The sequence below is a fragment of the Thiocapsa sp. genome (genome assembly GCF_022340925.1).
In the GTDB taxonomy this organism is placed as follows: Bacteria; Pseudomonadota; Gammaproteobacteria; order Chromatiales; family Chromatiaceae; genus Thiocapsa.
This window is the reverse complement of the sequence record NZ_JAJDNA010000048.1, coordinates 1-56310: the sequence shown is the minus strand read 5'-3', so window position 1 is coordinate 56310 and position 56310 is coordinate 1. Positions and strand designations below refer to the sequence as shown.

The 56310-nt window shown below is 64.3% G+C and carries 50 protein-coding genes, 4 tRNA genes and 1 pseudogene (1 of these 55 only partly in view); 26 read left to right on the top strand and 29 right to left on the bottom strand.

The window, feature by feature from the left end; all coding sequences use genetic code 11:
- From LJE61_RS06635 to LJE61_RS06630, 3 genes and pseudogenes are all read left to right on the top strand, one after another.
- Positions 1-481: the 3' portion of a TIGR00645 family protein gene (locus LJE61_RS06635; RefSeq protein ID WP_296913355.1), read on the top strand. Its footprint begins 50 nt before the window's first position; 481 of the gene's 531 nt are visible here — the last part of the coding sequence; the start codon falls outside the window, past its left edge; its stop codon occupies positions 479-481.
- A 194-nt stretch (positions 482-675) separates the two neighbouring features.
- Positions 676-1710: pseudogene (locus LJE61_RS15320) on the top strand (DNA cytosine methyltransferase); the annotation flags it as partial.
- A 109-nt stretch (positions 1711-1819) separates the two neighbouring features.
- A complete protein-coding gene (locus LJE61_RS06630; RefSeq protein ID WP_296917806.1) occupies positions 1820-2395 on the top strand; it encodes a DUF559 domain-containing protein in 576 nt (191 codons plus the stop codon).
- 22 nt (positions 2396-2417) lie between these two features.
- Here the strand turns inward: LJE61_RS06630 and LJE61_RS06625 are convergent, their stop codons facing one another.
- Both LJE61_RS06625 and LJE61_RS06620 read right to left on the bottom strand, forming a co-directional pair.
- Positions 2418-3968 (bottom strand): glycosyltransferase family 39 protein, encoded by a 1551-nt coding sequence (locus LJE61_RS06625; RefSeq protein WP_296913361.1) that lies wholly within the window; start codon positions 3966-3968, stop codon positions 2418-2420.
- 27 nt (positions 3969-3995) lie between these two features.
- The gene (locus tag LJE61_RS06620) at positions 3996-4385 is read right to left on the bottom strand and encodes an Xre family toxin-antitoxin system antitoxin (protein ID WP_296913363.1); all 390 of its coding nucleotides are present in this window, start codon (positions 4383-4385) and stop codon (positions 3996-3998) included.
- Positions 4386-4960: 575 nt separating this feature from the next.
- On the opposite strand from LJE61_RS06620, the gene LJE61_RS06615 reads away from it, so the two are divergent.
- Positions 4961-6079, top strand: coding sequence for a glycosyltransferase family 2 protein (locus tag LJE61_RS06615; RefSeq protein ID WP_296913366.1), 1119 nt, complete (start codon positions 4961-4963; stop codon positions 6077-6079).
- A gap of 312 nt (positions 6080-6391) precedes the next feature.
- Here LJE61_RS06615 and LJE61_RS06610 read toward each other — a convergent pair whose 3' ends face one another.
- From LJE61_RS06610 to LJE61_RS06600, 3 genes are all read right to left on the bottom strand, one after another.
- The gene (locus LJE61_RS06610; RefSeq protein WP_296913368.1) at positions 6392-7459 is read right to left on the bottom strand and encodes a calcium/sodium antiporter; all 1068 of its coding nucleotides are present in this window, start codon (positions 7457-7459) and stop codon (positions 6392-6394) included.
- Between the two features lie 728 nt (positions 7460-8187).
- On the bottom strand, positions 8188-9603 hold the full coding sequence (locus LJE61_RS06605; protein WP_296913372.1) for a ribonucleotide-diphosphate reductase subunit beta: 1416 nt from the start codon (positions 9601-9603) through the stop codon (positions 8188-8190).
- 218 nt (positions 9604-9821) lie between these two features.
- A complete protein-coding gene (locus tag LJE61_RS06600; RefSeq protein WP_296913374.1) occupies positions 9822-10307 on the bottom strand; it encodes a hypothetical protein in 486 nt (161 codons plus the stop codon).
- A 472-nt stretch (positions 10308-10779) separates the two neighbouring features.
- Here LJE61_RS06600 and LJE61_RS06595 point away from each other — a divergent pair, with 472 nt between their 5' ends.
- From LJE61_RS06595 to LJE61_RS06575, 5 genes are all read left to right on the top strand, one after another.
- A complete protein-coding gene (locus tag LJE61_RS06595) occupies positions 10780-11043 on the top strand; it encodes a ferredoxin (protein ID WP_296913376.1) in 264 nt (87 codons plus the stop codon).
- 105 nt (positions 11044-11148) lie between these two features.
- Positions 11149-12906, top strand: a complete 1758-nt coding sequence (locus tag LJE61_RS06590) for a SulP family inorganic anion transporter (RefSeq protein ID WP_296913379.1) — start codon at positions 11149-11151, stop codon at positions 12904-12906.
- 195 nt (positions 12907-13101) lie between these two features.
- Complete coding sequence (locus LJE61_RS06585) at positions 13102-14559, top strand: NAD(P)/FAD-dependent oxidoreductase (protein WP_296913382.1); 1458 nt, start codon at positions 13102-13104, stop codon at positions 14557-14559.
- 524 nt (positions 14560-15083) lie between these two features.
- On the top strand, positions 15084-15677 hold the full coding sequence (locus LJE61_RS06580) for a PhoPQ-activated protein PqaA family protein (protein WP_296913385.1): 594 nt from the start codon (positions 15084-15086) through the stop codon (positions 15675-15677).
- Between the two features lie 143 nt (positions 15678-15820).
- Positions 15821-16195 carry a hypothetical protein gene (locus tag LJE61_RS06575; RefSeq protein WP_296913388.1) on the top strand — a complete coding sequence of 125 codons (375 nt, stop codon included), beginning with the start codon at positions 15821-15823 and terminating at the stop codon, positions 16193-16195.
- Positions 16196-16240: 45 nt separating this feature from the next.
- Here LJE61_RS06575 and LJE61_RS06570 read toward each other — a convergent pair whose 3' ends face one another.
- The 12 genes from LJE61_RS06570 to LJE61_RS06515 all read right to left on the bottom strand — a co-directional run bounded on the left by LJE61_RS06570 (position 16241) and on the right by LJE61_RS06515 (position 27653).
- Positions 16241-17395, bottom strand: a complete 1155-nt coding sequence (locus LJE61_RS06570; RefSeq protein ID WP_296913390.1) for a GGDEF domain-containing protein — start codon at positions 17393-17395, stop codon at positions 16241-16243.
- 314 nt (positions 17396-17709) lie between these two features.
- Positions 17710-18741, bottom strand: coding sequence for a LysR family transcriptional regulator (locus LJE61_RS06565; RefSeq protein ID WP_519972971.1), 1032 nt, complete (start codon positions 18739-18741; stop codon positions 17710-17712).
- A 540-nt stretch (positions 18742-19281) separates the two neighbouring features.
- Positions 19282-19587: a 4a-hydroxytetrahydrobiopterin dehydratase gene (locus LJE61_RS06560; protein WP_296913392.1), complete on the bottom strand. Its 306-nt coding sequence runs from the start codon at positions 19585-19587 to the stop codon at positions 19282-19284.
- A gap of 12 nt (positions 19588-19599) precedes the next feature.
- Positions 19600-20076, bottom strand: a complete 477-nt coding sequence (locus LJE61_RS06555) for a ferritin-like domain-containing protein (RefSeq protein ID WP_296913395.1) — start codon at positions 20074-20076, stop codon at positions 19600-19602.
- 45 nt (positions 20077-20121) lie between these two features.
- Complete coding sequence (gene csoS1, locus LJE61_RS06550) at positions 20122-20424, bottom strand: alpha-carboxysome major shell protein CsoS1 (protein WP_296913397.1); 303 nt, start codon at positions 20422-20424, stop codon at positions 20122-20124.
- Positions 20425-20499: 75 nt separating this feature from the next.
- A complete protein-coding gene (csoS1, locus tag LJE61_RS06545; protein WP_296913400.1) occupies positions 20500-20805 on the bottom strand; it encodes an alpha-carboxysome major shell protein CsoS1 in 306 nt (101 codons plus the stop codon).
- 110 nt (positions 20806-20915) lie between these two features.
- Positions 20916-21212 carry a carboxysome peptide B gene (locus LJE61_RS06540; RefSeq protein WP_296913403.1) on the bottom strand — a complete coding sequence of 99 codons (297 nt, stop codon included), beginning with the start codon at positions 21210-21212 and terminating at the stop codon, positions 20916-20918.
- The gene (csoS4, locus tag LJE61_RS06535) at positions 21212-21493 is read right to left on the bottom strand and encodes an alpha-carboxysome shell vertex protein CsoS4 (RefSeq protein ID WP_296913406.1); all 282 of its coding nucleotides are present in this window, start codon (positions 21491-21493) and stop codon (positions 21212-21214) included. Before csoS4 ends, LJE61_RS06540 begins: the two co-directional genes overlap by 1 nt.
- The gene (locus tag LJE61_RS06530) at positions 21493-22902 is read right to left on the bottom strand and encodes a carboxysome shell carbonic anhydrase (protein WP_296913408.1); all 1410 of its coding nucleotides are present in this window, start codon (positions 22900-22902) and stop codon (positions 21493-21495) included. The genes csoS4 and LJE61_RS06530 overlap by 1 nt, the downstream gene beginning before the upstream one ends.
- A gap of 302 nt (positions 22903-23204) precedes the next feature.
- Complete coding sequence (locus LJE61_RS06525; protein ID WP_296913411.1) at positions 23205-25043, bottom strand: CsoS2 family carboxysome shell protein; 1839 nt, start codon at positions 25041-25043, stop codon at positions 23205-23207.
- A gap of 730 nt (positions 25044-25773) precedes the next feature.
- The gene (locus LJE61_RS06520; protein ID WP_296913414.1) at positions 25774-26118 is read right to left on the bottom strand and encodes a ribulose bisphosphate carboxylase small subunit; all 345 of its coding nucleotides are present in this window, start codon (positions 26116-26118) and stop codon (positions 25774-25776) included.
- A gap of 119 nt (positions 26119-26237) precedes the next feature.
- Positions 26238-27653: a form I ribulose bisphosphate carboxylase large subunit gene (locus tag LJE61_RS06515; protein ID WP_296913417.1), complete on the bottom strand. Its 1416-nt coding sequence runs from the start codon at positions 27651-27653 to the stop codon at positions 26238-26240.
- An 822-nt stretch (positions 27654-28475) separates the two neighbouring features.
- Between LJE61_RS06515 and LJE61_RS06510 the strand changes: the two genes are divergently transcribed.
- Complete coding sequence (locus LJE61_RS06510; protein WP_296913420.1) at positions 28476-30140, top strand: SulP family inorganic anion transporter; 1665 nt, start codon at positions 28476-28478, stop codon at positions 30138-30140.
- Positions 30141-30249: 109 nt separating this feature from the next.
- On the opposite strand, the gene moaA is transcribed toward LJE61_RS06510, so the two are convergent.
- From moaA to LJE61_RS06490, 4 genes are all read right to left on the bottom strand, one after another.
- Positions 30250-31248 carry a GTP 3',8-cyclase MoaA gene (gene moaA / locus LJE61_RS06505; RefSeq protein WP_296913423.1) on the bottom strand — a complete coding sequence of 333 codons (999 nt, stop codon included), beginning with the start codon at positions 31246-31248 and terminating at the stop codon, positions 30250-30252.
- A 215-nt stretch (positions 31249-31463) separates the two neighbouring features.
- Complete coding sequence (locus LJE61_RS06500; protein WP_296913425.1) at positions 31464-31976, bottom strand: disulfide bond formation protein B; 513 nt, start codon at positions 31974-31976, stop codon at positions 31464-31466.
- A gap of 44 nt (positions 31977-32020) precedes the next feature.
- Positions 32021-32599 carry a DUF302 domain-containing protein gene (locus LJE61_RS06495; protein ID WP_296913427.1) on the bottom strand — a complete coding sequence of 193 codons (579 nt, stop codon included), beginning with the start codon at positions 32597-32599 and terminating at the stop codon, positions 32021-32023.
- 104 nt (positions 32600-32703) lie between these two features.
- Complete coding sequence (locus LJE61_RS06490; protein WP_296913429.1) at positions 32704-33591, bottom strand: phosphoribosylaminoimidazolesuccinocarboxamide synthase; 888 nt, start codon at positions 33589-33591, stop codon at positions 32704-32706.
- 204 nt (positions 33592-33795) lie between these two features.
- Between LJE61_RS06490 and ridA the strand changes: the two genes are divergently transcribed.
- Entirely contained in the window at positions 33796-34182 is a 387-nt protein-coding gene (gene ridA / locus LJE61_RS06485; protein WP_296913432.1) for a deaminase RidA, read from the top strand.
- A gap of 112 nt (positions 34183-34294) precedes the next feature.
- Positions 34295-35410, top strand: coding sequence for a lytic murein transglycosylase B (gene mltB / locus LJE61_RS06480; protein ID WP_296913434.1), 1116 nt, complete (start codon positions 34295-34297; stop codon positions 35408-35410).
- A gap of 151 nt (positions 35411-35561) precedes the next feature.
- Here mltB and LJE61_RS06475 read toward each other — a convergent pair whose 3' ends face one another.
- On the bottom strand, positions 35562-35978 hold the full coding sequence (locus LJE61_RS06475) for a secondary thiamine-phosphate synthase enzyme YjbQ (protein WP_296913438.1): 417 nt from the start codon (positions 35976-35978) through the stop codon (positions 35562-35564).
- Positions 35979-36236: 258 nt separating this feature from the next.
- Here LJE61_RS06475 and recG point away from each other — a divergent pair, with 258 nt between their 5' ends.
- A complete protein-coding gene (gene recG / locus LJE61_RS06470; RefSeq protein ID WP_296913483.1) occupies positions 36237-38345 on the top strand; it encodes an ATP-dependent DNA helicase RecG in 2109 nt (702 codons plus the stop codon).
- 73 nt (positions 38346-38418) lie between these two features.
- Positions 38419-39330 (top strand): 4-hydroxybenzoate octaprenyltransferase, encoded by a 912-nt coding sequence (gene ubiA / locus LJE61_RS06465; protein ID WP_296913441.1) that lies wholly within the window; start codon positions 38419-38421, stop codon positions 39328-39330.
- 94 nt (positions 39331-39424) lie between these two features.
- Here ubiA and LJE61_RS06460 read toward each other — a convergent pair whose 3' ends face one another.
- From LJE61_RS06460 to LJE61_RS06450, 3 genes are read right to left on the bottom strand one after another with little or no spacing between them, the layout of a single operon-like run.
- On the bottom strand, positions 39425-39964 hold the full coding sequence (locus tag LJE61_RS06460; protein WP_296913443.1) for a hypothetical protein: 540 nt from the start codon (positions 39962-39964) through the stop codon (positions 39425-39427).
- 21 nt (positions 39965-39985) lie between these two features.
- The gene (locus tag LJE61_RS06455; protein ID WP_296913445.1) at positions 39986-40780 is read right to left on the bottom strand and encodes a molybdopterin-synthase adenylyltransferase MoeB; all 795 of its coding nucleotides are present in this window, start codon (positions 40778-40780) and stop codon (positions 39986-39988) included.
- 6 nt (positions 40781-40786) lie between these two features.
- Positions 40787-41197 (bottom strand): hypothetical protein, encoded by a 411-nt coding sequence (locus tag LJE61_RS06450; RefSeq protein ID WP_296913448.1) that lies wholly within the window; start codon positions 41195-41197, stop codon positions 40787-40789.
- Between the two features lie 218 nt (positions 41198-41415).
- Here LJE61_RS06450 and LJE61_RS06445 point away from each other — a divergent pair, with 218 nt between their 5' ends.
- The gene (locus tag LJE61_RS06445; protein WP_296913452.1) at positions 41416-42246 is read left to right on the top strand and encodes a lysophospholipid acyltransferase family protein; all 831 of its coding nucleotides are present in this window, start codon (positions 41416-41418) and stop codon (positions 42244-42246) included.
- 279 nt (positions 42247-42525) lie between these two features.
- Here the strand turns inward: LJE61_RS06445 and prmC are convergent, their stop codons facing one another.
- Genes prmC through hemA form a run of 3 tightly spaced genes read right to left on the bottom strand, consistent with a single transcriptional unit; the run spans position 42526 to position 45777 of the window.
- On the bottom strand, positions 42526-43434 hold the full coding sequence (prmC, locus tag LJE61_RS06440; protein WP_296913455.1) for a peptide chain release factor N(5)-glutamine methyltransferase: 909 nt from the start codon (positions 43432-43434) through the stop codon (positions 42526-42528).
- Positions 43427-44506 carry a peptide chain release factor 1 gene (gene prfA / locus LJE61_RS06435; protein WP_296913459.1) on the bottom strand — a complete coding sequence of 360 codons (1080 nt, stop codon included), beginning with the start codon at positions 44504-44506 and terminating at the stop codon, positions 43427-43429. Before prfA ends, prmC begins: the two co-directional genes overlap by 8 nt.
- Complete coding sequence (gene hemA, locus LJE61_RS06430; RefSeq protein WP_296913462.1) at positions 44503-45777, bottom strand: glutamyl-tRNA reductase; 1275 nt, start codon at positions 45775-45777, stop codon at positions 44503-44505. Before hemA ends, prfA begins: the two co-directional genes overlap by 4 nt.
- A 379-nt stretch (positions 45778-46156) precedes the next feature.
- Between hemA and LJE61_RS06425 the strand changes: the two genes are divergently transcribed.
- The 7 genes from LJE61_RS06425 (at position 46157) to LJE61_RS06395 (ending at position 53281) form a co-directional block, all read left to right on the top strand.
- Entirely contained in the window at positions 46157-47851 is a 1695-nt protein-coding gene (locus tag LJE61_RS06425; RefSeq protein WP_296913465.1) for a tetratricopeptide repeat protein, read from the top strand.
- On the top strand, positions 47848-48786 hold the full coding sequence (gene ispE / locus LJE61_RS06420; RefSeq protein WP_296913468.1) for a 4-(cytidine 5'-diphospho)-2-C-methyl-D-erythritol kinase: 939 nt from the start codon (positions 47848-47850) through the stop codon (positions 48784-48786). The genes LJE61_RS06425 and ispE overlap by 4 nt, the downstream gene beginning before the upstream one ends.
- A tRNA-Gln gene (locus LJE61_RS06415) sits at positions 48777-48851 on the top strand. The genes ispE and LJE61_RS06415 overlap by 10 nt, the downstream gene beginning before the upstream one ends.
- A gap of 40 nt (positions 48852-48891) precedes the next feature.
- Entirely contained in the window at positions 48892-49845 is a 954-nt protein-coding gene (locus LJE61_RS06410) for a ribose-phosphate diphosphokinase (protein ID WP_296913471.1), read from the top strand.
- Positions 49846-49921: 76 nt separating this feature from the next.
- Positions 49922-50530 carry a 50S ribosomal protein L25/general stress protein Ctc gene (locus LJE61_RS06405; RefSeq protein WP_296913474.1) on the top strand — a complete coding sequence of 203 codons (609 nt, stop codon included), beginning with the start codon at positions 49922-49924 and terminating at the stop codon, positions 50528-50530.
- A gap of 189 nt (positions 50531-50719) precedes the next feature.
- Positions 50720-51316: an aminoacyl-tRNA hydrolase gene (gene pth, locus LJE61_RS06400; protein WP_296913477.1), complete on the top strand. Its 597-nt coding sequence runs from the start codon at positions 50720-50722 to the stop codon at positions 51314-51316.
- Positions 51317-51799: 483 nt separating this feature from the next.
- The gene (locus tag LJE61_RS06395) at positions 51800-53281 is read left to right on the top strand and encodes an OmpP1/FadL family transporter (protein WP_296917803.1); all 1482 of its coding nucleotides are present in this window, start codon (positions 51800-51802) and stop codon (positions 53279-53281) included.
- Positions 53282-53527: 246 nt separating this feature from the next.
- On the opposite strand, the gene LJE61_RS06390 is transcribed toward LJE61_RS06395, so the two are convergent.
- Entirely contained in the window at positions 53528-54865 is a 1338-nt protein-coding gene (locus LJE61_RS06390) for a UDP-glucose dehydrogenase family protein (RefSeq protein WP_296917800.1), read from the bottom strand.
- 433 nt (positions 54866-55298) lie between these two features.
- Between LJE61_RS06390 and LJE61_RS06385 the strand changes: the two genes are divergently transcribed.
- The 4 genes from LJE61_RS06385 to LJE61_RS06370 all read left to right on the top strand — a co-directional run.
- A tRNA-Tyr gene (locus tag LJE61_RS06385) sits at positions 55299-55383 on the top strand.
- Positions 55384-55672: 289 nt separating this feature from the next.
- Positions 55673-55746: transfer RNA gene (locus LJE61_RS06380), tRNA-Gly, on the top strand.
- Between the two features lie 24 nt (positions 55747-55770).
- A tRNA-Thr gene (locus LJE61_RS06375) sits at positions 55771-55846 on the top strand.
- A gap of 74 nt (positions 55847-55920) precedes the next feature.
- A partial coding sequence (locus LJE61_RS06370) for a GTP-binding protein (RefSeq protein WP_296914861.1) occupies positions 55921-56310 on the top strand: 390 nt, incomplete at its 3' end.

Sequence of the window (56310 nt, the reverse complement as noted above, 5' to 3'; positions counted from 1 at the left end):
GCTGCTCGCGCCCTTTTACCTCGGGCTGGTGTTGTCGATCCTGCTGTTGCTCGTCAAGTTCGTTAAGGAATTACTCCACTTCATCCCGCTGGTATTTACCGCCGAAGGCGGTGACGTGATCATCGGTCTGCTTTCTTTGATCGACGTCGTCATGATCGCGAACCTGGTGCTGATCATCGTCCTGGCCGGCTACGAGAACTTTGTCTCCCGGATCGAAACGGGCAGCCACGAGGATCGCCCCAACTGGATGGGTCATGTCGGTTTCGCCGAGCTGAAGATGAAGCTCATCGGCTCCATCGTCGCGATCTCCGGCATCGAGCTGCTCAAGGCCTTCATGTATGTGGAGAAGCTGACCAACGAGCAGCTGGCCTGGAAGGTCGGCATCCACATGGCCTTCGTCGTGTCCGGTGTGCTGTTCGCGGTCATGGACCGCGTCGCTGCCGGCAAGGGCGGCGGCCATGCACGCGAAGAGAAACACTGATGAATCAGGTGACAGCGTTATGATCGAGTCAAGCTGCTGGACGCTCAGTTAGAGTGCATCAGCCTGGTCCGACATCAGTTCTTTGGCGGGTTGACGGCGTTGAAGGGTGGGGCGGGCGCAGTTAGCATCGAGTTGCCCTACCTAGTCTTAACGCCGCCATCCGATCTTTCCACTTGCCGGGCGAAGCCAGCTAGATGTCGTCAGAGAAGCCCTTCTCCCTGATCAGCCTCTACACCGGCGCCGGCGGGCTAGACCTCGGGTTTGAGGCGGCCGGATTCGAGTGCCGTGCAGCGGTCGAGATCGACCAAGACTGTGTCAGAACCCTCCGGGCCAACCGGTCTTGGCCCGTGATAGACCGATCCATTCACGAGGTCGCCAGCGCAGACCTGTTGCAGATCGCCGACCTGGGTCCAGGCGAGGTCGATATCCTGATCGGGGGGCCTCCCTGTCAGCCTTTCTCGAAGGCTGGTTACTGGGCGTCCGGAGATGCGCGCCGTCTTGATGACCCGCGAGCGGATACGGTGGCCGCCTTTCTGCGGGTTCTGCGCGACACCCGGCCGCGCGCCTTCCTGATGGAGAACGTAGCGGGGTTGGCCTTCAAGGGAAAAGATGAGGGCCTGCGTCTGATTCAGGCGACCCTGGAGTCCATCAACCGGGTCAGCGGAACGGAGTATAGAGCGTCTTTGTTGGTGCTGAACGCCGCGGAGCTCGGCGTTCCCCAGGCCCGTGAGCGGGCCTTCCTGATCGGTGCGAGGGATGGGACGCCTTTCGGTGGTATCGCGCGGACGCACCGACTAGCCCCGGGGCCCGAGCAAGTTGAGCTGGAGCTGGATGGACCGACCCAGTCTTTTCACACTGCCTGGGACGCCTTGTGGGATTTGGACGATGACGATTCGCCGGAGCTCAAGCTGCGCGGCAAGTGGGCTGACCTTCTGCCTTCGGTGCCCGAAGGGTCGAATTATCTCTATTTCACCGACCGTGGGGATGGGCCGTCCCTCTTCGGTTGGCGGCGGCGATATTGGAACTTCCTGCTCAAGCTTGCCAAGGATCAGCCCTCCTGGACGCTGACCGCTCAGCCCGGCCCGGCCACTGGGCCCTTTCACTGGAAGAAACGCCGTCTCTCGGCGCGCGAGCTCTGTCGCCTGCAGACCATGCCTGACGACTACCAGGTGCTGGGCTCATTGAGCAGCGTGCAGCGTCAGGTTGGCAATGCGGTGCCCTCGGCGCTCGCGGAGACTCTCGGACTTCCGGCGGTTTCGTGTCAGCGCCCGAGATCGTGGCCCACTCCTGACTTACCTCCAGGATGCGCTCGAGCGCTGCGGCTGCACCTTGCTGAGGGTGTCACCGCCCAACGAGGCGCCCTTCCGACTGACCTTCGAAGCACCCGACGGCGAGCGCATGGGCATCCTTGCCTATGCCTTTCTGGCCAACGCGAGAGCCACGCGAAATCGTCCCTGCGACGAGCATCGCTTTCAACTCAAGTACGGCTCGAAAGATGGCCAGCTCCATGAGCTTTGGCAGGATCCCTTTCAGCTTTACACCACCCTGTTATTCGGCATTAATCCGGAACGCGGGGTCTTCGTCGGCGCGGATCGGTGGCGGAGGTTCACCTGGAACGGCAGTTGGCCAGGCTGCCCGGCGTTGCCGAATGGGTTCGACTCGAGGAGGAGGGGAGTCCGGATATCCGGCTGCAGGTGGCATGGGCGTGACTGGGAGCAACGTAAGGAACGGCTGGGGGCGGGTAACAATGGCCCTTATTGGCTCGCGAAGATCGCCTACAACCGAGACAGAGACCGCCGCGACGACGCCTTGCTGGCGAATCTAGGATGGCGGGTCGTACGTTTCTGGGAGACGGATGTGCTGAAGGATCCGGAAGGTGCCGCGAACCGGGGTGCGGTCATCGTAGCGCCTTAGGCCCGAAAGATGGCGAAGGGATTCAGCCATCCGGCACGTAATGATACAGATGCCAGGTGTGCAGCGGGTGAGCGCAGGGCGCTTCCGCCGTTTCGGTCAGTGCCTGGCCTGCACAATCGAAGAGTTTGCGGTGGATGTCGCTGCGAAACCCTGGGATGGCCGGCGGTGCTCCATAGCCTGACACCAGCCAGAAGGGCGTGTGAGTCGAGTCGGGGTCGATGCGTGGCGCGATCTGTCCTCGGAGGTATTCGGATGGTCGTGTCAGGCCGGGCCACTGAGTGGTGGTTTGAAGCCGAGGGGCATAGAACCGCAGCATCGCGGTCGTCTGGTAGCGATCGGCATGGACCGGCCCTCGGAGGTCGCCGACGACTCGGGCCAGCTGCTCGAACCCGTGGGTCTCGCGCAGAACTCGATTCAGACGGTCTCCGAGGGGGAGTGCGGCGGTTGCCGCATGGACCGCATACAGGCTGATAAGCAGCAGGTTGCCCAGTGCGGCCGCGATCGCCCAGGGTCGCAGGCTGCGGAGGAGCAGGGCCGTTAAGGGCGCCGCGGACAGGAGATACACGGCCGGCCAGTTCGGCTCCACCTCGCTGCCCGTTGCAACCAGGGCGAAGAAGGCGAGGGGGAAAATGGCGGCGGCCCACACCAGTGGCCTGGCGTGACGGGCGAGGATCTCGGTTGTGTCGTTTGTGAATCCACCGCCGCGCCTCCGCCCGGTCCAGGGGGCGACCAGCAAGGGGATCGCGATCAGCCCCCAGAAGCCTAGCTGCGTGCCGAGATAGCCCAGGACGCTGGCGATGCGCTCGCCCGGCGTTTGCGGGCCGATGTGTGCGATCTCGCCAGCGGCGCCGACGGGTAGGACGCCGACCTGCGTCGAGAGGCCATGGCCGAGCTGGAAGCGCATGGTCAGCCAGTCATGCTGCTGGTTCCAGAGGATGTTGGGGGCGAAGACCAGCAGTGCTAGGAGGCCACCCAGGTAGGGCCAAGCCGTGCGCAGGGCCCGCGGGTCGCTGCGCAGGATGGCCCAGAGAAGAACCGGTCCGATCAGGACCATGGTGTATTTCCCCAGGAGACCAAGGCCCGTCGCGAGACCGGCCGAAAGCCAGCGCCGGCGGTCTCCGGCGAGCGCGCGCTCGCCCTCGTGCAGGGCCAGTGCCCAGGCCAGCGCGAGCAGGGTGTCGGGCGTGGTGATGATGCCGCTGGCGAAGCCGGGAATCGTCGCGAAGACCAGGATCAAGGCCAGGGCCAGGTCGGGTGGGTCGGTGAGTCCGCAGTTGCGATAGAAGCGGGCGAGGATCACCAGGGTCAGCAGGCTCGCGACCACCGTCCCGAGGCGGCCGGCGAGCGCGGAGCCGGGCGCGAGCAAGGTGCCGATCCCCAGCAACGCCACGCCCGGAGGGTGATCGAAATAGCCCCACCCGAGGCTGCGAGCCCAGTTGAAGTAATAGACCTCGTCCTGTGTCGCCGGCAGGATCCCGGCCACGGCCAGCCGCCAAGCGGTCATGGTCGCGATGAGAACGATCAGAAGGCGCGAATGATGACCGGGTGCACTGGTGTCCAGGGTCGGGTGCATGGGCTCGTGGCTCGTTGAGTGGCCTGATCATCGCGCGTCGCGGTCAAGACCCGGAGGGTTCGGTCGTCCTGGACGCTCGAGCTTGAGCCAATCGAGGACAGCGTCCAGGTCTTCGAAGACCTCTTCCCCACGCGCAATCACGCGGGGCAGACGCATCAGTCTGGAGGACTCCCCGCTGGTGAGTCGTCCTTCGCGCTTGCGACGTGCCAGAGTCCGCACGGGTATGCCTACGGCTGCCGCCAGCTCGGTTTGAGTCAGGTGTGTGAGCCGCGTCAGCGCATCGACCGCGGGGGATGGAATGCCGCGGCGAATGAGGTCCACCCAGTCGAGCGCCGATCGCGGGGTGGCGTCCGAGACGCGCGGGCCGCCGAGCAGCTCGTCGACGGCGAAGCGAGCGGTCGAAGTCACCGAGGTCATCGGTCAGCTCGGGCAATGCCAGATGGCGCGCATTGTAGTCAAAAATGGCGTCGATGGGATGCTCGGTATGTTGTCCCTGGATGTCCCGACCATAGCGCAACCGCGGACTCGAACCCGGTCGTTGCGCTAGGAGCGTGTCGGACTTAGGGGGATCGAAGCGAGGGAGTGGGAGAGCGAGGCCATTGCGTTCCGGTTGTGAGGCGCATAGCGGGGACTATGTAACGAAAAGCGGGGCGACATGGACCCTTGTCCCGCTTCCGTAGCCGGTTCATCCTAAGTCCGACACGCTCCTAGGGATCGACCGGCCGCCAAGCGGCCAACATGCACGTCATGACGTGCATGCTCGTCCTTGTGAAGACAGCCGCGAATGTTGGTCGGACACGTCGGCTCAGGCGACTCGATCGCGCTAGAATAGGGGGTCCTGTGGTGCAAGCTTGTTCAAACCGTTGCGTCGCGTGTGTCTTTGCGGCTAGACGGCCTTTTCCCGATTCATCAGCTGCGGCAGCGATCCGCTGCGCCGATCCCGGCCCCTTATCTGACATTCGCTCATGCCCGAAACGATGCCTGATCAGCCGATGTCCACCAAGGCCTGCCATCCGCCTGAGTTGGCCGTCATCGTCCCCACCTATCAGGAGGTGGAGATGGTGGAGGAGGTGGTCCGTCGCGTTGGCTCCGTGCTCGCGGGGGTCGATTGGGAGCTGATCTTCGTCGACGACGATTCGCCGGATGGGACCGCCGAGCGGGTGCGCACCATCGCGCGACGGGATCCACGCGTCAGGCTGGTTCAGCGCATCGGTCGGCGTGGGCTCTCATCGGCCTGCATCGAGGGGATGATGGCAACCGCGGCGCCGTTCCTCGCCGTGATCGACGGTGACCTCCAGCATGACGAGACCCTTTTGCCCAAGATGCTCGAGGTGATCAAGAGGGAAGATCTGGACATCGTCGTCGGCAGTCGCTACGTCGCCGGGGGCGGCGTGGGTGACTGGAGCGAGCGCCGTCAATCCATGAGCCGGCTGGCGACCCGCATTGGCCAGCACCTGATCCATGCTGACCTCAAAGACCCCATGAGCGGATTCTTCCTGGTCCGCGCCGGGGTGATCCAGTCGTCCGTGCGGCGGTTGAGCGGGGTCGGTTTCAAGATCCTGCTCGACATCTTCTCCGCGGCAGAGCGGCCGCTTCGCTTTCGCGAGCTTCCCTTTACCTTTCGTGCGCGCGAGACCGGCCGCAGCAAGCTCGACAACGCGGTCCTCTGGGAATATCTGCTGATGCTGACCCAGAAGCTGATCGGTCCGGTCATCCCGGTTCGATTTATCGCCTTCTCCGCGATCGGCGGCTTGGGGGTCTTCGTCCACATGGCGGTGCTCTGGCCCATGCTGACGCTGCTCGGGACGGGTGCCTTCCTGGTCAGCCAGACCACGGCCACACTGGTTGCGATGACCAGCAACTTCTTCCTGAACAACCTCTTGACCTACCGCGACATGCGCCTGCAGGGTCGGCAGCTGATCTCGGGCTGGCTCTCGTTCGTGGCTGCGTGCAGTGTCGGCGCCTTGGCGAACGTCGGGATCGCCAACTATCTGTTCCAGGGCGGTCACTCTGGCTGGTTCATATCGGCCCTGGCCGGGATCCTGGTTGGTGCAGTGTGGAACTATGCGGTCACCGCGGTTTATACCTGGAAGCGGCCGCGGGCGGCGTAGGCCAGGCTGGTGCTCGTGCCACCACTCACGCTAGAGCGCTTGTGCTTCGCCTCGTCGCCGCACCTCTGTACACAGATTGCGCATCAGAAGGACAGGAACCCAAACAAACGCGCGTCACCTTGGTTTGGACAATCTCGCAGTCTGTTCCCAGATTCGCTGCGAAAGCCGAGCGTTGCTTCGAGATCCGCTGTCCGCCGGACGCTCATCGCCGTCTGACGGCGATTCCCAGATCTGCCTCAGCCAGCGAAACGGGCAATCCCAGATTCGGGGTCGCCCATGCCCGGTCGCCTGCGGCGGACCCGGCGGTCCGGCTCAATGCACACCGCCCCCGCGCCTACTCACCAGGTGGTGGCTTACCAGCAGTGCCGCCAGGGTTACGGCGGTCAGTGGCAGGACGAACCAAAGCATGGCGCTGGCGTAGGCTCCAAGGGCCGCGTGATGAGTCGCGGCCATCACCAGGTAGGTGGTGTAGGCGATGTAGTAAGCGAGGAAGAGGCCGCCCTCCCAGCGGGCAATCTCCCGGCCGGTGACAAAGATGGGCAGGCAGGCGACCGCCACCGCAACCATCACCGGGAAGTCGAAATGAAGTGCCTGGGGTGCCACGCCGATACCCATCGGCGACACTACCGCGGAGAGCCCCAGCACGCCCAGGATGTTGAAGACGTTGCTGCCCACCACGTTGCCCACCGCGATGTCCCGGTGACCCCGGAGGCTCGCGACCACGGAGGTGGCGACCTCCGGCATCGAGGTTCCTGCTGCGACGATGGTGAGCCCGATCACCAGCTCGCTCACCCCCAGGGACTGGGCGATGGCCACCGCGCTCCCCAACAGCAGGCGCGACCCCCACACCAGCAGGATCAGCCCCCCCACGATGAAGGCAAGGTCCGCCCACCAGCCCCCGGTGGGTGGTTCGCCGCGGTCCCTTGCATTCTGCTGCTCGCGCCGGCCCTGGCGGATCTGGAAGCCGGTGTAAAGCACCAGGCCCGAGAAGAGGATCGCGCCGTCGATGCGGCCGATGCTCCCGTCGAGCGCCAACAGCAGCAGCAGGACGGAGGCCCCGATCATCAGAGGTACGTCGATGCGGATGAGCTGGCTCGCTATGGCAAGCGGTACAATCACGGCCGAAACGCCAAGGATGAAAAGTACGTTGAAGATGTTGCTGCCGACGACGTTTCCTAGGGCAATGTCCGGCTGGCCAGACCAAGCTGACTGGACGCTGACCGCGAACTCTGGCGCGCTGGTGCCGAAAGCCACGACCGTGAGGCCAACGACGAGCGACGGGATGCCAAGACGCGCCGCCCCCCGAGAGGCCCCCCGTACGAGGGACTCCGCACCCGCCGTCAGCAGGACCAAGCCCAGGGCCAGCAGAAGCAAATTCATTTCCGTCCTCGTCCAGGACTGATTTCGGAACGCCACCGGGGAATGGGTCGGAGGGGGGGCAAGGCGGACCCCGGCCGCCGCTTCCAAGAGTCTACCAGCAAGGCAGCGGAGCGTCGCACAAGGCGAAACAGCGCCAAACAGCCTTCCTGGCTGGCGGCGGCGCAATCGGCCGCAGCATGTCCGCTCGAGACCGCGTTGGGTCCCTATGTGAAGCTTCACATGGGGGCCGGGAACGGGCCTTGCGGAGCGGAAACGCCCTCGGCCGCACAGCGACAGCAACAGGTTGAAGCCGTCTGCGGATGATGCTCCGCGGCGTCCGTTTTCTGGAGCATCTGCCAGATCGCGGCCGTTTCGGCCAGCGGCAGCAATGCGACAGACACGGAGCGAAAACGAGCACTGGGTTCCTGGGTTCGGCTATCCGACCATGACGACTTCTCGGCCGGCGACATACCCGCGGCGGCGCGGCATTTGGGTGTTCAGTGATCGGACGCCCTTGTCGAGCGGTGTCTAGTCAGACCTGCCCAGCTACTGAGATCTGGCGTCCAGTCAGCTGAAGGTTCGAGAAAAAAATCCAGAAGTCGCCTTCTACGGCTTCTTCCTCAAGCCTTCAGCGAATCCAAGCACAGCCTTTCAAACAGCGGCAGATCTGGAAATAGCCGATGGCAGTCTGGTCTTGACCGCCCGGAATCTGAGCGGGACGCTATCTCTGCGCGCCTCCAGCACGCGACTCAATCCCAATTCAGTGCGCCGCCGGTCTGATACTCGGTGACGCGGGTCTCGAAGAAGTTCTTCTCCTTCTTGAGATCCAGCACCTCGGACATCCAGGGAAAAGGGTTGGTGGCGCCCGGGTACTGCTCCGGGAGGCCGATCTGCGCACAGCGGCGGTTGGCGATGAACTGAAGGTATTCCTCAAACATGGGTGCGTTGAGCCCAAGGACGCCGCGCGGCATGGTGTCGTGGGCGTACTGGGATTCCATGGACACCGCCTCGCGGATCATGGTGACCAGCTCCTGCTTGAATTCCGGGCTCCAAAGATGCGGGTTCTCGATCTTGATCTGGTTGATCACGTCGATCCCGAAGTTCATGTGCATGGACTCGTCGCGCAGGATGTATTGGAATTGCTCGGCAGTCCCGGTCATCTTGTTGCGCCGGCCCATGCTCAAGACCTGCACGAACCCGACATAGAAGAAGATGCCTTCGAAGATGACATAGAAGGCGACCAGCTCTCGCAGCAGCCTGCGGTCGTTCTCGGCCGTGCCCGTCTTGAAGTGGGGGTCGGCCAGGTACCGGGTGTAGGGCAGGGCCCATTCGGCTTTGCGGGCGACCGAGGGAACCTCGCGGTACATGTTGAAGATCTCGCCCTCGTCCAGCCCCAGGCTCTCGACGACGTACTGATACGCGTGCGTGTGCAGGGCCTCCTCAAAGGCCTGGCGCAGCAGATACTGCCGGCACTCCGGGTTGGAGATGTGGCGATAGACCGCCAGCACCAGGTTGTTGGCCACCAGCGAGTCGGCCGTGGAGAAGAAGCCCAGGTTGCGCTTGATGATCGTGCGCTCGTCCTCGGTCAGGCCCTTGGGATCCTTCCAGAGCGCGATGTCCGCGTTCATGTTGATCTCTTGCGGCATCCAATGGTTGGCGCAGGCGTCCAGATACTTCTGCCAGGCCCACTCGTACTTGAAGGGCACGAGCTGATTCAGATCGGCGCGACAGTTGATGATCTTCTTGTCGTCCACGCGCACCCGTCCGGCGCCCATCTCCAACGTCTCGAGACCGGTGGCACCCCCGGTGGGATCGTCGTCGGGATGCCTGGCGGCCTGCCAGGTCTCGGAGGTCTCGGGCGGAAGGAGTGTGTCGGCGATCGCCAGCTCCGCCTGGTGCAACTCGGACGCCGGGAAAGGGTTCGGATCGACGACGGGGGCCGCGCCGGCCGTGGCCATCAGGTCGGTATTGCTGACCAGGCCTTCGCCCGGACGCACCTGTGCGGGACGCTCTGGGTCACTGCGAGTCCGGAACGGGACGCTCGCTTCGGTTTCCGGGGCCGCCGTCCAGTCGTCGGATTGGTCTGTCGAATCGACAGCCAGGCGCCCTTTCGAGGTGGGTCCGGCGGTTCCGGTCGTGGCAAGTGGATCGTCCCAGTTCAGCATCTTGTCTCTCCTGAATAAGGCGTGTTCAACCGCATTGGCGCTGGAGCGCGCGACCGAATCTGGTTCCTGCATAGGCGCGTGCGAAGTACCCGACTAGGATACTCCGACATGCGGGGAAGTTTAGGGGATTTGACTGGGATGTCCAGTAAAAAACACAACATCTTGTGCGCAACGACCTCCGATGATCCCTATCTTGTGTCGGAGCCTGGAAAGGACCGTTACGCCGCCGTCGAGGTGCTGATCGTTTCGACCCAGAGTCGATGCGACTTCGGCAGCTCAGCGCCGCCTGTGGACCCAGGGCCTGTGCTCAGATCCGGGTCGGTCTGGTTTGGCGTCCTGGTGACGGTCTCAGCGACCGGCAGGTAATCGGTGATCAGGCGGTAAAGATCCGCCGCGGCGCTCTTCGCTGCATCGACAGGCAGGCGATCGAATCCGATCAGCGTCGCCTTGACACGGAGAAACGACTCCGCGACCGCGTACCGATCGAAGATCGCCCGCGCATCGCGTTCCAGGGATGCAAGATCGCGTTTCAACTCGGCGTCGAGTTGGGGTGGAAGGGTGACGAAGTCCCAGAGGACGTCGGCGGAGGTCTCGCCGTTGCGCACGACGACAAATGGCGTCTGCGTCTCGCGGCAGTGTTGAAACCAGTTGCTGTCGAAGAAGCCGTCTCTGGCATCGACGAGCTCGAACGGGGCATCGGACATGAAGCGTCTCCTACGTTTCACCTGAATGCTTGTTCTGTGTGGCCTCGGCGGCCCGAGCGTCGAGCGCATGGGGTCGCTCTCGCCCATGATACAGGAAGGTCATCCGATCGTGTGGATGCGAGATCAGGGAGAGGCGGCCTCACCTCTCCGAGCGGCCTTTGGGGGCAGCCAAGGCGACCCGAAACGCCCATTCCCGGGTGAGGTCCGTCTGGGTCCCGTCGTTGCGCCACGGCTGTGCGCGGCGTATCGTTTTGTCGAACGCGCGCCGTCTCGGACTCGACGCCCCCCGCGCCGGGTGGCCGTGCCGTCCGGTTTGCGGTGGATTGCCGGGTCCGAGATCGGAGGCCTGGCACGTCTCAGACTTTAGACCGTTCGGGCCCCGACGAGTCAGCAGTGCCTGCCGCGCAGGTCCCCGCGCGTTTGTTCCGCGGCCGATGCCGCATTACGAAAACGATAGGGATCGCTCGCATCCATGATAAGCAAGATCGAGGTTGAAGAAGCCGCATGCATAGGCTGCGGGACCTGCTGGGTCGCCTGCCCCCAAGCCTTTAAGGAACATGACATCGGGGATGACCTCAAGGCGCTCCCGACGGGGGGGCTCGGCGACCAGCATGTGATGCGGGCGGCGGCCGAAGGTTGTCCGACCTTGGCGATCTCTTTGATCGACGCCGCAGGGGAGGTCCTGTTTCCGACCGAGGAGGCGAAGGCCGCGCTGCGGGCGACCGCCGACTGGTAACGGGAGCGCTGAAAGACTCGGCACTCCCCGCGGCGACGCCGAGCTCAAGATGCTCAACGGGTCGCCCGTCGGATCGCGACGGATGCCCTCGGAGATCGATCCAATATGCTGTCCCCCGTCTCGCATCGCTGGTCGTCGCTGGCCCCTTTCATGTCCTGGCTTCCAGGAGTCGGGAGTGCGGAGCTCAAGGCAGACGCGCTCGCCGCAGTCATCGGGGCCCTGGTGGTGCTCCCGCAGGCGGTGGCCTTTGCAACCATCGCCGGCATGCCGCCTGAGTACGGTCTCTATGCGGGGATGGTGCCGGCCATCATTGCAGCGCTATTCGGGTCGTCGCGTCATCTGGTCTCCGGGCCGACGACCGCGGCCTCCGTCGTACTGTTCTCCGCCTTGTCGATCATGGCGACCCCGGGGTCCCCCGACTACGTGACGCTGGCCTTGACCTTGACCTTCATGGTGGGACTCATGGAGCTCGCCCTCGGGCTGGCGCGCATGGGGGCTCTGGTCAACTTCATCTCACATTCGGTGGTGGTGGGGTTCACGGCCGGTGCGGCGCTCCTGATTGCCGCCAAGCAGCTCAAGCACTTCTTCGGTGTGGACATGGAGAGCGGCGGGCATCTCCACGACATCCTGATCCAATTCGGTCATCATGTGATGGACGTCAACCCGGCCACGACCCTCGTCGCCGTCTCAACCCTTGCGATCGGAATTGCCTTCAAGCGTTGGCTGCCGCGGGTCCCCTATATGATCGCCGCCATGGTGGGGGGCAGTCTGGTCGCGCTCGGGCTCAATCACTGGCTGGGGAGTGCGGCGACGGGGATCGCCACTGTGGGTGCGCTGCCAGGGGGGCTGCCGCCCCTGTCGGCTCCGGATCTCACCCTCGATCACATCAGGCAATTGGCACCGACCGCCTTGGCGGTCACCTTGTTCGCACTGACCGAGGCGGTGTCGATCGGTCGCTCCCTGGCGGCCCGCGGCGGCTATCGTATCGACGGCAACCAGGAGTTCATCGGTCAAGGCTTGTCGAATCTCGCCGGCTCCTTCTTCTCCGCCTATGTGGCGACCGGCTCCTTCAATCGCAGCGGCGTCAACTTCGCCGCCGGGGCGCGCACGCCGCTCGCAGCGATCTTTGCAGGCGTGCTGCTGATCGGCATCGTGCCCGTGGTCGCGCCGTTCGCCAGCTATCTGCCGACGGCTGCGATGGCCGGGCTGCTCTTCCTGGTCGCTTGGGGGCTGGTCGACTTCAAGGAGATCAGCCACATCCTCAAGGCGTCCAAGCGCGAGACCGCGGTATTGGCCGTCACCTTCTTCTCCGCGCTCTTCCTGGAGCTCGAGTTCGCGATCTTCGCCGGGGTCCTCCTGTCGCTGGTGCTTTACCTGGAGCGAACCTCGAAGCCGCGCATCGTGACCTTGAGCCCTGACCCGCGTTCGCCGAATCGGGCCCTGTCGAGTGAGCCGGACGTCGCACAATGCCCGCAGCTGCGTTTTGTGCGGATCGACGGCTCGCTGTTCTTCGGCTCGGTCGCGCACGTTGAGAACGCCTTCGACAGGCTGCGCGCCACGCACCCGCTGCAGAAACATCTCGCGATCCTCGCCGACGGCATCAACTTCGTCGACCTGCAGGGCGGAGAGACCCTGATGCGCGAAGCCGAGCGGCGTAAGGCCGACGGCGGGGGTCTCTACCTGATTAACGTCAAGCAGGGGCTCTGGGACGCCCTCGAGCGCTGTGGCTGCATCGACGCTACCGGCGCGCGCAATGTCTTTCAGGCCAAGCACGCCGCCATCCACGGGATCTACCAGAAGCTGGACAAGTCGGTCTGCGCCAACTGTCTGCGGCCGATCTTCACCGAGTGCGGGGCGCGGTAGCTCGGAAGACGGGAGCGCCAAGCTTGCTGGTTCATCGCCATCCTGGCCATCGTCAGCCGGGGCCTCCTGCCCCGGCCGGAAAACGCTGAATACCTCGGCGTTTCCCTTGTGGATGATCTATTGATCTAGGTCTATGTCGGCCGGCAAGCAATCTGCTAACCTCCGACCCCTTAACCCAACCGTGAGACTCAACATATGGCACGAATTCTCATCCTCGGCGCGGGCATCTCCGGGCACACGGTTGCGCGGTATCTCAACAAGTGGCTCGGCAAGGCACATCCGATCACCGTGGTGTCGCCGAAGCCGAACTGGAACTGGATTCCGTCGAACATCTGGGTCGGTGTCGGTGAGATGGCCGAGAAACAGGTGACCTTTCCACTTGCGCCGATCTACAACAAGATCGGTATCGACTTCCGTCAGGCCAGCGCCGTCTCCATCCATCCCGAGGGTGGCCCCGAGCATGCGGCACCTTACGTCACCATTGAGTACACCGAACCCTCTCGAGCTGGCGAGAACGATGTCGTCGAATACGATTACCTGGTCAATGCGACCGGACCGAAGCTCAACTACGGCGCGACCCCGGGCCTGGGTCCCGAGGGCGGCTACACCTTCTCGGTCTGCACGCCCGTCCACGCGAGCGAGGCGAATGCCCGGCTGCAGGAGATGATTAAAGCGATGAAGGCGGGCGAGACCAAGACGTTCGTCATCGGCACGGGTCATGGAATGTGCACCTGTCAAGGCGCGGCTTTCGAGTACATGTACAACGTCGATCATACCTTGCGTGAGGCCGGCGTCCGTGACAAAGCGAGGCTTGTTTGGATCAGCAACGAATATGAGCTCGGCGACTTTGGGATGGGAGGCGTCCATATCCATCGCGGCGGCTATATCACGAATGGAAAGGTCTTCGCCGAGTCCATGATGGTGGAGCGCGGAATGGAGTGGATCACGCGAGCCCATGTAAACAAGATCGAGCCGGGCAAGATCCACTACGAGCTCCTGGATGGCAGCTTCAATGAGCTCGAATTCGATTTTTCCATGCTGATCCCGCCCTTTGCCGGCGTCCCCTTGAAGGCCTTCGACCAGTCGGGCGCGGAGATCACGGATCAGATATTCGCTCCGAACGGCTTCATGAAGGTGGACGCCGATTACGAGCCGAAGCCCTATGAGGACTGGGGTCCAGAGGACTGGCCGAAGACCTATCAAACGCCCAAGTACAAGAATATCTTTGCAGTAGGCATTGCCTTCGCGCCGCCGCATCTCATCAGCAAGCCCATGAAGAGCGCCAATGGGACCCCGATCAACCCGACCCCGCCCCGCACCGGCATGCCGTCTGCCGCCATCGGCAAGGCGGTCGCGATGAGCATTCGGGACATGGTCCATGGCGCTTCCCAGCCGACCCATACCGCATCCATGGCCAATATCGGCGCCGCCTGTGTGGCATCGACGGGGTCACACATCTTCAAGGGGACGGCTGCGACCATGACCGTCTTCCCGGTGGTCCCGGACTATGACAGGTATCCCGAATACGGTCGGGACATGGATCTGACTTTCGGCGAGATCGGTCTGGCCGGCCATTGGATGAAATACATTCTGCATCATGTATTCATCTACCAGGCCAAGATGCGACCGGGCTGGGCGATACTGCCCGACTGATTTTTGATCGTTGATCAGCGAGACACATGTATGACCACAAAGAATAGAGAGCCTTACAAGCAGGCCTATTATCCGCCAGTCCCGACGCGCTTCACGCGATATATGCGGACATCACTGGTTTGGCAATTCTTTCGCTTCATCATCATTAATTTTAAGATCCTCAAGTTGCTGTTCAAGGCGCACAAAGCATAGCGATTCTTCGGCCGAGTGTCAGTGTTCCCTGATTGCTGGGCTTTTTTCGCTGCTCGTTAACCGGTCCGGTCCGCCTCATTCAAGGAGGACGGCACTGATGAGTTGCGATTTCCGGCACGCTCAAGGCTGGATGGCAAAGGCGCAATCACCTGCCCCGGGCGGGAAACGCCGAGCGCTTCAGCGTTGCGTTGAGGCGACTGATCAGGGCGGGATCTTTTTGTGCCGCCGGAGTGGCCGGGTTCGCAGCGCTTCCGCACGCGCTCGAGAATAGAGTTGTCGCTGCCGGACACCGGGAGCGCGGATTAGCCCCGCGCCGGGATGCAAGGGCGGCAGTGGATGTTGCGCGTACCTCACGACTGTGGCGCGCATGGCGTGCGCCCGAGGAAGTCGACCGAGTACTGTGGCAGCACGAGGTGCTGATCGCTGTTCCCTGGGTCGCACACTCGGGCAATCAACATACCGCAGTCCTGGTTGTGAATGGCGGCGGTAATGACGCTGGAGCGACGACCAACAACGATGCGCTGCTTGGTTTGCTCTCTGTCGCCACAGGCTCTGTGGCCGCCATGGTCTGTCAGATCCCGAACCAACCGTTATCGTTTTCGGATGAGCAGGAGCCGAGGATCGAGGATGCACTCCTCGCCTATGGAATGGATAAGTTCCTGCTGACTGCTGACCCTGAGTGGTTGGTTCATCTTCCGATGACCAAGGCCGTGGTCCGGGCGATGGATACCATACAGGCATTTGCGGCTGGAATCGGTGGGGGCGGCATGGACCAGCACCGATCTCCAGCAGAGCGGCAATGGGGTCTACGTGGGTTACGTGCCTCCGCCAGCCCGGGGATGGACCGCTTTCACCGTGGAGCTGACCTTTCCCGGCTCAACCGCGATCCCCACGACCCTGGAAAGCGACCAGACATTCACCACTGACGTTCGCGTGATCCCCGCCAGGTTACCGTTCGAAGGAACGGCCTGCTTCTGCTGGGCGTGTCTGCCAGGCTGGGGGGGTTGGCGCTCGACGCTAGAATGAGTGGCAATGCGTTTCTCCTCGATCCCCGCACGGAGTCAAGACAATGTCCTCGCATCCTGCTGTCTTTGGCCTGAAGGCAATTTCGCTCACCCTGATGCTCGGTGCGACCGGGCCGGCCCTGGCGGCCTCCGGGTACGTTGTCGCCCTGGTGAACCGGGTGCTGGTGACGGGGGATGAGACATTCGGAGGTTGTATGGCGGCGTTGTCCGTGAATCCTCAGAACGTCCTCCCAAGCTGCCAGCCGTGGTGGGTCAGCTTCAGCTGCTCCGGCGACTTCACTGACCGTGTCCGTTCCTACCGCATGCTGGACGTTTCCGAGCTTGCGCTCGCAACCGGAAAGCAGGTCCAGGTCTTTTTCAGGGACGACATGAAACACAACGGCTACTGCTTCGCCCATCGTATCGATGTCGTCCGTTAGACCATGAAGATGATTAAGCTTTTGGCGCGCGAGCCGCACCCGTCATCAGTCTGGCGATTCGGTTGTCGCCAGCCGGTTCCTCCCATGTCGTTTCGCCTGATAGAGTGCCCGGTCGGCTGCGCTTAGGAGGTCTCGGGGCGAGTCGATCCCATCTTCATTTGACGAAGCGACGCCCAGACTGACGGTCACCTGTCCGGCCGGGACGGCATGCTGCAGATCAAGTGAAAGGACCCGCTGACGTATCAGCTCGCCGAGTTGCACGGCGTCCTTCAGGGGGGTGTCGGGCAGCAGGAAAGCAAACTCCTCCCCGCCGATTCTCGCTGTGATGTCGCCGGGACGCTTGACAACCTCCTCCATGGCCTTGGCGATGTCTGTCAGACAGGTGTCGCCTGCGGGATGGCCGTAGCAATCATTATACGCCTTGAAGTGGTCTATATCTGCCGTGATCAACGACAGTATGGTTCCATCGCGTTTCGACCGGCGCCATTCCTTTTCCAGGATGCTCTGGAAAAAACGCCGGTTTGCGATCCCCGTCAGGGCATCCACGCCGAGCAGATGCTGGAGTGTCTTTCCCTCCTCGATCGCTGATGAAAGCTGTAAGCGAAAGCTGACGGACTCCCGAAAGTAGCGCCTCAGCTGGGCGGATGCGGCCAGCATCGCAAGGCCGAAAACCAAGATCATCAGCCCCATGACGATGTGCACGCGATCGCCGACGGCCAGCATCTGGACCGCAATCGGGGTCACCACGGGGATCGCAAAGCACGCATACGCGTGCCCCAGAACAGACAGCAAAGGGATGGCCCCGGCGACCATGCCGCCCAGGACAAAGGCCAGAAAAACCTGATGCGGCAGCGACGCAGGAACAAACAGGAAAAGCCCAGCCGAGCCCCAGACGACCCCTGCTGAGCAAGCACCGAGCTGTAGATGGAGCTCCCATCGGCGCGTGTTTGTTGCGCGGTCCGGTGTGCGTCGATAGCTCCGCAACAGAACGGAACGAGCCGCTGTGACCACGACCAGGGCAACCAGCCAGAGCAAGAGCGTCAGACGATCGGTGACGTCCCACAGAAGGAAGGTCAGCAGCAGTCCGTTGGCCAGGTTGGCCAGCAGAGCGACCGGCAGCTGACGGAACGACTGCTCCACCTGCGCGCTCTGCAACGTCTGCATCGGTTCGGTGGCAAGGAGATTGGCTGTCTGGGCCATGCGGTATGCGCCCCCCAAACGGATACCAAATGACGCCCGTGCGCGTCTCTGGTGCGCAGATTCCCAGTTTCGACTCTGCGGTGCTCCCTGCCTGGATCGATATGACGGCCTCCGATGCCTGAAACGGTGACGGAGCGGCGATACGGCGCACCATCGCTGCTAGCCCACTGCGGTGCGGCTGCCGCCTCGGTGTGCCGATTTCGCCGACAGATGAGGTGGCGCCGGAGTGGCGCGTGAGCTAATGCCCGATGAGTGTAGCCCATACACACCCAAATGAGGGGTTCAGAGCTCACCGCGTCGATGGCGGCCGACGATCAGCGCGGGCGCTTTCCCACGTGATCAAAGGGTGTGGCAGAGGAGGTTAGGCGCAACGCATCGTAGGTCTGATCGAGGCTGGACCGGATCTCGCGCTCGCAGTCGGCGGCGAAGGAGAGGAAGGTCTTGGCAATGGTCGACAGGTCACGGCCTTTCGGATGGACCAGATACCAGGTTCGCTGGATTGGGAACCCCTCGACGTCCAGCATCGCCAGACGCCCGGCGCCTCCATCGAGGGTAAGCGTGTGGAGCGAGAGCGCGGAGATGCCCAACCCGGCTATGATGGCATGCTTGATCGCCTCGTTGCTTCCAAGCTCCATACGCACGTTCGGCCTCAGACCCCGCTCCGTGAATCGCTTGACGATCGAATCACGGATACCCGAGCCTGGCTCCCGGAGGATGAAACGTTCTGTTGCCAGCCGCTCCATGGAGATTCCGGACTCGCCAATCAAGGGGTGATCGGTGCGGGCAACGATGATCAGTGGGTTGGGGGCTAGATAGGTCGCTTCTACGTCCATTCCGGCGCCTGTTGGCTCGCCGAAAATGTAGAGATCGTCATCATTGGCGGCCATGCGCTCAATGATCCGCGTGCGGTTGGTCACCTTCAGCGAGACATCGATGCCCGGGAATCGATCGCAAAAGGCCCCCAGGATCTCAGGCGCGAAATACTTGGCGGTCGTGATGACGCCAAGTCGAAAGCGCCCGCTCTTGAGTCCCTTGAGGTCGGCGAGCTTGATCTCGAGGTCCGCGAGCGTGCGCAGGATGGTCCGGCAGGCCACATAGACCTCGCGACCGGCATCGGTGGGCTCCACGCTACGCCCGACGTGCAGGAACAAGGGCATGCCGACTGTATCCGACAGCTTCTTGATCTGCATCGATACCGTGGGCTGGGTCAGGAACATCTCGTCGGCCGCACGGGTGAAACTGCCCAAGCGCACGATCGCCTCGAGGAGCTGGAGCTGGCGCAGCGTGGCATGTCGAATGAAGCGGTTGGTCGTCTCCGTTGTATTGGCTCCCGTTGTCTTGTGAATGGCCGAGTGCCCGGCTTCAGTTGATGGCCGATCGGTCGTCTCTCGGCGAGATCCTGATTTGTTGGAGCCAAGATCTCACGGTGAAGCAGTCATGTCAGACCGTCCGCCTGGAAACGGCAGTCGTTGGTCGCCCTTTGGATCCCACGCCCCCCTCAGTCCGGCCAGACGCGGGGCCGCCGGGGCAAGCTGTCCGCGGCGCTGGACGGTGTGTTCGCGGCCCGACCCCGGGAGGGCTCGGCCTCGGCGACGACTCTGGGACGGGACGCTGTCTCGGTCCCGCGGATGCCAGTCTGTACCGACGCCCTGTCGAGCCCGGCCGGGGGCGGCGTCTTCTTCGTGCGAGTCCGCGGTTGTTGCGTCGCGCTCGCCGCCGCGGACGTCCGACGCATGGTCGAGGGCTGCTGTGCCGTTGGCTCCTTCGGTGAGCGGACAGCATCGGGGCTTGGCTTGGTGCTCTCTGGATCGCTCATCGGCATCGTTCCCCTGAGTTTGACGATGTTCTATCGAAATGTGTAAGGCGCAGAGGCGACCTATGGCGCGCTAGCGGCGAGGGTCGGGATTGGGCGCGGCATTCGGCGGCGCCGTCGCCTCGTCCTCTGTGGCGGTCAATGCATCCAGCTCGCTGGCAAACCGGTGGAGATGCTCGCCCAACTCGCCCGCCTCCTCCTCGGCGTGCAAGGTGATGTTCACATAAGTTTTTCCGAAGCTGATGTCGGGGTAGATGCCAGTGCGCTCTGAAAGGCGCGCCGCTCGTTCCAGGAAGGCCCGGGTGGCCTCATAGTCGTCAAATTCGAGCCGGCGCTCGAGCCGAAGTGGGCGCTGCCGGCTCGTCCAGGTGTGTTTCATGACGGGCACACCTTAGAAGTAGACCCGCTCCGCGGGGTCGCGATGGCGCGGTACACCAAGTGATGCCAGCCAGTCTTCAATCTCGCGGGCGTGCTCGGCCTCCTCCTCCAGCAACGCCTGGAAAAAATCGCCGTTTGCCTGGTCTCCGACGCGACGACAGAAGGTCGCCGCTTCCTGGTAGAGGGCGACGATCTCGCTCTCGAAGACCGCGTCCTGACGCAGCAGGTCGGCCAGGTTGCGGGCAACACCAGCGGGGCGGAGTTGGGAAGCGTTTGGTGCGACGCCCAGTACCAACATGCGTTGGATGATGCGCTCGGCATGCTTCATCTCCTCGACCGTCTCCTCACGCAGCCGGGTTGCCGCCTCCCGGAGACCCCAGGCCTCGGCGAGCGAGGCCTGGGTCATGTACTGCTGGACCGCGGACAGCTCCAGGCTCAAGGCACGACCGAGGTACCCAAGGGTACGAGGATGGATGAGTGCGTGTCGCATACGGCGTGACCCTCACCGCCGGTATCAGGCGCGGACGGCGTTGCATCAAGCAGTCGGGGTGTCCTTGCTCAGGATCGGCTCGACCTCGCGGTGCGGGCGGGCGATGATGTGCGCGGCGACCAGGCCGTCGCCGACCCGCTCGCAGGCGTCGGCGCCGGCGCGCACCGCGGCATTGACCGCCCCCGTCTCCCCGCGCACCAGCACGGTCACGTACCCCCCGCCGACGAACTCGCGCCCGATCAGGCGCACCTCGGCGGCCTTGGTCATGGCATCCGCCGCCTCGATCGCGGGAACCAACCCGCGCGTCTCGATCATTCCAAGAGCGATACCGTAGCTTTCACTGGCCATCTGTCTTCTCCGATTTCTTACTTTGCGTGAATAAAATGAATCAGTTGGGGCCGCCGCTCGACGGCCCGTCCGGGCTTACTCGGCCGCGGCGCTGCCCACCGGCAGGATCGGCTCGACCTCGCGGTGTGGGCGGGCGATGATGTGCGCGGCGACCAGGCCGTCGCCGACCCGCTCGCAGGCGTCGGCGCCGGCGCGCACCGCGGCATTGACCGCCCCCGTCTCCCCGCGCACCAGCACGGTCACGTACCCTCCGCCGACGAACTCGCGCCCGATCAGGCGCACCTCGGCGGCCTTGGTCATGGCATCCGCCGCCTCGATCGCGGGAACCAACCCGCGCGTCTCGATCATCCCGAGCGCGATTCCGAATTTGTCGCTAGCCATCGTTCGTGTCTCCTCTGTGTACCAAGTCGCCGCGGCCGGTGCCGCCCAATCACCTTCAACCCAGGTTTAATGTCATCCGCCGGTTCGGACGTTGCCAGCCGATCCGACCCTCATGCGGCCTTCGCGGAGAGGGTCGCGTCCGGCTGGACTGCCGCAGCCTGCTCCCATTCCCAGTGGTCGATGACGCCTCCGATCGTCAAATCGGTCAGGATGCTCGCGTCGCCCATGGCGTAACGGGCCGCCGAGCCACTGACCACGAAGACCCAGTCGCCGGGGCGGGCATCGACCGGATCGGTGGCCACATACTGCCTGCCCTTCAGGTCTTGCAGGACCCTGAGATCCCAGTGCCCAAGCCCCGGGTTTCGCTGCGTGCAGACCAATGAGCCGACCACCTGACGGATCTCCATCAGCCCGAGTCCCGTGAACCTACGTCTGTCGCATCGGGTTCGGGCGGCCAACGATCGATGATGCCGACGATGGTCAGATCGCTCGGATACTCTTTGCTCCCGGCCGCTTCGCGGGCCGCAGAGCTGCCGACGCAGATGACCCAGTCGCCCGGCACGCACCCGACCGCATCCACTGCCACTTGCAGTGCGCTGCCGTCACGCACCACCAAAAGGTGTTTGTGCTCGAAGCCCGGAATGCGGTTGGTCGAAACGAGGGGACGCTCAACCTGACAGATCTTCATCAGTGTCCTCCCGCCACTTCCAGATGGAGGGAGGTCCCCATCACCTCGATACCCCTGCCCGCGTCGCAGTCGCGGACGGCGAGCAGGCGGTGGAGCAATCCCTGATCGGCGAGCTCCGCGAAGCGCGCCGCCAGTGCACTGTCGAGCCGGTGGCAACGCGTGACCGCGCGCTCCCGTGCCCCAGGCACCTGGCCGTGGTAATCGAATCGGATAATGACCGGAATCGGCAGCCCGTGTGAGACGGTGAGGCCACCGAAGATCTTGCGTCCGACGTCGAGATCGGCCGCACCCTCCTCGACAGTGTCCAGATAGGCGAAGTAGGTCAGGTTTCGGAGCTGAATCTCCTCGAAGCCGATGCCAACGCCCATAAAGCGCTCGGCGTGACCCACGTCACTGTAGCGTCCACCATGGAACTGACGGACATAGTCCACTTGCGACAGGTTGTTCTCGATGAGGCGCGCAGCCAGTCGTACCATGCCTTCTTCCGCACTGCCGGGCGCGTGCGCCCTGACCAGCTCGACGATGCGCTCGCGCGCCGCGGCCGCTTCTAGATCCCGGGTGATCGCATGGACCTTGAGGGCATCGACCGCCTGGCTCGGGTCCAGGGTGCCCTCGGCGTCTGGTACGTGCACACGAATCGCGTCCGTGTCCGTATCCAGCCCGATCAGCAACAGGGCGACCGACGCGCCGCAACAGAAACTGTTCTCGACCGCCTGTCGGAACGCCTGTAGGCGTTCCAGCGAGGCCCGTGCGGCCGCTGCATCGTTCGACCCGTGTGCCGCGCAGCCCTGGTGGCCCGGATCGACCGAGCTGTAGTGATAGACCACCACCTTCAGATAACGGGTTGGCACGTCCGCGGTGTTCGGCTTGCCCTCGCGATACCGCTCGAGCTCGACCTCGACCCACTTGGCGACCGTATTCTCGACGTCGAACAATCCGCCTGCGTAGGACTTGCGTCGCACTGCACCGAAAGGCAGCCGAAGGACGTAGCTGATCGCGTGCGCGAGGCGTCCGTCCGCACACGGCGTGACATCCATCAGGTGAAAGCCGCATTCCTGGATGAAGCGTTCGAAGTCTTTGACATCCCGGCCGCCCAACGGGTCGTTTTCAAAGAAGTCATCAGCCATCCGTCGGTAGGTCTCGAACACGGACCAGGCGAACAGGGTCTTGAGGTCGAGCCCGCCGACCCAGGCATCCTCGAGGATGCGACTCGGCAGCAAGAACCCCAGCTCAGTCTCGGCGATCCGTTGCGCCTGGGCCTCGAAGTCGGGCGTCCATCCGAGCGCGGAGAGACGCTTGAGCACGGGGACGATCCGGTCGAACGCCGACTTGACCCGCTCCTCGTAGCTGCGAAGAAGCGCATTCCCATTGAGATCGGTCAGCGGGTGAAGCTCTGCCGCACGACCCATGGCGATACGCGGGTGTCCCGCCCGAACGACGCCCCTGGAGCCTGGCGCGTCCTCCGATGCCGCGGGAGGGCGCGGGCGGGTCGCGCGCGCCTGCAGGCCGGGCAGCCCCGAGGGCACGCCCGGTAAGGGCTGCCCTTGAGGTTGCGGCGACTGGCGCGGCGTGACGGGCCTTGGGGTCGATGCCCAGATCAGGCTCGTGCGGGTTGAACGGCGATGGCTCGACATGACCTCGATGGCTTCAGGTTTGGATCGGGATGCGCGCTTGGCTCAGCAGTTTGTAGATGGCCCTACTGGTGGCGCGCTCAGCCTCGCGCTCCACCCGAGTAGGTGATGAGCGAACCGCGTTCCGTGTTGCCGCTGCTCCCCGTCACGCGGCTCACCGGCTGCGGGACTTCCTCGTTGCGTTTGGTCTTAACGGGCGGCATGGCGCCCATGGCGCCCGGCCGAGTGGGATTGCGGCGTCGTGCCGAGGACCCTTCCGTGCCTGTGACATGCTCACCCCGATCCCAATCGTCGCCGGTGATCTTGAGACCGGCAGCCTGTCCTTCACCGGTCACCCGGGGGCGTTCCGGCGGTGGCGCGATTTCCTCGCCGAGCTCCGCAGGCTCCATCTCCAGCAGGTTGCCCTGCATGGCGTGGCCGCGGTCGAAACGGAACTGCTCCGTGCCGGTGATCTTGCCCGTCCCCATGCCGAATGGGCCGGTGATCCGCCCTTCCTGCTCGTAGAGGGTTCCGGTCACGCCGCCCGACTGGCGGGCCTGGAACGCCTGTCGGGCCGGGGAGTTGACGCTGAAGCTCTGCCACGGGGCATGGTCAATGGCTCGCGGGAAATCGCCTTGACCCGGTAATGCTCCACTGCCGCAGCTCGCGTTGAACTGATCGACCCCGACATAAGGAGTACCCGTCACATCCTCGCATGCACCTTGGGCGGCGCCCGTCATCACACCCCCTATCCCCGGCTGGATGCCCGTCATTTGATGTCCGGGTGTCGAGGGCAAGGTTTGGGTGCGTGCGACGATGGCCTGCTGCTGGTCGGGGGCGCAGTAGGTCGCCGCCTGCTCGAGTCCGGCGTAGGGCGTGCCCGTGACCACTTTGCAGGTGCCAGGCTCGTCGCCCGTCACCCGGCCCGAACGCCCCGTCTGAGTCCCGGAGACGACCAGCCCTTTTTGGGTCGTCGACAGACCGACCTTCGGTGGCTCCATCGGCGCCGGCTTTACTTTGCAAAACTCCTTGTACTGCTCGCCGCCGACATACTCGTCCCCGGTGATCAGACGGCAGCTGCCTGACTCGTCCCCGGTCATCCTCGCGCTCCGGCCGACCCGCGTGCCGGTGATGGCGCCGCCGCTGAGCGTCTGGGTCAGGTCGACCTTGGTCGGGGCCCGCCGGGACTTCAGGGCCTCGCCGTTCTCCGCCGACACGTATTGGCTCCCGGTCGGCCGGACCCCGGCACCAGCCTCGTTGCCCGTGACCTTCGCCGACAGCCCGACCTGAACGCCAGAGACGGGACGACCGCCGACGGTTTGGGTATGTCCGGTCCGTCGAGCGCTCGGCGTCGGCTCGGTCCCGCAAAAGGCGGTCGACTGCTCGGCCGACAGATACTCCGTGCCCGTCACCGTCTTGCAGGTCCCGGGCTCGTCGCCCGTGACCTTGGCCGCGCGACCGACCTCGGTGCCCGTGACCCGACTGCCGAGACTGGTGCTGGTCACGTGGACCTTCGAGGCCGACTTGGCGGGTTCCGCCTGGCAGAATTCGCGAAAGATCTCCGCCCCCAGGTACTCCGTACCGGTGATCTCGCGGCAGCTACTCGGCTCGTCACCGGTGACAGAGCGGCTGCGCCCGACCCTGGTGCCGGTCACAAGCTGACCGTGCACGGTCTCGCTCACTCCGACCTTCCAGGGCTGGTCCTGGGCACTCCCGCGTCCGGGCCTCACGCGGCCCGTCGGTTGGGCCTTACGCGTCCCGGCGGAGCCCGCCGCACTGCGATGGGCGCGCACCGTCTGTGCCAGCTCGCGCCCGGAGAGCTTGGGGTTGGCCTGACGCGCGAGACTCGCCGTCGTGGTCGGGGTCTTGGCCGCCGCTTTGCCCCGACCCGATTGCGCCGCCCTTCGGGCCAGCGCGAGCATTCGGCCGGCGGGCTTCATCGCCGTGATTCGCTTGCCGTTGCGCTTTGAGCTGTTCGCCGAGACCTTCGCGCCGCTATGGGAGAGCCGAGCCTCTGGCGGCGCCGCAACACGTTCGGCAACTCCTTCGTCCTGCTCGCGGCAGCCGCATCCGCGGCCGGTCTTTTCCCCCGCGGTGGCCGGGTTCTTCGGGTTGGTGGTCGAGGATCGGGTGCGATCCTGCGTCCGATCGGCTCGCTTGCCCGCCTGCGAGAGTGCCTCCCTTCGCGCACGAGCACGGGCACGACTGGAGTCCGAAGGCAACGCGGCCCGAGAGCGCCGGACCGGCGATGCGGAGCCGGGGGCGGAAAAGGACGGCGGTGCGGGGCTGGACACCGAGGTCGGGGCAGTGGTCCGCGGTGGAGCACCCGCAGCGCGCCCGGACGGCGCATCCTCCGGCTTGCGGCTGCGCTCAGTGCTTGCACCGGCCGAGGACCGCTTGCCGAGGGTGGACAGGGCGCGGCGGCGTGCCAGGGCCGCCTCACGGCCACTCGATCTCAGATTCGCTTTGCTAGCCATGGTCTTTCCCTTCAGGCGCCGAAGACGCCGCAGATCGCCCGTTCGGGCGACGATGCCGGAGCCGCTTGAATCCCCGACTCCGCGATCGCGCCGTCCGCTCGGTGTTGAAACACTGGTCGTCGGTAGCCGGGCGCCAGCGTGGCGCGACCGGTCTGGGGGGCAGTGCCGGGCATCTGCCGCCGACGTTTTCTGATCAACCGCGCCCCGCAAAGACCACGAAGCAGGCGCCCTGGCTCTGGGTATAGTTGTCATAGCCGGTCAGACGCACATGGTGATCCGGGTAGGCGCGATGGCACGCCTCCAGCTCACTCACGATTTGGCCAAGGTCCGCCGCACCGAAAAAGGGCAGCTTCCACATCGTCCAATAGTGGTTCATCGCATTCGTTGGATGGACATGCTCAATGCCGGGCGTCCAGCCCTGGGCGATCACGTAAGCGATCTGATCGAAGATTTCTTCCTGGCTCATCGCCGGCAAGAAACCAAAGGTCTCGAGGGTCGGACGGGTTTGGTAGTCGCCCAAGGTGCTTTGGAATGGCATGGTTCAGGTTCCTCTCGTTCGGAATGTGTTGGGGCTTCGAGCCCTCAATGCCCGGCAGTCCGGCCTTCCGCGGCCTCCGTGGGTTGCCCCCGCCGGCGGCTCGCGGCTGGCAGCCGTCGTCAACCCACGTCGAGCTTGTCGACGGTTTCGAACTCGAACTTGATCTCTTTCCAGGTCTCCATCGCGATCGCAAGCTCGGGGCTGTGCTTGGCGGCCGAGGAGAGGACCTCGCGGGCCTCCTTCTCGATCTCCCGCCCCTCGTTACGGGCCTTGACGCAGGCCTCGAGCGCGACCCGGTTGGCCGCGGCCCCCGCCGCGTTGCCCCAGGGGTGCCCCTGGGTGCCGCCGCCGAACTGAAGGACCGAGTCGTCGCCGAAGATGGTCACGAGCGCCGGCATATGCCAGACGTGGATGCCACCGGACGCCACCGCGAAGACGCCGGGCATGGAGCCCCAGTCCTGATCGAAGAAGATGCCGCGGGCCCGGTCCTCCGGGATGAAGGATTCGCGCAGCAGGTCGACGAAGCCGAGGGTGGACCCCCGGTCGCCTTCGAGCTTGCCCACCACGGTTCCGGTGTGGAGATGGTCGCCTCCGGAGAGTCGCAGGCACTTTGCGAGCACCCGGAAGTGGATACCGTGCTTTGGATGGCGGTCGATGACCGCGTGCATGGCGCGGTGGATATGTAGGAGGATCCCGTTCTTCCGGCACCACTTCGCCAGCCCCGTATTGGCCGTGAAGCCGCCGGTCAGGAAGTCGTGCATGATAATCGGCTGCCCCAGCTCCTTGGCAAACTCGGCGCGCTCGTACATCTGCTCCGGATCGGGGGCGGTCACGTTGAGGTAGTGACCCTTGCGCTCGCCCGTCTCGGCCTGGGAAGCGGCAACCGCCTCGGCGACAAACTCGAAGCGGTTCTGCCAGCGCATGAAGGGTTGGGAGTTGACGTTCTCGTCGTCCTTGGTGAAGTCGAGCCCGCCCCGCAGGCACTCGTAAACGGCGCGGCCGTAGTTCTTGGCGGAGAGCCCCAGCTTTGGCTTGATGGTGCACCCGAGGAGGGGACGCCCATACTTGCTCATCTTGTCGCGCTCGACCTGGATGCCGCTGGGCGGGCCCAGGCAGGTCTTCACGTAGGCGATGGGGAAGCGGATGTCCTCCAATCGGAGGTGACGCAGCGCCTTGAAACCGAACACGTTGCCGACCAGGGAGGTCAGGACGTTGACGACCGAGCCTTCCTCGAAGAGGTCGATCGGGTAGGCGACGAAGGCATAGAAGGATTCCTTGTCGCCCGGTACGTCTTCAATCCGATACGCGCGCCCCTTGTAGTACTCCAGGTCGGTGAGGAGCTCAGACCAGACGGTACTCCAGGTCCCCGTCGAGGATTCCGCGGCGACGGCGGCGGCGACCTCTTCGCGCGGGACACCGGGCTGGCCGGTCACTTTGAAACAGGCCAAGAGGTCGGTGTCGAGTGGAACATAGTCCGGGGTCCAGTACATGTCCCGATACTCTTTAACACCGGCATCGTAGGTCTTCACGCTCATGGTCAGCTCCTGTGGTCTGTGCCTGGTCCGCCTCGCGTGCGGAGGCCGTTTCGAACTCTGCGGTCAACTTACTGTGAATCGAAGCATAGAAAAAAATAAATTCTCTCTATCTGTGGCATCGATGGATATCGATGGGTGGTCAGGCCGTGGCGGCTTCCGGCTGCTTCCTGCGTCGGCCCAACTCGGTCAAGACAGATTCCATTCGGAAGATACGGCTGCAAACCTGTTGTCGTGGCGCCGCGTCGCTCGGGCCGCGCCCGCGAGTGCGCCCTCGTCGTGGGAGGCCTGGGGCCGGTGTGGTCCCGCAAAAGCGCTGGTCGCGATGCTCCTGTTGTCCTCGAGGTCGATCTCCTGCTTACCGCACCAAGCGCCGCCGCTCGACCCTGTTGTTGTTCGTCACTCGGCGCTCGCCGTGCATGCTGATTGTCACGCGAGCGCTCATGGAGCGAGCCGGCCCTGACGGGGAACCCTTCCTCCAGGGCCGCCGAGCCCTCCCATGACAGCCCCGAGCGGCTTGCCAGTCCATCACGGCGGTGCGCTCGGCAAAACCTTTGGCCAGGTGGGCGCCGGGGCAAATCAGTTTACCATATCTGACCTGGCCGACAGATCTCCAGATTGCCCAGCAGGTCGGTATGGACCCTGCGCTGCGGGACGGGGTGTTGGGGTTCGGGGCCACGGAGGCCGATCCGGACCATTGGGGTAATCGATTCGTCGCTGCTTGGCGTCTGGACATTGGTGGATGCGAAGCCTAAAAACCTTCGATGACTGCTTCATAACGTCGTCCTCAATACTTATTAAAGCCGCGGGACAACGGAGTCAGGTATGCGAATTCTCAATGAGATCCGGCTCGATAATCTTCGCGGCGACCTCTTCGGAGGGGTCACCGCGGCCGTCATCGCGCTGCCCATGGCGCTCGCGTTCGGCGTCGCCTCCGGGGCAGGGGCCGAAGCTGGCCTCTACGGGGCCGTGTTGGTAGGTCTGTTTGCCGCCCTGTTCGGCGGGACCCCGACCCTCATCTCCGAGCCCACCGGCCCCATGACCGTGGTCTTTACGGCGGTCGTAGCCTCGCTGATCGCCGCGAGCCCCGAGCAGGGGATGTCGATGGCTTTCACGGTGGTCATGCTCGCGGGGCTGTTTCAGCTGGCGTTCGGAGCCATGAAGCTGGGGCGTTATGTGACCATGATGCCCTTCACGGTCATCTCGGGCTTCATGTCGGGAATCGGCTTCATCCTGATCATCCTCCAGATGCCCGGGATCCTCGGACAGGCGGCACCGGGCGGTGGTGTCATGGGGACGCTGCAGGCCCTGCCGTCGCTGATCCGGGCCATCAACCCGCAAGAGGCCGTCCTGGCCGGCCTGACCTTGGCGATCCTCTTCCTGATGCCAACTCGGATCAAACGCATCCTGCCGCCGCAGCTGGTTGCGCTGGTGATTGGGACCCTGCTCGCGATCTATTGGCTGGGCGATCAGGACATTCGGCGGATCGGCGAGATCCCGGCCGGCCTGCCGACTCTGCAGCTTCCGGTGTTCAGTGTCGAACAGTGGCAGACCATCCTGATCGATGCGGTCGTGCTCGCCATGCTTGGCTCCGTCGATGCCCTCCTGACCTCGGTGATCGCAGGCAGTCTGACCCGCAAGCCGGTCGACTCGGACAAGGAGTTGCTCGGACAGGGCATCGGCAACCTGGCGTCCGGTCTCTTTGGCGGCCTGCCGGGTGCGGGTGCGACCATGGGCACGGTGGTCAATATTCAGGCCGGCGGGCGGACCGCGCTCTCGGGTTTGACCCGCGCGGCCATCCTCGCGGTGGTCGTCATCTGGGCCGGCGCCCTGACTGCACGCATCCCGCTGGCGGTTCTGGCCGGGATCGCTGTAAAGGTCGGCATCGACATCATCGACTGGCGGTTTCTGAGCCGTGCACATCGGGTGTCGATCAAAGGTGCCTTCATCATGTACGGGGTGATCCTGATGACGGTCTTCGTCGACTTGATCACGGCCGTGGCGATCGGTCTCTTCGTGGCGAATGTGCTGACGATCCGGCGCCTCGCCGACGTCCAGGAAGCGTCCGTCTGTGTCCTTCCGGCGCGGCGCACACGCGACGAAGGCCAGTGTGCAGACCTTTCGTGCGACGAGCGGTCGGTGCTCGCGCAAGGGCGGGGTCGACTGAAGGTCCTGCATCTCAGTGGTCCCCTGGTCTTCGGGGCCGCGGCCGCAATCAGCCGGCAGGCGCCGAAGCTCGAAGGCGCGCAGGCCGTCCTCGTCGACCTGAGCCGGGTCCCGCACATGGGTGTGACCACTGCGGTCGCGGTCGAGGCGGTGGTCCGTGACGCGCTCGCGCAGGGAACGAAGGTCTACATGGCGGGTGTCCACGGCCAGCCGCGCGAGCGCCTGGAGCACTTGGGACTTCGCGAGGTCATGCCCAACGAGCAGTGGATCCAGGACCGCGAGGCCGCACTGAAGCTCGCAGTGGCGCAGATGGCATCGCGGTAAGGCATTGCGGACGCACTCGGCGGTGCGGCCAAGGGGCCGTCCCCGCCTGTCCGGTCGCGCGTGAGCGCGGGCGTGGCGGGCGCTCGCGATCCACGGGGACGGCGCAGACTCATCCGCCGGTCGTCGACATGAACCGGACGATCTTCTCCGGTCGCTCCTTGAGCTCGTGGCGCTGGGGCTTCAGGGCGATGGCTCGGCGGATGTGAGAGACCAGGCCAGCGTCATCGATCCCATCGCGCAGGAGCGGACGCAGCTCATAGCGGTCGTCCTGGCCCAGGCACAGATAGAGGGTACCGTCGGCCGCGAGTCGGACGCGGTTACAGGTTTCACAGAAGTGCCGCGACAGGGGCGTGATGAAGCCGATCCGGGTCTCGGTGGCGCCGACCCGATCGTAGCGGGCAGGGCCCCCGCCGGGCAGGATGTCCGGGATGAGCTTGAAGCGCCGCTGCAGACGGCGCCGGACGGTCTGCAGATCGATATAGCGGCGCTGTGCGGCTTGCCCGGTGGCGCCCATGGGCATGGTCTCGATCAGGCGCAGCGTGAATCCGTTGTCCGCGCAGAAGCCAAGGATTGTCTCGATCTCGTCGTCGTTCACGCCGCGCATGACGACCGTGTTGACTCGAATCGGCGCGAAACCGGCCGCGTGCGCCGCTGCGATTCCGCGCAGCACCTTCCTGAGATCACCGCCGGTGATCTGTTTGAAGACCTCCGCGCGCAGGCTGTCGAGGCTGACATTGAGTCGGCTCACGCCGGCCCGGCGGAGCGGCACCGCAAGCGAGGCCATGCGGGTGCAGTTGCTCGAGATGGAGAGATCATCGAGGTTCGGCAGGGCGGACAGTCGAGCCGCCAGGTCCGGCAGGTTCCGCCGCACCAGCGGCTCGCCCCCCGTGATGCGGACATGCCGCACCCCCAGACTCGTGAAGGCGCTGACCACGCGGCTCAACTCTTCGAACGTGAGCCAGTGGTCGGGCTCCGCGAAGCCCTTGAAGCCCTTCGGCAGACAATACCCGCAGCGCAGATCGCAGCGGTCCGTGACGGACAAGCGCAGATAGGCGATGTGGCGGCCGAAAGGGTCGATAAGACCCGGCTCTGTCATTGGGTGATCCATTGGATGGCGGCGACCAGCACGCGAGGTTAGCAGCCGGAGCAAGGCAGAAACAGACACGGAATCCAAGCCCTTTGAGCTCGTCGAAAGCCGGAATATGCAGCGAGGCGAGGTCGAACGCCTTGCACGGGCGTCGATTCCGCTTCGCTCTGCGAGATCCTGATCCCCCGTCAGCTCAGTTGCGAGGCCGTTCCCGGCGTGGCCTGTGTCAGCCTCGGTCAATCCGCCAGTTCGCCCTGCACCAGTGCCCAAACCCCGATGCCGAGACACAGGATGAAGGAGAGGAGCGCCCAGTTCGCGAGCGAAAGGCCCAGAATCACCAGCGCCTCGTCCTCGCAGAATCCGGTTGCCATGAACCAGGCGGGCATCTGTTGGCCGAGCCACTCGACCAGGCGCTCGATCAGTCCGGGCGGCCCCCCGGTGCAGGACGCCTGGTCAAGTGGTTGATGCTGCAGCCAACTCTGGTAGGCGGCGACGCCGATTCCGGTCACCGAGATGGGAAGGGTCAGGCCGCCGAGCAGCCAGCCGGCGCGGCCCGAGGGCGATCGGCGGCTCGCAAAGGCGGCTCCGAGAGCGACAACCGTGAGCACCATGAAGAGAAGGCGCTGAAAGACACAGAGATGGCAGGGCTCCAGACCGAGCCAGGCGGTCGACAACAGGCTCCCCGTTGCCGCGGCCGCGCATCCCGCAGCCAGCATGAGCCAGATGGATGGGGTGGATGGACGGATCATCTCCCTACTCCAGGGCGACACTCATCGCCGCGGTAGCCAGGCTGCTAGAACTCTCCGCTCGCGCCACCCGTCATAATCGCCCGGATGTTGTCGCGGACCCTGAGCGAGGCTTGCTTGAGGTCCTCCGGCAGCTTCCGACCACCGTGGATCATCATGTCGAGGTTCATGCTGTAGAGCGTCAGGTGCCCCTGAGCGTCCTCGACCAGAGCGATGCGGCATGGCATGAATCCGCTGTACTCGTTACGGTACTCCAGCATCTGCTGACCGACCCGCGCATCGCAGAAGGAGAGAAAGTTGACGTATCGATAGCGTTCGCCGGTGATCGCCTCGATTTGCTTGTAGAAGGGAGATTCCCCCACGAACAGCAGGTTGCGCGAGACGGCAATGCTCTTCATGGAAGCGATGACGTCATCTGCGGTGAGTCCTTCCTCGACCGGGATCGACCACATCATGGCGACGCCCGGATCGCCCGTCTCCAAGAGGCGCGACGCGAAATCGGCATAGACGCTCGGGAATTTCGGGTCGAAGTCCGCAAGGCTCGCTCCGACTCGCAGATACAGGATTCCGGCGGCAATCAGGGTCAATAAGCCGATGACGGCCAGCAGATTTCGAACGAGTTTCACGTTTGGGGTCTCCCTCTCGGGTCCTTCGCGGCGGGTTGGGGCCCGATCCTACTCGACTTTGGGCGGCCTGGCGATGGCACGGACGCCTGTGCCCTCGCGCCGGGTCATCCGGCGCGCGTCAGGCGTCGCTCGGCCTCACGGTACTTCTCGGCGGTCCGCTCAATGACGTCCTGGGGCAGGCGGGGGCCGGGCGGGGTCTTGTCCCAATCGAGCGTCTCCAGGTAGTCGCGGACGAACTGTTTGTCGAAGCTCGGCGGGCTGGTGCCCGGCCGATATTCATCGGCCGGCCAGAAGCGCGAGGAGTCGGGCGTGAGGACCTCATCGATCAGATGTAGCCGGCCTTTGCCGTCGAGGCCGAACTCGAGCTTGGTGTCGGCGATGATGATCCCCCGCCCGTGGGCATAGGCAGCGCACTCACGATAGATGCTCAGGCTGATCTCACGCACCTGTGACGCGAGGTCGCGACCGAGCAGGGTCGCGGTGTAGGCAAAGTCAACATTCTGATCATGCCCGCCGAGCCCGGCCTTGGTCGACGGCGTATAGATGGCCTCCGGGAGCCGGTCCGCTTGACGCAGCCCGGGCGGGAGCAGGATCCCGCAGACCGCTCCGCCACGCTGGTAGTCCTTCCAGCCTGATCCGATCAGGTAGCCTCGGACGATCGCCTCGACCGGCAAGGGCTCGAGACGGCGGACGACCATCGCACGATCGCCGAGATGGGCGAGCTCATCGGGATCCTTGACGACATCGGCGAGCGGGATGTCGGCAAGGTGATTAGGGATGAGGTGCGCGGTGCGCGCAAACCAGAATCGGGAGACCCGCGTCAAGACCTCGCCCTTGCCTGGAATCGGCTGGGGCAGGACGACATCGAACGCGGACAGTCGGTCGCTGGCGACGATCAACAGGTGCGCCGAGTCGATCCGGTAGATGTCGCGGACCTTGCCGCGTCCGACCAGCTGCAAGCTGGCGAGCTTAGACTGATAGAGTGCGCTCATGTCTGTCATCCGGGTTGCCGGGGGAAGAGTATAGCGGGTCGCGTCCGTAGCCGGATCGTCGCCCCAAAACCTGCCTTCAGCGACCTGGCCCCCGCGCGCTGGAAGCTGAAGCCACGGGTTTCGTGCAGGTGCACTCGGGTATAGGATCATCGCACTGGTAAGCGGCGGTGCGGGATCGCCCAAGCAGATCGGAGTGACCAGATCATGGCCAAGAGCATCATCAAGACCGACCAGGCGCCGGCAGCGATCGGCACCTATTCTCAAGCGGTGAAGGTTGGCGAGACCGTCTACCTGTCTGGACAGATCCCTTTGGTCCCGGAAACCCTGGAATTGATCTCGGGTAACGTCGAGGCGCAGGTCCGACGGGTCTTCGAGAATCTGCGCGCGGTCGCCCACGCGGCGAACGGTAGCCTGGCCGATGTCGTCAAGCTCAACGTCTTTCTGGTCGATCTGACCCATTACCCGCTGGTGAATCAGGTCATGGCGGAGTATTTCGACGCGCCTTATCCGGCGCGTGCGGCAATTGGCGTCGCGGCGCTGCCTAAGGGGGCAGCAGTCGAGATGGATGCTGTGATGGTGGTGGATGACTGAGGCTGTAATCGTCAGTTAAATTCGTCGCTTGAATTGCTATATTGAAAAACTGCTTTACTATACGAGGGAGTCGATTTCTCTCACCGGTTGCCCTATGCGTATCGCTGCCTCGATGAGTGCACTGCTTTCCCTGGTCCTGATCACGGGCTGCGGGTCCAAGGCGCCCAGGCCCGACCATCTCGCGGAAGGCTCGCGTTACGCGGCGATTCCGGCGGCCGCATCCCGCACGGCGAGGCCGAGCGGCGATTTCGCGGCCTATCCCCACGTCGATCCCTTTATCCGTCGGATGCAACAGAAGCATGGCTTCAGTCCTTACGCGGTCGCGGCGGTGCTGTCGGGTGCCAAACGCGAGCAGTGGATCATCGACTTGATGGATCGTCAGGCCCCGCGCACCAGTACCGGGCCGAACGGGGCCTGGATCCGCTATCGAGGCAAGTTTCTGACCGAAGACAACATCGCCAATGGAGCCCGGTTCTGGGACCGCCATGAGGCGGTGCTCAATCGCGCGGCGGCACGCTATGGTGTTCCGCCCGAGTACATCGTCGCCATCATCGGTGTCGAGACCCGCTATGGCGGCTATGTGGGCAAGACCCGGATCATCGACGCCTTGGCGACCCTGGCCTTCAGCTATCCGCGTCGCGCGGAGTATTTTACCGGCGAGCTGGAGTCCTTTCTGGTCATGACCCGCGACGAGGGAATCGATCCCTTTCGGCCTCTGGGTTCCTATGCCGGTGCCATGGGGCTTGGGCAGTTCATGCCCTCGAGCTTCCGAGACTACGCGGTGGACTTCGACGACGATGGACACCGGGACCTCTGGAACCCCGCGGACGCCATCGGAAGCGTCGCCAACTATTTCAGAGCGCACGGCTGGCGACCCGGCGAGCCGGTCGCAGTCCCATCACAGGTTCAGGCCGGCTTCAGTGCCGGGATGATGAAGACGGGCTTCGATACCCGCTATGGCTTGAACGAGCTGGCGGGTCGGGGCATTACCCCGGCCGGCTCGCTGGGCAGGGTCTCCAACGCCAGCCTGCTCGAGTTGGATGTGGGCAGCGGTTACGAGTATTGGTTGGGTCTACCCAACTTCTACACGATCACCCGCTACAACCATAGTACCTACTATGCGATGGCGGTTCATCAGCTCGCGCGGGCGATCAAGGGGCGCAAAGGGGGCTCAGGTGCGATGCGTCTGTCGTATCGGCCAGACGCCTTGCCGGAGGAACGCCTCTAGGCGCCTGTGCATATGCCATCCTGGCAAGCGGGCAGCTTGCGACCCGAGGGGAGCGTTTCCCGGTTCGGCGCATTGTTATGGGCTGTTGACGATCATCGTTCGCGGTCTGACGGTGGGCCTTCCCCAGCGGCGAGCTGACCTGCGGCGGATGTCACTCGCCATGCATGGTCAACGTGATCCGGCGCTCGAGTCCCCGGGTGCGGTGCTCGTAGAGATAGAGTCCTTGCCAGGTGCCGAGCGCGCAGGTGCCTCCACGGATCGGCAGCGTCAGCTCGACCTGGGTCAGGATCGCCCGGATGTGGGCGGGCATGTCGTCCGGTCCTTCGTCGGCATGCTCGAAGAGACGATCCCCGTCCGGGATCAGGCGGCTCATGAAGGCCTCCAGATCGCGCCGAACCCTGGGGTCGGCGTTCTCGCAGAGGATCAGCGAGGCGCTGGTGTGCTGGACGAAGAGGTGACAGAGCCCGATTCGGATCCCGGATTCGCGGACCGCCTGCTGAACAGCGCGGGTCATGTCGTAGGTGCCCCGGCCTCGGGTTGTGAATGAGAGGGACTCTTGAGCGATCATGTCACCCCGGAGGATCCAAATGGTCCAAGACTGTGTCTTCCGGGGATTATTCGCGATTGGCCTGCTCGATGCACGAACCATTCGGTCTCGTTTGCGGGAGACGCTCACCATCTCGCGCGGGCGATCTCGTCGCTTCTTGCCTGACTCGCGCAGTCGAAGTCCCTCTCTCGATACTGGATCAACACCGCGGGCATGGGAACCACCGGCGCCCGGGCAATCGACCATTCCGTGTTGACGCAGACGACCTCGGTGGCTCCGATGGATCCCTACAGCGCTGCTGCATTCCCAACCCCATCGCTCGCCGACCTCCCGGTTGAGCGGCTCGACCGGGTCGGTCCGCGGGTGGCCGAGCGGCTGCGGAGACTGGGGATCGCGAGCGTTCAGGACCTCCTCTTTCATCTGCCGCACCGCTATCAGGACCGCACGCATCTGGTACCGATCGCTGAGCTTCGGCCGGGTGACGAGACCCTGGTGCAGGGCGAGATCAGCGCTGTCGAGCTGGCCAACGGACCGCGTCGCTCATACAAGGTCTGGCTCGCGGACCGGTCCGGTGGCGGTCTGTTGTTGCGCTTTTTCCATTACTCCCGGCAGCAGCTTCAGACCCTCCGGCCGGGGACGCGGCTGCGCTGCTATGGTGAGGTGAGACGGGGGCCGGCTTCGCTCGAGATGGTGCATCCCGAGTACCGGCTTCAGACCCAGGATGTTGATCCGATCGAGCAGCGGCTGACGCCACTGTATCCCTCGACCGAGGGCTTGCAACAGGCCTCCTGGCGAGGTTTGACGGACCAGGCCCTGGCACTCCTCGACCAGCATGCGCCGACCGAATGCCTACCCGAGGAGGTGTTGCGACCCCTGGCTCTGCCGACGCTCACCGAGGCGCTGCGCTACGTGCACCGCCCGCCGGCCGAGGCCGACCCCAGCCACCTGGTCGGGCGCAGCCATCCGGCCTTCCTGCGCCTGTCATTCGAGGAGCTGGTTGCGCATCAAGTCAGTCTGCGCCGCCTGCGCGGCGCCCGGCGGGCGACCGCGGCACCGAAGCTGGAAGGGGACGGCAGGTTGCGTCGGCGACTTCTCGAGGCCCTGTCTTTTCGACTGACGAGGGCGCAGGAGCGCGTCGTGGCCGAGATCGCGGCCGACCTGCGGAGCGACCGACCGATGCAGCGGCTGTTACAGGGCGACGTGGGGGCGGGCAAGACCCTGGTCGCGGCACTGGCGGCCCTCCAGGCGATCGAATCCGGCCGTCAAGTTGCGCTAATGGCGCCGACCGAGCTCCTGTCCGAGCAACACCGGCGGGGGTTTGCCGCGTGGCTCGCGCCGCTTGGCATCGACCCGACCTGGTTGGTCGGACGGCACAAGGGACGCGAGCGTGCCGGTTTGCTTGAGACCATCGCGAGCGGTCATGCGAAGCTGGTGATGGGGACGCATGCGCTCTTTCAGGACGACGTGGTCTTTCGGGATCTCGGCCTGGTGATCATCGATGAGCAGCACCGTTTCGGTGTCCATCAACGCATGCGGTTGCGCGCCAAGGGCAGCCGTGCAGGCGGCGCCCCGCATCAGTTGATCATGACAGCGACGCCCATACCGCGGTCGCTCGCCATGACCCTGTATGCCGATCTCGATCTGTCCGTGATCGATGAGCTGCCGCCTGGACGCGCACCCATCATCACGGTGGCGGTCCCGGATAACCGGCGCGATGAGGTCATCGAGCGGGTTCGGCGGGCCTGCGAGCAGGGGCGTCAAGCCTATTGGGTCTGCACCCTGATCGAGGAGTCCGAGGCGTTGGAGTGTCAGGCGGCGGAGGCGACGGCACATGAGCTGAGAGACACCCTGCCGGGCGTTCGTCTCGGGCTGGTGCACGGTCGCATCAAGGGGGCTGATCGTGAGTCCGTCATGGCCGCGTTTGCGAGCGCTGAGCTGGATCTCTTAGTCGCGACCACCGTCGTCGAGGTTGGCGTGGACGTCCCAAACGCGAGCCTGATGATCATCGAGAACCCGGAGCGCCTCGGTTTGGCTCAGCTGCATCAGCTGCGCGGTCGGGTCGGGCGCGGGGTTGTGCAGAGTCATTGTGTTCTGCTCTTCCGACCCCCCTTGTCTGCGGCCGCGCGAGAGCGCCTTGGTATCATCCGCGAAGCAGAGAGTGGCTTCGAGATCGCCGAGCGTGATCTCGCAATGCGGGGCGCCGGAGAGTTGCTGGGCACCCGGCAAACCGGTGCCGTGCAATTTCGGATCGCGGACCCGCTCCGTGACCGGCATCTGGTTGTGGCCGCCCAGCGGGCGGCGGACCTGATTCTGGCTCGGTATCCCGAGCTGGCCTCGCCCTTGACCGCGCGCTGGTCAAGTCCGCGCGAGGAATATGCCTGCGTCTGATTGGATCGAAGTCTGTGCGATAATCGCCTGGCATTGTCCATCTTTCACATTGGACCGGGTCACGATTGGCGAGATGAGCTTCCCCGAGGTCAAGAGCGGCAGCCGGCGTCTGCCTTCCTGGCGTGAGCGCCTGCTCGGGTACCTGCTGCTGGTGCGCCTTCACCGACCGATCGGGATCTTCCTCTTGATGTGGCCCGCGCTCTGGGCGCTCTGGTTGGCCGGAGAGGGTCAACCGCCCTGGTACATTGTGCTGGTGTTTGTCCTCGGCGTGGTGCTGATGCGCTCGGCCGGATGTGCAATCAACGACTTCGCGGATCGTGATTTCGATGGCCATGTGGCCCGGACCCGCCAGCGGCCGTTGGCGACGGGAGCCGTTTCGCCCGAAGAGGCGGTTGCGATCTTCGTGGTCCTCAGCCTCCTTGCCTTCGGCCTCGTGCTGTTTCTGAACTGGCAGACGGTCGCCCTTTCCGTGGTTGCAGCGCTGCTGACCATCATCTATCCGTTCATGAAGCGGTTCACCCATGTACCCCAGTTGTTCCTGGGGGCCGCCTTCGGTTGGGCGATTCCCATGGCCTTCACCGCGGTGACCGGCAAAATCCCCGCCTATGCCTGGCTGCTGTTCGTCTCAACGCTGATCTGGGCGCTGATCTACGACACCCAGTACGCGATGGTTGATCGAGAGGATGACCTCAAGATCGGGATCAAATCGACCGCCATCCTCTTCGGCGACCTGGATCGGATGGTGATCGGGCTGTTGCAGGTGCTGATGCTGGGACTCCTTGTCTGGCTCGGCCTCCTGGCCGGTCGCGGCCTGTGGTTCTTCGCGGGCTTGGTGATTGCCGCTGTCCTTGCGCTCTACCAGCAGTCGCTGATTCATCGGCGGGAGCCCGCATCCTGCTTCAAGGCGTTCCTGAACAACAACTACTTTGGGATGGCGATCTTCGTCGGGCTGGTGCTGGACTATGCCCTCGCCGATGTCGTCTGACCCCGATCGGATGCGTCCACTCGGCTGATCGGGGACGGGTATTTCCGCGTCCGATGCGGGAAACGCCGCCGCCCGAGGATCCTTGTCACCGATCTCAGCCCGTTGGATGGCCTGCCTGCGCTTCCTCCTCGATGACCTTGGCCGCCGGGTTCGGGAAGCGCTCGACGACCCAGCTCGGGAGCTTCGCCTGATTCGCGTGATAGAGGGCATCGGATTCGATGATGACCAGCACCAAGATCGTGACCATCACCGGCAGGATCCCGGCGCCGATAGCGAGCGCCCACACCGCCTCTTTCATCATCCCACCGTAGGTGTATCCGACCCAGGCGAGCAGCAATGCGGACAGGAGCAGGCTGAGCATCCCTAGGAAGACACGGCTGCGCCTCGCGCAGACCTGCCAGTGACACATGACGTACCAGGGATCGATTGCAACGGCGCGTCTGGCGCGCCACAGCGTGAACCCGAGAATGCCGAAAGAGATGGCCGGGATGAACACCATGACCCAGGGGAAGCTGCCGGCAAGGCCGCCCAACGCGACAGCCAGCAGGATGTGGTTGGCGATCAGATTGGTCAGAAAGAGCTCGTGTGGAACCTTGGCCTTCTTGATCTGGTCCGGACTGATGTCGAAACGCATGAGGCGGGGTGTCCTGTCTTGTTAGCGCGACGGGGGGGGGCTGGCCCGCTGGCCTACGTTGTCTGTCCGGCGATCCTGGACGGCGCAGATCGGGCAGTTTGGATCGGCGGGCAACCGCAGGGCGCGCCACTGCATCAGAGATGCGTCAAGGAGCAAGAGTCGGCCAAACAAGGGCTGACCGAGTCCGGCCAGGATCTTGATTGCCTCGGTCGCCTGGATACTGCCGATAATGCCGGCGACTGGCGCGAGAATCCCGCTGGTTGAGCAGGCCTCATCCACGCCTCCGTCAGCAGGGTACAGACACTGGTAGCAGGGTCCACCGGGCTGGCCCGAAAAGGCTGCCACCTGCCCCTCCAGGCGAATGGCCGCCCCGCTGACCAGCGGGACACCCGCATCGACACAGGCCGCGTTGACGGCAAAGCGGGTGGCGAAGTTGTCACTGCAGTCGAGGACCAGGTCGACCTTGGCGACCACATCGGGCAGCGTCTCCGCAGTCAGGCTGCGTTTGATGCCGATCAGCTCGACCTCAGGGTTGAGCGCCTCAAGTGCGACCCTGGCCGAGTCCACCTTCGGTCTGCCGATGTGCGCAGACGTATGCATGATCTGGCGCTGCAGGTTAGAGAGATCCACGGCGTCAAAATCCGCGAGCACCAGCCGACCGAGACCGGCCGCCGCCAGATACATTGCGGCGGGTGAGCCGAGTCCGCCGAGTCCGACCACGAGGACACTGGAGGCTCCGAGCCGCGCCTGGCCCTGAGCGCCGAGCTCGGGAAGAAGGATGTGGCGACTGTAGCGCAGGCTTTGCTGCTCGATCATTCAGAGCTAGAGATAGCGCCGCCAATGCTCCGGCCGCCGGTCGCGGCAGCCGTGCTCGATGAGCTCATAGCGTTTTGCGAATACCTTCCTGGTGCAGTTGCTGTCGCCGTGCGGACAGCCGCAGTTCGCGCGCAGTGTCTCCTCCGTGTAGTAGTAGAGGGCGCGTCTGACGCGGTACATCAGGCGGTTGTCGAGATGCAGGCCCAATTCGGTGAGGGCCTCCTCGATCTCTTGAAGCGTGGTTCCAAGCACGTCGTAGCTGACCCTGAGAAGGGTTGGGGCAGCCGCCTCGGTCTTGAGAATGCCGTCGACATCTCTCAGGAACCGGGCCGCGGTCTGGGCTTGATTCGCGTCAGGATGGATCTCCTGGAAGGCGATCTCGCGATGCTTGATGCGGTCGGCGTCTGAGATGTCCATGGTATCCTTATGCTAATCGCGGCATGGGAATTCTCAAAGCGGAATCCCGCCTACCTGCTGGCATTGATCTTGCAGTCCGGGTTGCATGCCGCGGCCGAGAGGCGGGGTTCCTGGCAGGCGGTTGATCAGAAGCGAGCCTCGCGGTCCCGCCCGCCCGATCCGCGCCCGGTGGCCCAGCTCGATGGCAGAGCGAATCAATAGCGACGATCGCCAACGGCATGAACGAGGAACAGCTTTCCGATAAGGGCATCGCGTCCGAGCGTGAAGCCAGATCCCCGTGGCCCGGTTCGTTCGGCCGGGATGGCGCTGAGCGTTCGGCCGGCACAGGTGTTCGTCTGCGCAGCGTGGCCTTCTTCGTGCTCTATCACCTGATGGGGATTCTGCATAGCCTGCTCAGTCTTGCGTTGGCCCCCTTTCAGACATTCGAGCAGCGTTATCGGTTCGTCAATCTGTGGACCCGAGCGGCCATCTGGCTGCTGAGACGACTCAACGGCGTCGAGATTCAGGTCAGCGGCCTGGAGAAGATCCCACGCGGCGAGGCGTTCGTGGTCCTGTCCAACCACCAGAGCCAGTGGGAGACCTTCTATCTTCAATTGCTCGTCACCCCTCAGGCGACCGTGCTCAAGCGCGAGCTCCTGTGGGTGCCTTTTTTCGGTTGGGCACTTGCCCTGCTTCGGCCGATTGCGATCAACCGAGGGCAACCGGGTCAGGCATTGAAGACGATCTTACGGGTGGGTCAGGAGCGTCTCGATCAGGGGGTCAGCGTGGTGATCTATCCGGAGGGAACCCGTCAACCGCCTGGGCAGGTCGGGCGGTTCAACGCGGGGGGCGCGATGTTGGCATGCCGTTCCGGGAGGCGGGTCCTGCCGATTGCGCACAATGCAGGCGAATGTTGGCCGGCGCGCTCGATTTGGCGCTATCCGGGAACCATCCGGCTGGTCGTGGGCGACCCCCTTTCGTGTGAAGGGAACACCGCCAAGGGTCTCACGGAGGACGTCGAACACTGGATTCGGACCAGGGTATCCGAGCTGCGATCGTCGTCCGGGTGAGGCAGGTTGCCCCAGCCCCCGACCATCGGGATCCCATCCCCGCGCGGGGCCGCCTGATCGAATCGACCGGGGGTTCGAGGCTCACTGGCGAACGCGGGCTTGGCCCTCGACGGCCGCCTTGTCTGAACCGCTCGTGCTTAGGGAAGCGCTGCAGTATTCAGCGCTTCCCGGCAGGGGCAGGAAGCCCCGCCTGATTTTCGGCCAGGACGGCCAGCAAATCAGCATCTTCCTTGGGAGAGCATGCACACGGGGATCGCCATGTCGACGATCTGGTCGCGCTCAAGCATGCGCCCAGGTCACGCGGTCATGACCGGCAAAGTCAGCGCGGGTACGAGGGCTCCGGAGCCCTGCAGCGGTGAGGAGTCGACGTACATCAGCGCCTTGCGCGTGCCCGTGCTCGAGGAGCAGCCAGCCGCCCGGCCGCAGGCAACGGAATGCCTCCGATGCGATGGCACGACAGGCGCCGAGACCATCGCCGTCGGGGCTCAGGGCGCCGCGCGGCTCGAATCGGAGGTCGCCGCGGGTGAGATGCGGGTCGCTTGCGGCGATGTAGGGGGGATTGCTCAATACGGCATCCAGGCTCCCGGCCGCAAAGGCCCTCAGCCAGTGCGCCTGAACCACCACCACTCGGCTCAGCTGGAGCCGCGCGAGATTTTCGCGGGCGATCCGCAACGCCCCCTCCGATCGGTCGGTCGCGAAGAGGGTCCAGTCGGGCCGCTCGGTCGCCAGGGCGGCGGCGATTGCGCCGCAGCCGGTGCCGAGATCGGCGACCAGCAGTCGTCTTTGCGCTGCCAGCAGCTCGAGCGCGGTTTCCACCAGCAACTCGGTCTCGGGGCGCGGGATCAGGGTGTCGGGTGTGACCTTGAGGTCCAGACTCCAGAATGCCTGTCGACCGCGAATGTACGCAATCGGCTCGCCGATCAGGCGGCGGGCCATGAGCTCGCGAAAGACCCCGAGCGCCTCCGGCCCGAGGCGATGCTCGGGCCAGGCGACCAGGTGCGTCCGCGGCCAGCCGGTCGCCTGGCTGAGCAGCAGCTCCGCCTCCAAGCGGGGTGAGCCGTCGGGGATCAGGGCGAGGGCGGCAGCGGCTTCGCGCAGGATTTGATCGATGCGCGGGCCGGACTCATGCGGACCCGCGGCCGATGGCCGGCTTGGCGTCCGAGAGTCCGGGGGGGGCGGGTCATCCATTCAGCATCGCGGTGAGCTGCTCCGCCTCATACTCCTGCAAGAGCGGGTCGATGACCTGGTCGAGCTGGCCGGTCATGATCTCGTCGAGCTTGTACAGGGTCAGATTGATGCGATGGTCCGTGAGGCGGTTCTGCGGGAAGTTATAGGTTCGGATGCGCTCGGATCGATCGCCGCTGCCCACCTGGAGCCGACGCGATCGAGACTGCTCGGACGCCTGGGTCTCGCGGGCCTGGGACAAGAGTCTCGCCTGGAGCAGTGCCATGGCGCGTGCGCGATTCTTGTGTTGGGAACGTTCCTCCTGGCACTCGACGACGATTCCGGAAGGTAGGTGGGTGATGCGGATCGCCGAATCGGTCTTATTGACGTGCTGGCCGCCTGCGCCCGATGAGCGATAGGTATCGATCCGCAGCTCGCTCGGATTGATCGCGACGGAATCGATGGTGTCGGCCTCCGGCAGCACGGCGACCGTGCAAGCAGACGTGTGCACACGCCCTTGAGACTCGGTCTCGGGCACGCGCTGGACGCGGTGTGCGCCGGGCTCGAACTTGAGCCGCGAGAAGACACCTTGGCCGATGATGCGCACGACGACCTCTTTGTAGCCGCCGAGCTCGCCGGGACTCTCGGCGATCTGCTCCACCTGCCACTTCATGATCTCGGCGTAGCGCAGATACATCCGCAAGAGGTCGCCGGCGAACAGCGCCGCCTCGGCGCCGCCGGTACCGGCCCGCACCTCGAGAAAGACATTGCGCTGGTCGTCCGGGTCGGGAGGGACGAGCAACCGGTAGACCTCCGGCTCCAGCTCGCTGCGCCGGTCGCTTGCCCGAGCCATCTCTTCGCGCGCGAGTGCCTCCATCTCCGGATCGGTGAGCATCTCCTCGGCCGCGGCGAGATCGCGCTCGGCGTCGCGGTACCGGTCATAGCAAGCCATAAGTGGCTCGAGCTGGGCATACTCGCGACCGAGGTCGCGAAACCGATTCTGGTCGGCCTGGGTCTCGGATTCCGCCAACAGGGCCGTGACCTCGCTGAAGCGCTCGGAGATGCGCTCCAGCTTCCGGCGGATCGACGGGTTCATGGGGCCGAGTCGGGGCGGCTCTGAGCGAGTTGGAAGAGCTCGTTGGCTGCCACCAGGATGTCGGCCTCACCTTCCCGGGCCGCTTGCCGCAAGCGCGAGCTGGGTGCGTGCAGCAGTTTGTTGGTGAGGGTGTGCGCGAGGTAATTGATGACCTCGGCGGCGGGCTTGCCGGCATCGAGCTGGCGGTGTGCGCGCGCGAGGACATCGTCGCGAAGCTCCTCGGCACGTTGGCGATAGTCCTGGATGAGACCGGCGGCATCCAGCGACCTAAGCCAGGCCATGAACTCGTCGGCGTGGAAGGCGATGATGTCCTCCGCCTGAGCGGCTGCGGCCTGTCGTGAGCGGAGCCCCTCGTCGATGACGCCCTGCAGGTCGTCGATCGTGTAGAGATAGACGTCGTTGAGCTCGCCGACCTCGGGTTCGATGTCGCGCGGCACGGCGATGTCCACCATGAACATGGGGCGGTGCTTGCGTTTCTTCAGTGCGCGCTCGACCGTCCCTTTGCCGAGGACCGGTAAGGGACTCGCGGTGGAGGCGATGACGATGTCGCCCTCGGCGAGGTGATTGCCGATCTCGGTGAGCGCGATCGCGAATCCATCGAACTGAGCCGCGAGCTCGTGGGCCCGTTCCACCGTCCGGTTGGCGACGATGATGCGGGCGATTCCGGCCCGGTGGAGATGCCGGGCGGCCAACTCGACCGTCTCTCCCGCCCCGATGAGAAGCGCCGTCTGTTGGGACAGATCGCTGAAGATCTGGCGAGCGAGGTTGACCGCAGCGAAGGCCACTGAGACCGGGCTGCTGCCGATCGCCGTCTCGGTGCGGACCGTCTTGGCCACCGAGAAGGCGTGCTGGAAGAGGCGCCCGAGCAGCTTTCCGGTAGCAGTGCAGCTGCTGGCGGTCTGATAGGCGGTCTTGACCTGACCGAGGATCTGCGGCTCGCCCAGGACCATGGAGTCCAGTCCGCTGCAGACTCGGAGCAGATGTGTGACGGCGTCGCGACCGGCATGGGCATAGAGGAAGGGACCGACCCTCTCGTGCTCCACACCATGAAAGCGGCTGAGCCAGTGCCGCACGACGTCTTCGGAGCAGTCCTGGAGCGCACTATAGATCTCGGTGCGGTTGCAGGTGGAGAGCACGACCCCCTCGGCGACGCCATTGCAGTTGGTCAGATCGCGCAGCGCTCCAGCCATGATGTCGGGGCCGAAGGCCAATCGCTCGCGGACATCGACCGGCGCCGTCTTGTGATTGAGTCCGAGGACAAGCAGCTTCATAGTTGGACCTGTCTCATGATGATCGCCCGGATTGTCCGACTTTCGCCAGTCGGTGAAAACCCGCCGCTTGCGAGCTTGCCGGTCGCCGAGCGCGTCAGCGCTCGCTCAGGGCCGGTGACCTCGCGATCGGCGAGAGAGTGGCGGACCACCAATGCTAGCAGCTTTGGGCTGACAGGCGGATCGGCCGATCGGCGTGACCCGCTCGGAGGTTGATTTAGCGCAGGCTTCACGCGCGTTCCGCGTCGGCGCAGCAGCCGTTACCGAATGACGGAACCGCTTCGTTATACTGGGTTCTCAGGATCAGGATTGTCAGTCGATGGTCGCTCGCCGAATCACACCAATGCCACGCTCATTCTCTCGCTTACTCGCCGGCGCGTTGATGCTCCCGCTATCGCTCTTCGATCTCGGTGTCCTCGCCCAGACCGCGCCGCCGCGCGCGCCATCGGTCTCGGCCCACGCCGTCGAGCCGGGTGGTCTGGATGCCGATCAGGTCTATGCAGTGCTGGTGGCAGAGATCGCCGCCCGCCGCGGGGATATGGACGCCGCGTTCGACCATTACCTGAAGGCGGCCGAGCTGACCCAGGACGCGCGGATGGCGGAGCTGGCCGTCCGAGCCGCGATCAATGGCGACAACACCGCGGCGACGGAGCAGGGCGTGCGTCTCTGGCTGGAGCTCGACCCCGAGTCGGCCGCCGCGCACCAGGTTGGCGCCTTTGCGCGGATCCAGGCGTCGGATCAGGAAGGGGCGCTCCTGCATTTGATGCGGCTTGTCGAGCTCTCGTCCGACGATCCGGATTCGGCGTTCGCGCATGCGGCTGCCATCGTCTCGCGGGCGCCGACCGCGGAAACCCGTCTCGAGCTGATGCAGGCGCTGGTCGACCAGTTCCCCGACAATGCCCATGCCCTGCAATCGCTCGCGATGGTGGCGGCGAGTGTATCTCAGCTCGCCATTGCGGATTCGGCCGCGCGCCGTGCCATCGAGCTGCGCCCGGACTGGAACAAGCCGCGACTGTTCTTGGTCAGGCTTCTGCTGACCGAGGAGAAAAGAGGCGAGGCGAGGTCCCTGCTTGAGGAATATTTGGATCAGACCCCGGACGACCAGGCGCTGCGGATGCTGTATGGGCAATTCCTCGTCGAAGAGCAGGAATTTTCCGGCGCCCGCGAGGTGTTCGAGCGCCTTCTCCGGAACCGCCCGAAAGAACCGGACGTCTTGTTTGCGGTCGGTGTCCTCTCCCTGCAGCTCGAGGATCTGGATGGGGCGCGGATCTACTTCACCCGTCTGTACGAGACCGGCGAGCGCCGAGATGAAGCGTCCTTCTATCTCGGCCAGGCGGAGGAGCGCGCCGGGAACACGCAGGCCGCCCTCGAGTGGTATACGAAGGTGGAAGGCTCTAACGCCATGGATGCGCAGATCCGGGTGGCGCTCCTCCGAGCGAGGGCCGGCGAGGTCAAGCGTGCCCGCGACATGCTCCAGCGGCTGCGTGATCAAGCCCCCGAGAACGCCGTCGTTCTCTACTTGGTCGAGGCCGAAATCCTCGAGGAGGTTGGGCGCGCAGGCGAAGCGATGGCGGTCTTCGGCGCAGCCTTGAGCGCCTATCCCGATGACGAAAATCTCCTGTATGCCCGGGCGCTCTCGGCCGTCAAGCTTGATCAGATCCACATGGCGGAAGCGGACTTCCGCCGCATCATCGAGATCGATCCGGAGCACGCCGATGCCTTGAACGCGCTCGGGTATACGCTGGCGGATCGCACCGATCGATACGAGGAGGCGAAGGCTCATATCGAGAAGGCCTATTCTCTCAAACCCGGCGAGCCGGCGATCCTCGATAGCATGGGTTGGATCAACTACCGGCTCGGCAATCATGAGGTGGCGCTCGGCTACCTCAGACGCGCGCTGGAGCTTCTGAATGACGGAGAGATCGCGGCCCATCTCGGCGAGGTCCTGTGGGCGATGGGGCGCCGCGCAGAGGCGTGGCAGGTGTGGGAAGCGGCTTTGCAGGAGCATCGTGAGCATGACTATCTGAACGAGGTGATCGGCCGTCACCGGGCCTCTGAGAGCGGACTGACGCCATGACGCCGTCCTGCTCTGCCGATCGATCGGTTGCGCCGATCGAGGAGGGCGACGGCTGGCCCGCTCCTGCTAAGCTCAACCTGATGCTGCGGATCGTGGGGCGCCGCCCGGATGGCTATCATGAGCTGCAAACGGTCTTCCAATTCATCGATCGTTGCGACCGTCTCTGGTTTGACGTGCGCGCCGACGGACTGATCAACCGCCTCAACGACGTCCCCGGGGTGGTGGCAGGCGAGGACCTCACGGTCCGCGCCGCGCGGGCCCTGCAGGAGGCCACAGGCTGCCGCCTCGGGGCGGACATCCGTTGCGAGAAGATCCTTCCCATCGGCGGCGGGCTGGGGGGAGGGAGCTCCGATGCGGCCACGACACTGGTCGCGTTGAATCGACTTTGGGGGACGGGTCTGGACGAGGATGCCCTCGCCGGTTTGGCGCTGCCCCTCGGGGCAGATGTCCCCGTCTTCGTCCGCGGGCACGCCGCCTGGGCCGAAGGTGTGGGAGAGCGCCTCACCCCGGTCGTATTGCCGCTGCAGTGGTATCTCGTGTTGACCCCTCCCTGCTCGGTGTCCACCAGAGACGTGTTCGCAGACCCTGAGTTGACACGAGACTCGCTCCCGGTCACACTTGCGGACTTTGTCGAAGGTGTTGTGGCAAACGACTGCCTCCCGGTCGTGCGACGACAGTACGCCCCGGTCGCAGCCGCTTTGGACTGGCTTTCCGGTTGGGGTGGGGGTCGCCTCTCCGGCACCGGTGCTTGCGTGTTTGCAGTGTTCGACGATCGCGCCGAGGCGCTCGTTGCGCTGGAGCAGTGTCCGACTGAGATGCACGCCTTCGTCGCCCAAGGGTTGAATCGGTCGCCGCTCCTCGAGCAGCTGGATCGAGCCCCGGTGACGGCGGAGCGACCCGAAACTGGTGGGGCATCACTGTTATTTGGGGCGTAGCCAAGCGGTAAGGCACCGGGTTTTGATCCCGGCATCCCCAGGTTCGAATCCTGGCGCCCCAGCCAAAGCCCGATGATTCGCCAGCCTGAAGCCAGGAATGCACCAGTGCCCGCCAGCCACTTGATGGTCTTTTCCGGGAATGCCAACCCGGACCTGTCGGTCGAGATTGCCGGTTATCTCAGCATCCCGCTCGGTAAGGCCGTCGTCGGCCAATTCAGCGACGGCGAGGTGATGGCCGAGATCCAGGAGAATGTGCGAGGGCGCGACGTGTTCGTTGTCCAGCCGACCTGCGCGCCCACCAACGATAACCTGATGGAGCTCCTGGTGATGATCGACGCCTTGCGCTGGGCGTCGGCAAAGCGCATCACCGCCGTCATTCCCTACTTCGGGTATGCCAGGCAGGACCGTCGCCCACGGTCGGCGCGTGTCCCGATTACCGCACGGCTCGTTGCCAAGATGATCGGCCAGTCCGGGGCCGACCGGGTACTGACGGTGGATCTACATGCTGATCAGATCCAGGGTTTTTTCGATATACCCGTCGACAATGTGTACGCCTCGCCGATCTTGCTCGGTGACGTCTGGCGTAACAAATATGATGCCCTGATGGTGGTCTCACCGGACGTGGGCGGGGTGGTCCGTGCCCGAGCGCTGGCCAAGCGACTCGATGATGCTGATCTGGCGATCATCGACAAGCGGCGTCCGCGCGCCAACGAGGCCAAGGTGATGAACATCATCGGCGACGTGCGCGGCCGTTCTTGCGTCATCATCGACGATCTTGTCGATACCGCAGGAACCCTGTCTCGCGCCGCGGGAGCCTTGAAAGAGGCCGGTGCGTCCAGAGTGGTGGCTTATTGCACTCATCCGGTGCTGTCGGGTCCCGCCGTCGAGAACATCGCGGGCTCGATGCTGGACGAGTTGGTGGTGACCAACACGATCCCGCTCCGTCCGGAGGCCCGGGCCTGCGCCAAGATCAGGCAATTGAGCATCGGTGAGCTGCTCGCCGAGACCATGCGGCGGGTGTCGAACGAGGAGTCGGTGAGCTCGTTGTTCGTCGACTGACCTGCGCCGTCGTCTTGCCGGGGTCCTGGTCGCGGGTCCCCGGCGGGTACCAATGTTTGCCAACCGGAGAACGCCAATGAGCGGAAGTTTCGAGGTCTTTGCGCAGCCCCGCGCAGTCGCAGGAACGGGTGCGAGCCGCCGCTTGCGTCGCGAGGGGCGTGTGCCCGCCATCGTTTATGGCGGACATCGGGAGCCCGAGAAGGTCTCGGTCGCCCACAACGACCTGCTCAAGCACTTGGAGCACGAGTCATTCTACTCGCATGTGCTCGATCTCAAGATCGGAGACAGCTCGGTCAAGGTGGTGTTGAAAGACCTCCAGCGCCATCCCGCAAAGCCGTTCATCCAGCATGTGGACTTCCTGAGGATCACCCAAGACGAGAAGCTCCGCCTGACCGTGCCGTTGCATTTCATCAACGAAGAGCGGTGCAGGGGCCTCAAGATGGGCGGGCAGGTCTCGCACGCCATCACGGAGGTGGAGATCACCTGCCTGCCCAAGGATCTGCCCGAGTTCATCGGTATCGATATGAGCGAGTTGGAGGTCGGCCAGATCCTCCACCTGTCCGAGATCCAGATGCCGGAAGGCGTGACGCTCGCCCACACACCGGATCCGGACGAGCCGGTCGTGATCATCTACGGACCCCGTGGAGCCGAGGAGGAGACCCCGGCAGACGATACGGAGACCTGACACACCCGGCGAGCCGTCTGCGCCGATGATGGCGCGGTCGGGCTCGCCGACCGCTTCGTCGTTTCCAGGCCAGCCTGCCGAGGTCAGGGGACGCGGGCAGCTGTCCTGGAGACCGCATTCGGTGGGGCTCCCGACCCGACAGCCTGTGCGGCCGTCGCCTGCCGGTCACGGCTCGAGAATGGCATCGTCATGACAGGTCAAGGCATCCGTTTGCTCGTCGGTCTCGGCAACCCTGGCGAGCAGTACGAGGCGACCCGGCACAACGTCGGGTTCTGGTTCGTCGATCGCATCGCGACCTCCTACCGCGAGCCTTTCCGGGCGGAACCCAAGTTTCACGGCCACCTCTGCCGCATCCGCCTCCTCGGCTCGGATCTGCGTATGCTCAAGCCGAGCACCTATATGAACCGCAGCGGTCAATCGATCGCGGCAGTTGCCCGTTACTTCGCGATTCCGCCTGAGCAGATCCTCATTGCGCATGATGAGCTGGATCTTGCGGTGGGTCAGGTCCGCCTGAAGCAGGGAGGGGGGCATGCGGGACACAACGGTCTGCGCGATACGATCGGTGCCCTCGCCAGTCGGGACTTCTGGCGCTTGCGGATCGGGATCGCTCACCCCGGCGATCGGACCCTGGTCACCGGCTATGTCCTGAGCCGCCCGTCTCGTGCGGACGCCGAGCAGATCGGCAGGGCACTCGTGGACGCCGAGGGCGTTCTGGACGAGCTCGTCGGCGGCCGGTTCCAGCTGGCCATGAACCGCCTCCACTCGGCGCGGCGGGATCAATGCTGACAAAGGACGGGCTGTTGCGCGGTCATTCGGCGTCTTCCGCATCACGAGGAGGTGCGGATCTTTCGCCGGGGTGGCCGGATACGTGATCGCCTCCCAAGCTCGTTGCCAATTGGCTCGGCGGCCGTTCTGGGAGTGCCGGTCGGTTTCCAGGGTTTGCGGGCTGTCGATCGAGCCGGCGCATCTGCAGCGAACGGGCACGCTGCTACCGATTGGCCGTCGAGGTGTCGAGTCGTCCTCCCCTTGACCGCTCCACCGGACAGGCGGCTTCGCGGCCCCGGCACCCTGCCTCTTGCCCGCCTTCTGTTGCCATCAAGCAACGTTTGACAAAACGCAATTCCTGGTCGACTATTGTTGCTAAAGCCGTCAGCGACGGGGCCTTGGCTGAGCATCCTTACCCCTTCGTGTGACGAGCGGCGCCTTCACCGCAGTCAAAGTGACAACGAGCCGTTTGATCGGCGCAACACGTAGGAGGATCGCTCGCTCATGAACGTGAAAATGAAGTGGCAGCTGACGGCCGCGCTGGTGACCTGTGCGTCCCTGCCAACACTGGCAATCGCGACCAACGGATACTTCTCACATGGGTGGGGCACCAAGTCCAAGGCGATGGCCGGTGTGGCGACCGCGCTTCCGCAGGATACCCTGGTCTCTGCCACCAACCCGGCCGGCATGGCGTTTATCGGCAACAGCTTCGATGTCGGCGTCGCGTTTTTCAGTCCCTCGCCCCGTGGCTACCGAGCCAACAACGACTTTGCGACACAGCAGGTCCAGCTACCGAGCGGGAGCATCACCCTGCCGGCTGGGACCTTCGTGACCCCGGGCGAATATGAGAGCGATCTCGATTGGTTCCTGATCCCGAGCTTTGGTTTCAACTACGAGCTCGATGAGCGGAGCACGATCGGTGTGAGTCTCTTCGGCAACGGGGGGATGAACACGAAGTACAAGGACCGACCGCCCTTTGAGAACTTTGCGGTTTTCCCGAATCAGCGTGTCGGCCCGTACCCCGATGGCAGTGTCGGCCCTTATTTCGATTTCTCCTCCGGGCAGCCCGTTCCGGTGACGGCTGACGTCCCCGGAACCGTGAATGGCAATCCGAACGGGATCTTCACCGCCACCACGCCCACCGGCATCAATCTCGAGCAGCTCTTCATCGAGATTCCCTACACCTACAAGCTCGGCGACGGCAAGCAATCGGTTGGTATCGCCCCCGTGTTTGCTATTCAGCGTTTCGAGGCCGAGGGGCTGGAGCCCTTCAGACAACTGTCGGTCGAGCCGGAGTCGGTCTCCAATAACGGCACGGATTGGAGCTATGGCGCAGGCCTGCACTTCGGATGGTACGGCGAGCTCAACGATCAGCTCGCGTTGGGTGCCTCCTATCGCACCACGGTCTGGATGTCCAAGTTCGATGACTATGCCGGACTCTTCGCCGATGGGGGGTCATTCGATATCCCGGCCATGTTCAATCTGGGCGTGGCCTACAAGCCGCAGCCCAACCTGACAGTGGCGTTGGACTACCAGCACATCTTCTACGATGAAAGCCATTCGATCTCGAACTCGAACGACGCCGACCTCTCGCAATGTCAGGCCGCCGGACCCAAACCCGCGTTTTGTCTCGGTGCGGAGAGCGGCGTGGGTTTCGGGTGGGAGAGCATGGATGTCGTCAAGCTGGGGCTGCGATACGCTCCGATGGAGCGGCTGAGTCTGCTGGGCGGTGTCAGCTATAACACCGACTTCCTCAAGACGGATCGCCAGAGTCTGTTCAACGTCCTCGCGCCGGCGACGGTGCGCTGGCATCTGACGCTGGGTGCCGCCTACCAGGCGACTCAGACGGACGAGTTCGCCATCTCCTTTGCGTATATGCCCAAGGAGACATACGACGGCACAAGTCCGTCTCTGACGCAGACCCAGACCGGCAGTCTCTTCATGGAGCAGTATGAGATCGGGGTGAGCTGGAGTCACCGGTTCTGATGATGGTGTGCGGGCCGGGACAGGGGCAGCCCCCGTCCGCCCCGAGTTGACCAACGGGTGCGCCAAGGAGACGCAGATTGATTGGCCATCCTGCCAAGAATCAGCACGGAAAGCGACAACGGCGTCTCCGCTCTCCTTCGTTTACAGCGGCTTGGGCCGCTGTGAATGGCGAGCCTTCCTGTCCCGCGCGGGAAGCGCTGACGATTTCAGCGCTTCCCTAAGCGCACCCTCCCGAACCATCCGAGATCAAGTCGGCGTTAGCGGCAGACGTCCGATGGAGACATAGGTGAGCCCCGCCGCACTGGCGAGACGGCCGTCGAGGATGTTTCGGCCGTCGAACAGGACCGGCGTCCTCAGCTTGCTCTTCAGCGCGGCGAAGCTGGGACTGCGAAACTGCGACCACTCGGTCATGACGGCGAGCGCATCGGCGCCGTCGAGTGCGGACTCCGCATCGTCAGCCAGGAACAGGTCGGCGCGCTCGCCATAGATCCGCCGGGTCTCGGGAATGGCGACCGGATCGAATGCCCGCACCTTCGCGCCGGCCTTCCAAAGCGATTCCATCAAGACCCGGCTCGATGCCTCGCGCATGTCGTCGGTGTTGGGTTTGAACGACAGACCCCACAGGGCGATCGTGCGACCCGCGAGATCTCCACCGAAATAGTCGCTGATCTTTTTGAAGAGCAGATCCTTCTGCCGGAAATTGACGGCTTCCACGGCGTGCAGCAGCTGCGGGTCGTAGCCCAGGCTCCTCGCCGTCCGCTCCAAGGCCCGCACGTCCTTCGGGAAACAGGAGCCGCCGTAGCCGCAACCCGGGTAGATGAATTGATAGCCGATGCGCGGGTCCGAGCCGATGCCGACACGGACCTTCTCGATGTCTGCGCCGACCGCCTCCGCGATGTTGGACAGCTCGTTCATGAAGCTGATCTTGGTCGCCAACATGGCGTTGGCGGCGTACTTCGTGAGCTCGGCCGAACGGATGTCCATCAGCATCAAGCGGTCGTGATTGCGATTGAAGGGCGCGTAGAGGGCGCGCAACAGCTCACCCGTGCGAGGATTGTCCGTGCCGACGATGATGCGGTCCGGCCGCATGAAGTCTTCGATCGCGGCGCCCTCCTTCAGAAACTCGGGATTGGAGACCACATCGAGCTCCACGCTGATCCCGCGTGCCGCCTGGGCCTCCCTGACCGCGACGGCAACCTTGTCCGCCGTGCCGACGGGAACCGTCGACTTATTCACGACGATCCGGTAGGTATCCATATGTTGACCAATGCTCCGTGCCACAGCCAGGACATACTGGAGGTCGGCCGAGCCGTCTTCATCCGGCGGTGTGCCGACCGCGATGAACTGGAAGAGCCCATGTCGCACGCCTTCCTCGGCATCGGTCGAAAAGCTCAGCCTCCCGGCTTCGCGGTTGTGCTTGACCATCTCCTCGAGTCCGGGCTCGTAGATGGGTACGCCACCGCCGTTGAGGAGCGCGATCTTTTCGGGATCGACATCAATGCAGAGTACCCGGTTGCCGACCTCCGCCAGGCAGACGCCTGTGACGAGTCCAACATAGCCGCTGCCAAAAACCGTAACGTCCATTGAGAATCTCCAAACGTGTCTGAGAGCACGGCTTTATAATGAGCCGTATGTCCTCAACAAGGTCGCCGCGGCCAAAACCGCATGCGGAGGATCGGCGGAGGCCAAATTATATACCGAGGGTACGTCGATGTTTTACGCATTCGCCGGGCTCATTGCTCGGGACGCACCGAAGAGCTCAGCCCTTTCGGTGGTCCACGGAGGTCCCTTCCTATTCAGTCGTCGAGGCGGCCACCTCGCTGCTATGCGCGGAGTACCGAGCCGCGGTGTCCCATATGTCACGTCCCCGACCGATCTCCTTTCCGGGCGGATCGGCTGTCGTTGCGCCGCCGACAGCGGTGGGTTATTCCAGGTCCCCGCTGGCGGGGTTCCGCCCCGTCGGCTCGGAAGCCGCTTGACGTGTGCGATGGCGCCTCCTATACTGCAGCGCTCTTTTGGAGGGGTTCCCGAGCGGTCAAAGGGATCAGACTGTAAATCTGACGGCTCAGCCTTCGGAGGTTCGAATCCTCCCCCCTCCACCACGTCGTGGGCGCCCGGAGTGTCGGCGAGCCGGTCAGGCGGTTTCGTCGCCGAGGTGATCGCTCACCGCGTCGGGCAGCACTGTGACAGAAGGTCTCCGCCGGGGCGGTCCTGGCGGACGTTAGGGGTGTGCAACCGGTCTAGCCGGGCAGACGGCTTGTGGAGTGCGGCCTCCACTTGACCGGTTTCGCTCGCTCGCGTGCATTGGCGAATTGGGTCGCAGCTCTGGTCGCGGGCCCGCCCGCTGATGTGCGCGCTTGCGCCGGGGGCTCGGCCGAGTGAGGATCCTCTGCGGGTGTAGTTCAATGGTAGAACCTCAGCCTTCCAAGCTGATGGTGTGGGTTCGATTCCCATCACCCGCTCCATTGAGTTGAGTGTCGTTTGCGACCGCCCATGTAGCTCAGTTGGTAGAGCACACCCTTGGTAAGGGTGAGGTCACCGGTTCGACTCCGGTCATGGGCTCCACTCTCGAGACGATCGGTGATCGTCGCGTCGCGCCCAGCGCGGCTTGTCGATTTGAACCATGTGGGGAGCCGTCGATGTCCAAAGAGAAATTCCAGCGCAGCAAGCCGCACGTCAACGTGGGGACGATTGGTCACGTGGACCATGGGAAGACGACGTTGACGGCGGCGATCACGATGCACCAGGCGAAGAAGTTTGGTGGTGAGGCGCGCGCCTACGATCAGATTGACAATGCGCCGGAGGAGCGTGAGCGTGGGATCACGATTGCCACGGCGCATGTGGAGTACGAGACGGAGAAGCGGCATTACGCGCACGTGGACTGTCCAGGGCATGCTGATTATGTGAAGAACATGATCACGGGGGCGGCGCAGATGGACGGGGCGATCCTGGTGGTGTCGGCGGCGGACGGGCCGATGCCGCAGACGCGTGAGCACATTCTGCTCTCGCGCCAGGTGGGTGTGCCCTAC

What these genes read in the sequence shown, in the direction of transcription:
- LJE61_RS06625 (WP_296913361.1), bottom strand. Translation starts at nt 3,968, where the DNA reads ATGCACCCGACCCTGGACACCAGTGCACCCGGTCATCATTCGCGCCTT.
- LJE61_RS06620 (WP_296913363.1), bottom strand. Translation starts at nt 4,385, where the DNA reads ATGACCTCGGTGACTTCGACCGCTCGCTTCGCCGTCGACGAGCTGCTC.
- LJE61_RS06615 (WP_296913366.1), top strand. Translation starts at nt 4,961, where the DNA reads ATGTCCACCAAGGCCTGCCATCCGCCTGAGTTGGCCGTCATCGTCCCC.
- LJE61_RS06610 (WP_296913368.1), bottom strand. Translation starts at nt 7,459, where the DNA reads ATGAATTTGCTTCTGCTGGCCCTGGGCTTGGTCCTGCTGACGGCGGGT.
- LJE61_RS06605 (WP_296913372.1), bottom strand. Translation starts at nt 9,603, where the DNA reads ATGCTGAACTGGGACGATCCACTTGCCACGACCGGAACCGCCGGACCC.
- LJE61_RS06600 (WP_296913374.1), bottom strand. Translation starts at nt 10,307, where the DNA reads ATGTCCGATGCCCCGTTCGAGCTCGTCGATGCCAGAGACGGCTTCTTC.
- LJE61_RS06595 (WP_296913376.1), top strand. Translation starts at nt 10,780, where the DNA reads ATGATAAGCAAGATCGAGGTTGAAGAAGCCGCATGCATAGGCTGCGGG.
- LJE61_RS06590 (WP_296913379.1), top strand. Translation starts at nt 11,149, where the DNA reads ATGCTGTCCCCCGTCTCGCATCGCTGGTCGTCGCTGGCCCCTTTCATG.
- LJE61_RS06585 (WP_296913382.1), top strand. Translation starts at nt 13,102, where the DNA reads ATGGCACGAATTCTCATCCTCGGCGCGGGCATCTCCGGGCACACGGTT.
- LJE61_RS06575 (WP_296913388.1), top strand. Translation starts at nt 15,821, where the DNA reads ATGTCCTCGCATCCTGCTGTCTTTGGCCTGAAGGCAATTTCGCTCACC.
- LJE61_RS06570 (WP_296913390.1), bottom strand. Translation starts at nt 17,395, where the DNA reads ATGGCCCAGACAGCCAATCTCCTTGCCACCGAACCGATGCAGACGTTG.
- LJE61_RS06560 (WP_296913392.1), bottom strand. Translation starts at nt 19,587, where the DNA reads ATGAAACACACCTGGACGAGCCGGCAGCGCCCACTTCGGCTCGAGCGC.
- LJE61_RS06555 (WP_296913395.1), bottom strand. Translation starts at nt 20,076, where the DNA reads ATGCGACACGCACTCATCCATCCTCGTACCCTTGGGTACCTCGGTCGT.
- csoS1 (WP_296913397.1), bottom strand. Translation starts at nt 20,424, where the DNA reads ATGGCCAGTGAAAGCTACGGTATCGCTCTTGGAATGATCGAGACGCGC.
- csoS1 (WP_296913400.1), bottom strand. Translation starts at nt 20,805, where the DNA reads ATGGCTAGCGACAAATTCGGAATCGCGCTCGGGATGATCGAGACGCGC.
- LJE61_RS06540 (WP_296913403.1), bottom strand. Translation starts at nt 21,212, where the DNA reads ATGGAGATCCGTCAGGTGGTCGGCTCATTGGTCTGCACGCAGCGAAAC.
- csoS4 (WP_296913406.1), bottom strand. Translation starts at nt 21,493, where the DNA reads ATGAAGATCTGTCAGGTTGAGCGTCCCCTCGTTTCGACCAACCGCATT.
- LJE61_RS06530 (WP_296913408.1), bottom strand. Translation starts at nt 22,902, where the DNA reads ATGGGTCGTGCGGCAGAGCTTCACCCGCTGACCGATCTCAATGGGAAT.
- LJE61_RS06525 (WP_296913411.1), bottom strand. Translation starts at nt 25,043, where the DNA reads ATGAAGCCCGCCGGCCGAATGCTCGCGCTGGCCCGAAGGGCGGCGCAA.
- LJE61_RS06520 (WP_296913414.1), bottom strand. Translation starts at nt 26,118, where the DNA reads ATGCCATTCCAAAGCACCTTGGGCGACTACCAAACCCGTCCGACCCTC.
- LJE61_RS06515 (WP_296913417.1), bottom strand. Translation starts at nt 27,653, where the DNA reads ATGAGCGTGAAGACCTACGATGCCGGTGTTAAAGAGTATCGGGACATG.
- LJE61_RS06510 (WP_296913420.1), top strand. Translation starts at nt 28,476, where the DNA reads ATGCGAATTCTCAATGAGATCCGGCTCGATAATCTTCGCGGCGACCTC.
- moaA (WP_296913423.1), bottom strand. Translation starts at nt 31,248, where the DNA reads ATGGATCACCCAATGACAGAGCCGGGTCTTATCGACCCTTTCGGCCGC.
- LJE61_RS06500 (WP_296913425.1), bottom strand. Translation starts at nt 31,976, where the DNA reads ATGATCCGTCCATCCACCCCATCCATCTGGCTCATGCTGGCTGCGGGA.
- LJE61_RS06490 (WP_296913429.1), bottom strand. Translation starts at nt 33,591, where the DNA reads ATGAGCGCACTCTATCAGTCTAAGCTCGCCAGCTTGCAGCTGGTCGGA.
- ridA (WP_296913432.1), top strand. Translation starts at nt 33,796, where the DNA reads ATGGCCAAGAGCATCATCAAGACCGACCAGGCGCCGGCAGCGATCGGC.
- mltB (WP_296913434.1), top strand. Translation starts at nt 34,295, where the DNA reads ATGAGTGCACTGCTTTCCCTGGTCCTGATCACGGGCTGCGGGTCCAAG.
- LJE61_RS06475 (WP_296913438.1), bottom strand. Translation starts at nt 35,978, where the DNA reads ATGATCGCTCAAGAGTCCCTCTCATTCACAACCCGAGGCCGGGGCACC.
- recG (WP_296913483.1), top strand. Translation starts at nt 36,237, where the DNA reads ATGGATCCCTACAGCGCTGCTGCATTCCCAACCCCATCGCTCGCCGAC.
- ubiA (WP_296913441.1), top strand. Translation starts at nt 38,419, where the DNA reads ATGAGCTTCCCCGAGGTCAAGAGCGGCAGCCGGCGTCTGCCTTCCTGG.
- LJE61_RS06460 (WP_296913443.1), bottom strand. Translation starts at nt 39,964, where the DNA reads ATGCGTTTCGACATCAGTCCGGACCAGATCAAGAAGGCCAAGGTTCCA.
- LJE61_RS06455 (WP_296913445.1), bottom strand. Translation starts at nt 40,780, where the DNA reads ATGATCGAGCAGCAAAGCCTGCGCTACAGTCGCCACATCCTTCTTCCC.
- LJE61_RS06450 (WP_296913448.1), bottom strand. Translation starts at nt 41,197, where the DNA reads ATGGACATCTCAGACGCCGACCGCATCAAGCATCGCGAGATCGCCTTC.
- LJE61_RS06445 (WP_296913452.1), top strand. Translation starts at nt 41,416, where the DNA reads ATGAACGAGGAACAGCTTTCCGATAAGGGCATCGCGTCCGAGCGTGAA.
- prmC (WP_296913455.1), bottom strand. Translation starts at nt 43,434, where the DNA reads ATGGATGACCCGCCCCCCCCGGACTCTCGGACGCCAAGCCGGCCATCG.
- prfA (WP_296913459.1), bottom strand. Translation starts at nt 44,506, where the DNA reads ATGAACCCGTCGATCCGCCGGAAGCTGGAGCGCATCTCCGAGCGCTTC.
- hemA (WP_296913462.1), bottom strand. Translation starts at nt 45,777, where the DNA reads ATGAAGCTGCTTGTCCTCGGACTCAATCACAAGACGGCGCCGGTCGAT.
- LJE61_RS06425 (WP_296913465.1), top strand. Translation starts at nt 46,157, where the DNA reads ATGCTCCCGCTATCGCTCTTCGATCTCGGTGTCCTCGCCCAGACCGCG.
- ispE (WP_296913468.1), top strand. Translation starts at nt 47,848, where the DNA reads ATGACGCCGTCCTGCTCTGCCGATCGATCGGTTGCGCCGATCGAGGAG.
- LJE61_RS06405 (WP_296913474.1), top strand. Translation starts at nt 49,922, where the DNA reads ATGAGCGGAAGTTTCGAGGTCTTTGCGCAGCCCCGCGCAGTCGCAGGA.
- pth (WP_296913477.1), top strand. Translation starts at nt 50,720, where the DNA reads ATGACAGGTCAAGGCATCCGTTTGCTCGTCGGTCTCGGCAACCCTGGC.
- LJE61_RS06395 (WP_296917803.1), top strand. Translation starts at nt 51,800, where the DNA reads ATGAACGTGAAAATGAAGTGGCAGCTGACGGCCGCGCTGGTGACCTGT.
- LJE61_RS06390 (WP_296917800.1), bottom strand. Translation starts at nt 54,865, where the DNA reads ATGGACGTTACGGTTTTTGGCAGCGGCTATGTTGGACTCGTCACAGGC.